We start from the raw sequence: 57,671 nt of genomic DNA, 5'->3' as shown, positions 1-57,671 counted from the left end.
ATAGCTTTTAGCAGGATGCGTGCCAGTCTGCTACTTAATATTTATCTCATTAATTCAACGATATATTCATAATTTCGCTTGATGCATATTGCTGCATTTGCGACAGATAAAGTTACAGCCTGCTGCATTGGCAACAATCCGGTCCGGTTAGCCTCTCGTTTCCGCGTTAGCCACGCGGTATGGTCATGGCTTTCCAGTTAACCCGGTAAATGAGATGCAAATTACCAGCCCTGAGTTGATTGACCCCGCATCGCGCGCCTTTAAAAGCGTGCTGGATCAGCTTGCGCCTACCGACGCGACGGTGCTGATCATTGGTGAAACCGGCACCGGCAAAGAGGTGATGGCGCGCTATCTGCATCATCACAGCGCCCGCAGCAGACAGCCCTTTCTGGCGGTCAACTGTGGTGCCCTCACTGAGAGTCTGGCGGAGTCGGAGCTCTTTGGTCATGAGAAAGGGGCATTTACCGGCGCACAGGATCGGCATCGCGGTTGGTTTGAGGCGGCAGAGGGCGGGACGCTGCTGCTGGATGAAGTCGGTGAACTGAGTGCGTCGCTGCAGGTGAAGCTGCTGCGCGTGCTGCAGGAACGCGAGATTACCCGTGTGGGTTCCTCCCGGGCTGTAAAGGTCAATGTGCGGGTCATTGCGGCCACCAACCGCGACCTGGCGGTGGCGATTCGTGAACGACGCTTCCGCGAAGATCTCTACTACCGGCTGAATGTGGCCAGCGTCACGCTGCCGCCGCTGCGCCAGCGCTGCGAAGATATCCCGGTGCTGGCCACTCACTTCCTGCAGCTCTATGCGCGCCGTCTGGGCCGACCTCAGTTACGTCTCAGTGAAGATGCTGTCGCCACGCTGATGGACTACAGCTGGCCGGGCAACATCCGCGAGCTGGAGAACACCCTGCATAATGTCGTCCTGCTCAGCAAAACCTCGCTGGTCACGCCGCAGCAGCTCCGGCTGAATAACCTCACGGGTAGCGAGTTATCACCGGGAGAGGAGGCGCTGGATCAGTTTTTACGGCAACAGATGCAGCAGAGCGAAACACCGCTCTATCCCCGGGTGATTGAGGCGCTGATAAAGAATGCGCTGGAACTCACTCAGGGCAATCAACTACAGGCCGCCGCGCTGCTTGGCATCAGTCGTCATACGTTGCGCACCCAACTGGGCCATCTGGGAGTGATTAAACCGCGCCGCACTTCACTGCGTCAGCGCGACACTTCTCTGAATCAGCAGCCCGAACGGGAACGGGAACTGCGCATCGGTTATCAGAAATTTGGCAACCTCGGCATCCTGAAGGCGCGCCAGTCACTGGAACAGCAGCTGGCCGATAGAGGCGTGAGCGTGCTGTGGAGTGAGTTTCCTGCGGGTCCGCAGCTTCTGCATGCGCTGAGCCAACAGGAGATCGATTTCGGCACGACCGGTGAAGTTCCCCCCTTGTTTGCGCAGGCCAGCAACAGCCCGATGGTTTATGTTGCCTGGGAACCCGCCGCGCCGCAGAGCGTGGCACTGCTGGTACCGAACAGCAGCCCGGTTCAGCAGATTGGCGATCTCAGAGGAAAACGCATCGCCGTGAATCGTGGTTCCAACGTTCACTATCTGCTGCTGCAGATTCTGGATGAAGCGGGTTTAGGGCTGGATGATGTGCGCATCGTCTATGCACCGCCCAAATATCCGCTGACGCCCAGTGATCTCAACGCAGTGGATGCCTGGATGATGTGGGATCCGCTGCTCAGCGATGCAGAGAACAGCGGACAGTTCAGGGTGATCGCTGATGGCACCGGCCGGGTCAATAATCATCAGTTTTACCTTGCTGAACGCGGGTTCGCCGCGCAGTCGGGCGATCTGCTGCAGGTTCTGCTCACCGCGCTGGAGCAGACTGGCCGCTACATCGATGCACACCGTGCTGAAGCCGCTGCGTTGCTCTCAACCGAACTCGGGATATCAGCGCCTTCACTGATGCATGCCTTAGCGCGGCGCAGCCACCAGACCCAGCGCATGAACTTGGCCATCATCCGGGAACAGCAGACCATCGCTGACCGCTTCTATGCACTGGGGCTATTGAGTCGCGCCATTCGGGTACGTGAGTCGGTCTGGCATCCATAGCGTTTTTTTCGCTAAGCATCGAACATTTGATCGCTAAGCGCTTCAACCTGCGTTTGTTATGTTGCGCTGACAACAACCAGACTCAGGAATGAGAGATGAAAAGAGTTTTGCTTAGCGCAATGATTATTGCCGCCCAGGCGGGATTAGCGTTCAACACCCAGGCTGCAGCAGAGAAGCCCGAAACAGTTAACATTGGTTTTCAGAAAGCCAATATCTTCGCCCTGCTGAAATATCGCGGCACGCTGGATCAGGAATTTAAGAAACAGGGGATTGCGGTTCACTGGATTGAGTTCCCGGCCGGGCCGCAGATGCTGGAAGGCCTGAACATCGGAAGTATCGATCTGGCCGCAACCGGCGACGCGCCACCGACTTTTGCTCAGGCCGCACAGGCCGATCTGGTTTATCTGGCACATTCTCCCGCCAACCCCAAAACTGAGGCGATTGTGGTGCCCGCCGACTCCCGCATTAAAAGCGTGGCGGATCTCAAAGGCAAACGCGTGGCGCTGAATAAAGGCTCTGACGTTAACTATCTGCTGGTCACTGCGCTGGAGCAGGCGGGGCTGAGCTATAAAGACATTACACCGGTCTATCTGCCACCCGCCGATGCGCGTGCCGCTTTCCAGCGCGGTGCGGTGGATGCCTGGGTAATCTGGGATCCTTACTACGCGGAAGTTGAAACCAACGCCCACGCGCGGCTGATTAAAAATGCCGAAGGTCTGGTGCCACACTACACCTTCTATCTTGCCAGCCGTAAGTTTGCGGAAACCTGGCCGCAAATTGCCAGCCAGGTGGTGGATGAGCTTGGGTCGCTAAGTACCTGGGCCAATCAACATCAGGAAGAGGCGGCAAAAATCATGTCCACCTCAACCGGTCTGCCGCAGCCGATCTGGCAACGGGCGCTGGCAAGGATGCCGTTCGGGGCTGAGCGGATGACACCTGAAGTCTTCACGCAGCAGCAGGCTCTGGCCGATAAGTTTACCCAGATTGGTCTGTTACCAGTGAAGGTCGATATCCGCAGTGCAACCTGGTCGCTGGATAAGAAATAGGGTGAGGCGGGCGGCGGCTGATTAGTAGAACCTTCGCTTGACGGCTGATAACGTCATCGCCTGGAGTTAATGCAAGTGCAGGTGGATTAGCGTGACGTGTTATCCGCGCATCAGCCTGGGCCGATAAGGTCCTGTCACCGACGTTCAGCTCATCCTCGCTGAAAACGGTTTAAAGTCCTGATGGTGCTGTAAGAAAGATGCCCTTTACGTTAGTAAAGGGCATCGATTAACCTGTATTAAGAACATATTTCCTGAGGCTCCGAAAAAAATCATCTATTTCAGTCTGTATTTCAGTCAGATAGCTTCGTTACTTCGCTATTTTTTCTTGTATACATCAGCGGTACCTTTAATTTTGTTATTCGTATTGGCTGAGGTCAGCACGAACACATCGCCGCCTTTTTTATCGGCCATTTCTGATAGCTCCGCTTTTGCATCTGAAGGGCTGGTCTCACCTGATGTTGAGATATCGCCTATCTTTTCATACTGATCCTTCACTTTCATAAAATCATTCTTTGACATCATTTCGGCAGCAAATGAGCCAAACGATAAAGAGCAAATAACCACACCAAAAATTAATTTTTTCATATGCGTATCCTCGGAATGTTATAAAAGACGATTAGAATTCGTAACTACATTTAAAACATAGCATATTCAATGCAAACAGCTATTTCAAAAGCTTATTTACGATCCTGTTTTGTGATAACCGATCAGTAATTTAATTAACCACCCGCCGTGTTTTCAGGGTAATTTCAAATCAGGGCTTATTACAAAGTCAGGCCGCTCATAACTGTTCTGATTAACATCTTCTGAAATGGGGGCCAACGGTTAATCGATGGAAAGTTAAGGATATATTTATCATCATCAGTGATCCAGGTAGAGGTAATGCACCCAGCTGGTCATTCTAAGCAAAATTTTACGCATGACCGAAACATGCGTGAAGTGGTCAGAATAGACCGCAACCTGAGCAAATATGCCGTCTGGCAATGCATCAACGTCCTGATTTGGGTTTAATTCAATTATGGCTAATACGCCATCAGAACCTGAAGCAAGGCTCAGTGATTGCACCGTTCCCTGTGCCTGATAAGCTCCGCCTGGAACCACTGGCAAAACTCTGAGCAGTTTTCCTGAGAATACCTGTCCCGGAAGGGCATTAAAAACGACCTCTGCTTCATCTCCCGCCGTCAGGCGAAGCAGGGAATTTTGTCTGAACTGAGCAATGATCTGACGCTTTTGTACAGGAATGAATATCATGACCGGACGCAGCGGCAGGGCGGCTGCGTAGCTTCCGGGACGGATTAAGACCTGAGTGACATAACCATCACTGGGTGCGCGAACAACCGTCTGATCCAGGTTATACCGGGCTTCTGCTAATTGCGCGCGCAGACTGGCTATCTGGGATTGTTCTCCTCCTGATACACTGGTCAACTGGCTTCTGAGCTGCTCCTGTTCCGCCAAAGAACCTTTTACCAGGGCATCCTGTGCCAGAAATACCTGTCTGGCATTATCAATATCACGTTCGGAGAATGGATTGACTTTTGCCTTACTGCCTTTGAGATAGCGTTGATAGTCCAGAAATAATCTATCCCGCTCAGCAGATACATGGGTTGTGTAGGCAACGGCTTCGCTTAATTGTCCTTTCATCGCTTCAATATTATTAATAGCGGTGCTCAGGTCGGCTTGTAATCTTTCGACGCGGACCTTATAACGTGTCTGATCCAGGGTGAAGAGCATTTCTCCCTTTTTAATAAGCACTTCTTTTTTATCAGTAACTTCATTTACGACGCCAGTCACTTGTGGGGTAACAGGAATCGCGACAACCGCTTTTTGTGCCAGTGACGTATAGGGATGGTTATAATTCATTAGCAGAATTAGCGCACTGACCAGAAAAACGCCACCGAGGGCCGCTGTTGGCACTGTCCATTTATTGACGGGTATGCGAAATATTTTAAAAACAGCCCAGGCTATCGCAACGTAGCTTAAAATAATGAGCAGATCCATATCATCGCTCCGGTCGCAGCGGTTTCGAATCAGCCTGTAAACGCTCCAGTTCTGCTACGCGCTGCTGCAGTTCCAGTAATGAAGTGTATTGACTCTGCATCCCCCAGCCGCGCTCAGGACGATAAAGAGTGGCCCAGATCCACAGGAAAGGCCATATGACATGCAGTGTAAACAAACTTACCCAACCTGCGACGTGAATGGCATCGGCATGAGGATGATTACGGGACTTTGCGATTAAATAAGGAATATCATGAAGAACGATAACTCCATAAAAAATAATTATGAAAACGAAGATCAGCATACCCAAAGCAAAATAGTTAAGGAACATAGGTGCCTCTGCTAAATTGGAATGCGAAGTAAAAATAGATCGGCTGCAAGAATATTTCAATTCGTAAAAGAGTTAACCTGACACACCTCGTTGACAGACGCAATACCAGAAAATCATGCTGTGCTCAGGGATTTGAGGCACTCCAGCAATGACGGGGATAAACAATCCTGTTCATTAGTGATGATTTTAGTGGATTTATTACACTTTAAACGCAGGATCATTCCACTTTATTTTGAGTCGCTAACCTCCATGATGTTGGTAACTGATTGATTTGATTTTATTAAAATAACATGACACATTGATCACAGATTTGTATTTTTTAAGCTTTATTTAAAAAAATATCTTTATACTTATTAACCCTCCTGTTCCGAAGTTATTACATACTATCCGATCCATTATTTACTGGAAAATAATGGATCTCCGTTTGATAGTAGATTTTATGATCCTGACTTATCGAAATTTAACGCTTAATGATGAGATTAACTATCATGGCCTCAGGAAAGACGAGCGAATACATAGCTCTGGGATCGAATCCTGCTTCAACAGAACGCCCTGAAAAGTTCAGGTTACTCTGTTCTTACACGAGTCCATACTTTGTCGGATAAGCCGGATAGTGCTCATGTAAACCCCGACAAAAGATGGTCTTCTGTCTGGATCATTCCCTTTGTCACGCTGCTCATTGGTGCCTTTTTATTGTATTACCATAAAAGCCAGCAGGGACCTCTGGTGATTCTGATGACCGAAAACGCACAGGGGATTAAGGCAGGTAAAACCGTAATAAAAAACCGCAACATTGATGTGGGTGTCGTTGAAAGTACCGAGCTTACTGACGATCTTAAGCACGTCGAGATCAAGGTTCGCATGCACACTGGTATGCAAAAACTATTGCACGGCAATAGCGCTTTTTGGGTGGTCAGGCCTGAAATTGGATTCGAGGGGATAACGGGCTTAAGTACCTTGTTCTCAGGCGCCTATATAGCCTTACAGCCAGGTTCTCCGGGGCCAGCGCCGGAACGCTATCGGCTGTCAGATGCGCCTCCCCAGGCCTCACCGAATGCAAACGGGATCAGAATCACGCTTAATAGTCGTGAAGCGGGGCAACTCATGCCGGGCTACCCGGTTCTGTTTCGCGGCCTGCGTGTCGGGTCAGTCGAGAACAGCCGGTTTGATATGGAAAAAAGGATGATGCGTTATCAGGTTTTTATCGCTTCGCCCTTTGATCAGCTTGTCACCTCAAACGTTCGTTTCTGGAAGAATAGTGGGATTGCTGTGGATTTATCCTCATCCGGGATGCGCGTGGAGATGGGGTCCATCACCACATTATTAAGTGGCGGGGTCAGTTTTGACCTGCCTGAAGGCGTGGCCCTGGGCCAGCCGGTTAAGGGCGTAGCAACTTATACTCTTTATGACGATCTGCGAAGCATCGCGAATTCTCGTTATACCGAACACCTCGACTTCGTGATGTTCTTTTCCGATTCTGTTCGCGGACTTCAGGCAGGCGCGCCTGTCGAGTTTCGTGGAATACGCCTGGGGACGGTTGCTCAGGTTCCTTTTAACTCGCCAGAGATAACCCAGAATTTTCGCAGCCATTATGAGGTTCCCGTACTGATTCACATTGAACCCCAGAGATTCATGAGCAGTATGAGGGAAGACTTTGACCTGGAGAAAAAGCTACAGCTGGGTAAAAAACAGGGGTTAAGAGGCTCCCTGAAAACAGGCAGTCTGCTTTCCGGTTCGCTGTTTATCGACTTAGACTATTATGCAAATGTTGCACCCGACAAAGGACCGGATATCGTCGCGGGTTACAAAGTCATCCCCACAACGCCTGGTGGTTTAAACCAGATACAGCAAAAGATTGTGGCTATAGTGGATAAGATGAACAGCCTTCCGCTTCGGCCACTGATTTCAGTTGCGACCGGTACGCTAAAACAAAGTCAGCGCACCATGACAGAAATACAAAAATCGCTCAGGCATATTGATGGATTTATCAGCAGCCCTGCAATGAAAACACTGTCTGAGGATATGCAGCAAAGCCTGCAACAGCTCAGCCGTAGCATAAAAGGTATTCAGCCTGGTTCGCCCGTATATCAAAAACTGACGGGGGATATGCAGCGTCTGGACCTTGTACTCAGAGAATTGCAGCCGCTACTCAAGACCTTAGATAAGAAAAGCAATGCGCTGATTATTCAGGATGCTGCAACTGAAGATCCTGTTCCTGTCGGCGCGAAAAAGAGAAATGAAAAATAATCCCATCTTCCGGCATTTCAAATAGCTCATTCAGCCTTTGCAGTTCATCAAATATAGCCATTTGTATCTATTGAAAGAGACTGGTTATCAGGTCTTCAGGCTGCTACTATAAAGACCTGTTAAGCAGTCCTGGAGGCTCTATGCCAAACATTATTTTAAGCGATACCAGTGCCAGCGTAAGCGAACTGAAGAAAAACCCGATGGCCACGGTTAGTGCAGGTGACGGTTATCCTGTCGCCATTCTTAACCGCAACCAGCCTGCATTCTATTGCGTCCCGGCTGAGCTTTATGAACAAATGCTTGATGCCCTTGACGATCAGGAACTGGTTAAGCTGGTCAGTGAACGCAGCGGCCAGCGTCTGCTTGATGTCGATTTGGATGCGCTTTTGTGAGTTATACCGTCAAATTCAGGGAAGAGGCATTTAAAGAATGGCAGAAGCTGGACAAATCTCTTCAGCAGCAGTTTGCCAAAAAACTGAAGAAATGTTGTGACAATCCCCATATTCCTTCTGCCAGACTACGTGGGATTAAAGACTGCTATAAAATCAAACTCAGAGCGTCCGGGTTTCGCCTGGTTTATCAGGTAATAGACGATCAGCTGGTGATTGCCGTTGTTGCTGTGGGTAAACGCGAGCGCAGCGATGTTTATCATCTTGCCAGTGAGAGGATGCGGTAGGGAGGGAGGGCTGTGTCCGATGAGTATTGACGTAATTCAAGCGATATTGATAATCAGACACTTTATTTAACATAATTAGTATTATGCGCACTTCTGCAGATGGCCAATTTGGTAGTGTCACTTGATAGCAGAAACGGCAAGCTATCAGCGTCAGATGAGAAGGGATGAAGACGGTCAGGTGAAAGGGTATAGCCGGTGCATCAGCACCGGGTTTATCCTGCCCCGAAGGGGCTACCGTCCTGACAGTTCGCGCGATGCAAAAAGGCAGCTCAAGCTTCCTCTGGTTCGCTTATCTCAATACTGGTTATGTGCAGTCCGGCATGTGACATCATGCTGACCAGCTTATCAATTGAAAAGCAGTTGATCCGACCTCCTGCCAGCTCGGACACTCTGGGCTGTGAAACGCCCAGCGCAGCAGCAGCAGTGGCCTGATTCAGGCCATTACGTTTAATCCAGCTATTCAGGCGGCCTACTAACTCGGCGCGGAGTTTCATATTTTCCGCCTGCTCTGGCGTTTCGCTAAGAGCGTCCCACACATTATCAAAAGTCTGAATATTCATTTTTTACGCTCCTCAACCAATCGGCGATAACGATTTCGGGCAAGTTCTACGTCACTCTGGCTGGTCTTTTGTGTCTTTTTCTGGAAACAGTGCAGCACATACACGGCTTCTTCAAATTTGGCGACATACATGATCCGGAAAATGCCGTCATTACCCCGGATTCGGATTTCACGTGCTCCCTGACCTACCGTAGCAAAATGCTTCCAGTCGTCCGGCTCCAGTCCCTGCTGGATCAGGTCAAGCTGATACCCTGATGCGGTCCGGGCCTCTTCCGGGAAAGCCCGTAGATCCTCAAGACTGCTGTCAATAAAACTGATTTTCTTACGCATCATCACCTCATTATACGAAATTTCGTATATTGTGCAATTTCTGCATTACTCATGCACCCATACAAACCCGTAACCACTGCTTCCCTACCATGTAGTTTCCTGCTGTTTTGTCCATGGCCTACATTGCCCTGATAAAATCCAGCATCGCCTTGATCCGGCGCTGGCTTTGAGACATTCTTCAAAATCGTTGAGATAGTAAGCCGGTGTATAGCGCACCCGGTTAAACTCCAGCGTCAGCGTATTACCGGTGACAACCTCAGCTGCAATGCCCAGCAGGGAAAGCTGTATAAACGCCATATCCACCGTGACAGGATCAATATCAAATCAACTGACGGACATCTGAACTGATGGATTAAATCCGGCTTCAATCAGGCAATCTGCATAAGGTAGCATCGGTTATGTGGGTGTAATTAAGCAGGCGGAAGTAACGCACACCGATACGGGCATAAATGTCCGTTATCCCGCCGCAGTACATTTCTGCAAACATGAACGTTTCACAGTCCCCGTTCTCATTGCATGCCTGTTTCAGCGGATAGAGTCTCCCCAGCGCATCAGTAAGCGATGAAAGAGATGGGCAAGCCCGTATCAGAGTGCATGATGGTGGCTGCGCATGGCTGGGATGTGGGTGGAGCAAAACGTGCAGACATGAAAACTGCATTTATTACCCGCAAAGGACAGGCACTCTACCCGCTGGCACCTGCACCCGATCTGATCGTCAGCGATATAGGTGCGTTAGCCACTAAGATAAAACCGCTTTGCTGACCCGCCGTTTACCGCAAATACTTTAATGCCGCGAGAGTTACTCGCTGCCCAAAAACGCTAATAAAAGGCGTAGTTGATGCGAAAACACTAACAATATTCTTAAATCAGGGCTTAACCACGATACACAGCAGGCCGATGACAATAATCACTACGCCCGCCAGGCTGTGCCAGCTGAACGCCTCATGGAATACCGGCAGACAGACAGCCACCAGCCACACCAGCACATAACTGAGGCTGAGCAGCGGATAGACGCGGTTCAGCGGAAAATAGCGCAGCGCCCGAATCCAGCAGAGCATTGAAACACCATAAGCGCCCAGACCGGCCAGCAGCAGCAAGGCGGGCAGCAGGGCAACAGCAGGCAGCGACGTTATGCTGCTGACATCGGGCAGACGCGGCATCGCCCAGCGCATCATCAGCTGTGCCGCTGAGACCAGCAGCACGCTGCATGCGACCCATCCATACCCTTTCATAGCTGGCTCGCCATCAGCGCCACACCCGTCACCACCAGTAGCGTGCCGAAGATCTGGCGCAGCGTCAGGCGCTCGCGCCAGAGGATGCGTCCTGCCAGCGCAACGAAAATGAAGTTAAGGCTCAGCATCGGATAGGCCTGGCTGACAGGCACCCGCTGCAGCACCAGCAGCCAGAGAAGCATCGCGACACCCAGCAACAGCACGCTCACCCCAATCCAGCTTAAGCGGACCCGGCGCGATGCCGCGTGAGTCGCCTGTTTCTGGCACAGTTGCGCGCTGCAACTGAGCAGACTGACCAGTACAATCAGCAGCAGCATCACTTCATCTGACTGTAATAGAGGCAGACCAGCCTGCCCTGGCGATAGACGGCGTCCGGCACCGGAACATCCTCGCCGATATCACTGTGTACTGAATCAACCAGCAACAGCAGTGATACGCTTCCCGTACGGCGATGATCGGCAAGCCAGCCGCCGAAGTCCGCCTGAGAGACAAAGCGGGATTGCGCATCAGGGTAGCCCAGCCCATATTCCAGCTCGCCTTTGGTGTCATAGAAGCCGATATCGCTACGTTGCAGATGCCAGGCTGCGGCAGATGCCACGCCGGGATTGTCCGCCAGGATAAAGTGACTTGAGGCCAGACGCTGGCTGATCGTCGAGACAAAACGCTGCGGCTGTTTGGCGTCGCGGATTTTATCCGGGATTGCCGCGCCAATAAACAGCGCGACGCCCAGCGGGCAAAGCGCGGCCGCCAGCCAGCGGCGCTGTGCAGAGCGGCAGCTATATGCGCCCACCAGCCCCCAGATGAGAAATGCCAGTGCCCCCAGCGCAAGCTTCAGCATCTCGTGCGTGGTGAACAGCGGATGATGCGTCACACTCCAGGGAGCGAGCACCAGCACGACCGTTGCCAGGGTAATGATGCCGAAAATCAGGTTGAGCCAGCCATTGACTGTTAATGGGCGCCCTGCCCGCTGTGCGGCGTTCAGGCCATAGTGCGCCATCAGCAGCGACAGCGGCACAAAACAGGGCAGGATATAGGTTGGCAGCTTGCCTTTTGCCAGGCTGAAAAACAGCAGCGGCATCACCGTCCAGCTCAGCAGATAGAGCGCACCGGGATGCTGCTGACGCTCGCGCCAGCCGGTCATCAATGCGCCCGGTAACAGCGCCAGCCACGGCAGCGTTCCCAGCAGCAGAACCGGCAGGTAATACCAGAAAGGCGCTTTGTGCTGGGCATTGTCCTCAGCAAAGCGCTGAATATGCTCAACCCAGAAGAAGTAGTGCCAGAAATCCGGTGCCTGATGATAGATCGCCAGCGCCCAGGGTGCGCTGATCGCCGCGGCTGAGAGCAGCGCCAGCGGACCGAAGCAGAGCAGTTCGCGCAGTCGCTGCCGCCAGATCGCCCAAGGCAGAATCGCCAGCACAGGCACTGCCAGCGCCAGAAAGCCTTTGGTCATAAACCCCATGCCGCAGGCGAGACCCAGCAGCAGATAGCCGCCCGCCCGCCCGGCGCGTCCGCTGGCCTCCGTCGCCAGCCAGAAGCTGCACATCGCGGCAGCCAGCCAGAGCATCAGCATCGGATCGAGCACCGCATAGGTGCCGACAGCATAGACCAGCAGCGAACTGAGGAAAATAATCGTGCCGACGGCAGCCGTGCGTTCCGAACTAAACAGCCGCCTGCCGAGCCAGTAGATCAGCACGGCGGTCATCGCCGTGGAGAATATCGATCCCGCCCGCACGCCAAAGTTGTTGTGGCCAAACAGCCACTGACCCAGCGAGTTGACCCAGTAACCCGCAATCGGTTTTTCAAAATAGCGCAGACCGAAGAAGTGTGGCGTCACCCAGTTACCGGTTGCCAGCATCTCCCGGCTGATCTCCGCATAACGGGTCTCATCCGGTTGCCAGAGGTCGCGGAACATCGGCGGAAGCAGGTAATAGAGAATAAAAAAGCTGAAAAAAAGTAGCCACTTCGTGTTGTTACGTATCCGCACTAGTTCGCCTCTTCAGTCAGTTTCTGGCAGCCCTGCCACCCTTCCCGTCCGGGGATTTCGCCTCTGACCACCCTGCCCACCGGCAAGGTACTTAGATCGTCGGGCAGCAGCTCGCTTAACGGACAGAACTGAATGCCGTGACGGTCCGCAGCAGCCAGCAGCTGGTCAAAGTCCGGGTAGCCGATAATCCCTTCGACTTCGGCATGCACGGTGTAGACCGCCCCATCATCAGAAGAGAGCATTTTCGCCAGAATGTAGTCGTTATAGCCTTCTGCGCTGACCTCGCGGCCAACCACTTCATCCCATGTGGGCAACGTCACCGGAATCTGTACGGTACCGATCTGTCCATCCGGCAGCATGGGCCGGAACGGGCCGCTGCCGCGACAGTCGCTGTTGTAGTGAAAGCCAAAGTCCTGTTTGGCGGCGATCACCCGGCCATCGGCTCGCCAGCCCGCGGCGGCCGAACAGCTGACAGGATGACCGAGTATCTCACTCAGCGTTTCGGTGCCGCGTGCTATCTGCTCAACCAGCTTATCCTGCGGCCAGACGCCGGCCCAGGTCTGCCAGGCAAAATGGTCCCAGGCGTGCAGACCGACTTCGTGCTGACGAGTGGCGTCCTGCATGATGTGCCGCAATCTCCGTCCCATCTGCTTTCCCGGCCACGCCGTTCCGGCGAGCAGGATGTCCCAGCCATAGAGCGACGCGGCACGGGAGCGCAGCATCTTCATAAGAAACGCCGGTTTCACCAGCCGCCAGAGATGGCGGCCCATGTTGTCTGGTCCCACGCTGAAGAAAAAGCTGCCCCGCACCGCATGACGCCGGAACAGCTCAAGCAGCGCCGGCACGCCCTGCTTCGTGCCGCGCCAGGTATCTACGTCAATCCGCAGACCGATCTTCTTCATCACTTATCAGCCTGTGGCTCAACGGTGCGCAGGAAGAAGTCGAGCGTGTTGTCGATAGTGACATCCATCGTCACGGTCGGTGTCCAGCCGAGTAAGCGACGCGCATTGCGGATAGCCGGTTTACGGTGCTCCACATCCTGATAGCCTTTGCCGTAGTAGCTGCTGCTTTCTACTTCGCGGAAACCGGCAAACGGCGGAAACTGGCTGCGCAGCGGATGACGCTCAAAGCTGGCCAGCAGCTGCTCGGCCAGCTCTTTGATACTGGCTTCGTTGTCCGGATTACCGATATTGATGATCTGACCATCACAATTCAGCTGTTTGTTTTCGATAATGCGGAATAGCGCCTCAACGCCATCCTGAATATCGGTAAAACAGCGCTTCTGTTTGCCGCCGTCAATCAGCTTAATGGGCGAACCTTCTACCAGGTTGAGGATGAGCTGGGTTATCGCGCGGGAACTGCCGATGCGCGCTGCATTAAGGTTATCCAGACGCGGTCCCATCCAGTTGAACGGACGGAACAGGGTAAAACGCAGCCCCTCTTTTTCGCCGTAGGCCCAGATAACGCGGTCCAGCAGCTGTTTGGATACCGAGTAGATCCAGCGCTGTTTGTTGATCGGCCCGACGACCAGATTAGAGCAATCCTCATCGAAGCTGTCATCGGTACACATGCCGTAAACTTCTGAAGTGGATGGGAAAATGATGCGCTTCTGATACTTCACACAGTCGCGAATAATTTTCAGGTTCTCTTCGAAATCGAGTTCAAACACGCGCAGTGGATTGCGGGTGTACTCAATTGGCGTGGCGATGGCTACCAGCGGCAGGATGACGTCGCATTTTTTGATGTGATACTCAATCCATTCGGAATGGATAGCGATATCCCCTTCGACGAAATGGAAGCGCGGATGATCCAGGAAGCGGCTGATCGCGTCTGAACTGATATCCAGGCCATAGACCTCGAAATGCTCATCCTGTAACAAACGCTCAGTGAGATGATTACCGATAAAGCCGTTAACGCCAAGGATCAGCACGCGGGTACGACGTTGCAGCGCTGACTGCGGTTTTGAATAGAGCAGTGCGCCAGGGACGATGCCCAGACTCTGCGCCAACTGGCTGCCATTCATGTAAACGCCATGCTCGGACTGGCCGGTCTGGATTTCCAGCGCGCCTTCGCCACAGGCGATCAGGAAGGGCTGCTTAGAAAGTACCGTCCCTGGCTTTGCCTGATGCTGCTGCGGATGAACCCGGCTCTTCCAGACGATAAATTTAACCGAACCGGCAAAGGCGAATGCGCCAGGCCAGGGATCGGTAACCGCTCTGACCAGATTGTGAATCGTCTGAGCAGGCTGATTCCAGTCAATGCGGCCATCTTCGGCCGTGCGGCGATCAACCCGGGTCGCCTGACTTTCATCCTGTGGCCATTCACTCACCTCACCCTCGCGCAGACGAGGTAAAACGTCGCCGAGCAACTGCACTGCAGCTTGGGTCAGTTTACGATGCAGCGTCAGCGCATTGTCCTGATCCTCAATAGCGACCTTCTGCTGCGCCAGAATATTACCGGCATCCGCGCGCTTTACCATGCGATGTAGCGTAACGCCCGTTTCAGTTTCGCCGTTGACCAGCGCCCAGTTCAGCGGTGCCCGGCCGCGATATTTTGGCAGCAGCGAGCCGTGCAGGTTAAAAGCACCCTTTTGAGCGCATTGCAGGATCTCATCACTCAGCAGATGGCGATAGTAGAAGGAGAAGATCATTTCTGGCGCCATGGTGCGGATGCGGTCAAGCCAGATCGGGTGATTCGCCTCGTCAGGTGCATAGACCGGAATGCCATGCTCTGCCGCCAGACGGGCTACTGAGCCGAAAAAGTGGTTTTCGGTCGCCACATCGTTGTGAGTAAAAATGGCGGTGATTTCATAGCCTGCACTCAGCAGCGCATTGATGCCGACACAGCCCATGTCGTGATAGGCGAAAACAACGGTCTTCATGATTGAATATCCTGTACTGAAGGCTCTTCTGGAGCGTGAACAATGCGTTGAACGAAATAGCGCGGACGCGCCCGAACGTCGTTGTAAATGCGCCCGATGTACTCCCCGAGCAGTCCCATACCCACAAACTGGGCGCCGATAAACATAAACAGCACGGCGAACAACACGAAGACGCCGTCACCCGCCCAGGCCGCACCAAAAAAGAGTCGCAACACGATCAACACCAAAGAGAAGGCGAAGCCGGAGAGCGCTATCAGGCTGCCGACCACGCTGAGCAATCGCAGCGGCGTGGTGGTCAGACAGGTCACCAGGTCGTACATCAGGTTGATCAGGCGCATAAAGCTGTATTTCGAATCGCCAAAAGCGCGCTCGGCATGGATCACCGGCAGCTCAATGGTGTGTCGGGCAAAGGTGTTGGCCAGGATCGGAATAAAAGTGCTGCGTTCGTGACAGTTGAGCATCGCCTCGACGATGTGGCGACGATAGGCGCGCAGCATGCAGCCGTAATCGCCCATCGCCTTACCGGTGACCCGCTGAATCAGCCGGTTGAGCGTGCGCGAGGCCTTCCGACGGAACCAGCTGTCCTGGCGCTGCTGACGGACGGTACCCACCACGTCATAACCCTGACGTGCGGCGTCTACCAGCCGCGGGATCTCTTCCGGCGGGTTCTGCAGATCGGCATCCAGCGTAATAATCAGATCGCCACGAACCTGGCTGAATCCGGCCATGATGGCGGAATGCTGACCGTAGTTGCGGTTGAGCAGCACGCCGGTTATCCGGCTGCCGGGAACGGTGGCGGCCTGTTCAATCAGTTCGGCAGAACGATCGCTGCTGCCGTCATCCACCAGCAGAATTTCATACTCAATCTTAATTGAGTCACAGGCGGCGCAGGTGCGCTGAAGCAGCTCCGGCAGACTCTCCTGCTCGTTATAGACCGGGATGACCACGGAGAGCATATTGATCGGTTTAATATCGCGCATCTCAGGCTCCGGCAATGTCATGTAAAGCCTGAATCACACGTTCGACATCCTGATCCGTCATTGACGGAAACAGTGGAATCGAACACATCTGCTGGCTGTTAAGTTCACTGGCGGGAAGACGTAAATCGGGATAGTGCTCGCGGTAATATTTGTGGGTATGCGCCGCACGGAAATGCAATCCGCTGCCGATATCCCGCGTCTTCAGTGCCTGCATAAAGGCATCGCGCGACAGACCGCAGCGCTGTTCATCAATGCGAATAATAAACAGGTGCCACGCATGCTGATGTGGCCAGGCGGGCAGTGACAGCGGCGTGAACGGCAGCGTGCGCAGCGCTTCAAGATAGCGTTCAGCAATCTCACGGCGGCGGGCAATAAAGCCCGGCAGTTTCTGTAACTGCACCAGCGCAATCGCCGCGCTGATATCGGGCAGATTGTATTTAAAGCCCGGCATCATGACTTCCGCCTGCGGCAGACGCCCCTGGGTCTGACGATCAAACGCATCTACTGCCAGGCCATGAAACTTCAGGCTGCGTATACGATCGGCGAGAGTGGCGTCATCGGTCACCACCAGGCCCCCTTCCGCGCAGGTGATATTCTTGATGGCGTGGAAAGAGAAAATCGCCGTACCGCGATGCCCGACCGGTTTTTGGTAATAAGTGGTGCCCACCGCGTGAGCCGCATCTTCAATAATGGCGATGCCATGCTGTTGAGCCAGTTGATAGATTGGCGCGAGATCGGCAGGTACACCAGCGTAATGCACCGGAATAATCACGCGGGTGCGGGGCGTAATCGCCTGCGCTATCCGGTCCGGCGTGATCATCAGGTTGTCGGGATCCACATCAATCATCACCGGCGTGGCACCCAGAAGCGTGATCAGGTTCAGGGTAGAGACCCAGGTCATGGACGGCGTGATCACCTCATCGCCAGGCCCGATCCCCATCGCCATCAGCGTGACATGCATTCCGGCAGTGGCAGAGCTTACTGCAATGGCGTGCTGGTTGCCGGTCATCTGAACAAAGGCCTGCTCCAGTTCGGCGCATTTTGCCCCGGTCGTTATCCAGCCAGAGTCAAATACCGCTTTAACAGCAGCCAGCTCTTCATCACCGAATGAAGGCCGGGAAAATGGCAAAAAATCCATGCTAAAACTCCTGCAGATCAAACCCATAAGCTGTCGCGCGTTGTTAATCAGGCACAACGCCGGAAAATAATTGAAATAGCGAATGACTCACAGTCGGCCAGGGTGTTATCGACACCACGCTTTCCCGTTCTGGAATTAAGGTTACCGGACTGCTAATACAAACTACCGTATGAAAGTTAACTGAACATTAAATGAAGAGTGTGAATTGAAATAAAATCAAGGGAGAGCAAGTTAAGGATTTCAGAAAAAGTTCACTATTAAATGGCTAATAATAGGCGTGACCTCAACTCTTTTTGATTTATTGATATTTTGTTTAAAAACAGCAGGCTCTGTCAGTCACCAGAGCAGGGTTCAGCTCATCCTGATGAAGTCACTTCTGGAGAGAAAAATTAACACGCTGATATTGCTGGGCTAAATTCAGCCTGCTACTCACAGTATCACATCGAAAAAAATAGCGATCCGCTCATATCAGGAGAATCACAGATTAATAAAGCCGTCTTAATGTATTCTTAATATTTTTCGTTATTAATGTTCTGCCCTTGCAATAATCATTACACTTTGGTGATTCTCAAGTGACAGTCAGTTAATATCTGTCAGATTACCTGTGCCTGTAAGGTAAAAACAGTGCTAAAAAAAGTGAATAGGATCGCGGTTTCAGGCGTTAACGTTGGGTCTGCCTAAAAAAGAGAAAATAGTGATGATGCGTGCCGCCTGTTTATGCACTCTGTTAGCCCTGCTCAGCCCGGTGCTTTACGCCGCGCCGGTAACCTATGCCATTACCCCCGATAAAACGTCGATAGGCCTTTCATGGCGCGCCTTTGGTCACCAATTTTCGCAGGCCAGACTGCAGGGTGTGAGCGGCACGGTGACACTCAACCCTGATGAAGACCGTGACGATCGTATTGAAGTGACTATTCCGGTAGGGACACTGGTGGCCTCGAACAGCCTGTTAACCTGGCAACTGAAAAGTAACCTGTTTTTTGATGCAGAGCGTTACCCAAACATTCACTTTGTCAGTAGTCGCGTGGCCTCACTGGGTGGCGGCAATTATCGTATTTTTGGTGTGCTGACGGTTAAAAATGTCAGCCGGCCAGTCGTGATGCTGGCCTCGCTGGACAGCGGAAAGACAATTGATCCGGCTTCAGGTTCGCTGGCGCTACATGCCTCCACCGCCATCTCCCGCTCAGCCTTCGGAATGGATCGGCTGGTCGGGGTGGTTGATGATCGCGTCAACATTGCGCTGGCCATTGCCGCGCAGGGCAGAAAGCCGCTGTAGCGGTAACCGCTGAAGGGTCCGATTAACTGAGTGCTGTCTGCAATGTTTCCGCTGTGGCAGCCAGTTGAGCCGGTGGGTTGCGGCCAATCAGCACATATTGATAGCCGTCACGCTTCCACCAGGCCAGTTGCATGCCATGGCGCTTTTCATGGGCGATGGGATTCGCGCTGTCCGGCTCAGGCGAGATACAGAGCGCCATCGGGCCATAATCAGCATGCAGCCAGGCGATTTGTGCAATCGACGTCCGTTCGTAGCGCAGGATCCGCACCATTTTCAGTTCAGCCCCTGGCAGGCTGAGTTGCTGAGGATGCAGCTGCAATCCTAAATCGAGTCGGGTACGGTCCAGCCCCCTTTGCAGCATGGCGGCGTCATCAGGCGTATCGGCCAGCGTTTCAGCACTGTAGAGCGACATATAACGCGCCTCCAGATCGCGGATATTCTGGCTTTCATCTTTCTCATCATCTTCCGGTCTTGCCAGGAAACCGATGCCACTGCCCACCAGCAAAAAGCTGACAGACGCAGCAATCAGTGCCCGACGGCTGTAGCCTTTGGCTGGCATTGACTCTGGTGCCGTGATGGCTGCCAGTTGCTGTGCCATTCTGGCCTGCGGTGCCTGTTCCAGCAGCGGCGCAAAAGCCTGTTCAAAATCGAGATTACTGTGCTGTAAATGCTCAACCCGTGCCGCCAGTTCGGGATCCCCTGCCATCGCCTGCTCAAACTGCACGGCTTCCTGTGGCGTCATCTCACCATCCAGCCAGGCAACGATTGCCTCATCGCGCCACGGTGGCGTAAAAGTTTCCCTGTTCATCTCCGTTTCTCCTGCGGTGCGGGCGAGGTCGCCGGCTGTCTGGCCAGCGTGGCACGTGCGGCGGCCAGACGGCTCATAATAGTGCCAATGGGAACCGAGAGCGTCTCTGCCGCCTCCTGATAGGTCAGACCTTCGACATACACCAGAAACAGTGCATTACGCTGCGCCTCGGGTAAGGCGTTAACCTGTAGCATAATGCGCTGGAAATGGCGGTTGTCGTCGCTGTTGGTGTGGTTGTCTGCGGCCAGCAGCGCATCGGGATCCACGAATCCCTGTCCCTGCCGGACCTTTCGCGCCCGTAAATCACTGGCCCAGATGGAGTGAAGGATCGAAAAAAGCCATCGATCAATGCGTGTGCCCGGCGTGAACTGCGCGCTGCGTTCCAGCGCGCGTACGCAGGTTGACTGCACCAGCTCTTCTGCCATGTCACGGTTGTGTGACAGCACATAGCCGTAACGCCAGAGCCGCGTCAGATGTTCCGCAAGATGCTGACGGATGTCACTGTGAGTGATTTTTCGCTCCTCCCTTCCGCATCAGACCTCGGGGTGGCCATTGATCGCGGCCTGCAGATCGCGGTATTCCTCGCAGTCTGTACCACAAATCCCGGCAATGGTTTTTAACTGTTCACGCGCCAGATCCGGACGCCCTTTGATCATCCAGGCTTCGCCCAGATATTCACGCACTTTAGCGTAACGGGGATCAAGTGCAATGGCGCGCTGATAATAGCCAATGCCCTCGTCCGTGCGGCCCAGTTTACGGGTGGCGTAACCACGATAGTTCCAGGCTTCACGGGTATCCTGATTTTTCAGCGTATCCAGCAGGTTCAGCGCCGCCTGATATTCGCCCTTTTTCGCCAGATGCCAGGCATAGCGGGTTTTATCGTCGTCACTCAGCTTGCTGGTCTTCTCAGGCACACAACTTTTAGTGTGACTGTCATAGACCTGACCTTTGGGGCAGTCAGGCGTCTTTTTATCACTGTCATTGTCGCCCATCGCCATACTCAGCGGAGAGTGCAGCATCAGCAGCAGTGCCGGAACGGCAAGCAGAGAAAAACCAGAACGCGTTGTCATAATTTATCCTTATCGGGTCTGTGAGACAGGCGATAAAGCCCGCCGGATGCAGTCCGCTAGCGCGGCGCTGTACGGTAAACAGCTCAGCGCCAGTTTCTATTCGATAAAAATAAAATTATTTTTTGCCAGGGTGCCACGCTGAATCAGAACGGTAGTTTTTCCACCGCACAGAAACGCCGTTCCGCCAGGGAGATCACCGCAGCTTCCGCAATCGCCTGGGCTTTCAGTCCATCCTCAAGGCCAGGAAGATCGTCAACCTGCTCACCGTTCAGCGATCGGATAAATGCATCCAGATGAGCATAGTAAGTTGGCTGCACCCGGCTGAACCAGTCGGGCAACAAGCCTGGCTGCTGAATCTGCGCACCCTGATAGCAGCTGACGCCGCGCTGTGGCTGAGAGGCTGATTCCAGCATCCCGTGCGGTCCCATCACACTGATGCGTTCATCGTAGCCATAGCCGGTGCGGCGGACATTATCGAGCTGTGCCAGCGCCCCGCCCTGCAGCCGCAATAGCAGCGTGCTGGTGTCCACGTCGTCAAATTCGCTGATCGAGGGCAGAGCCAGCGCAGCACCCATCGCAGCCACCTCTGTCACCTCCTCTTCAGTCAGCCAGCGCAGCAGGTCAAAAAAGTGGATAGCCTGATCGCGCATTTGCCCGCCGGACGCCTGAAGATAGGCCAGCGGCGGCATGGCTGAGGAGCGGCAGACCATCTGAATCAGTTCCGCCGGGCCGATCCGCCCCTGGCGGAGTTGTTGCTTCAGCTGCTGATGGCTGACATCAAAACGCCGATTAAACCCTACTGTGACCGGCACGTTGTAGGGGAGAACATTAGCCACGGCAGAGCGGGCCCGCTCAAGAGAGAGATCGACCGGTTTTTCACAGTAAATAGCTTTACCGGCGCGGGCTGCGGCTTCCAGTAAGTCAGCATGGGTCGGCGTCGCGCTGGCGATCAGCACCATACCAATCTGCTCATCATTTATCGCCTCGGTGACAGACGCGGCCCGGGCACCAAAGCGGGTCGCAAAGGCGGCGGCGCGCGCGGGATCCGCATCCGCGACCCATACCAACTCAACTCCGGGGTGCGCCTGAAGATTCGCGGCATGAACTTCACCAATAAAGCCACACCCCAGCAGGGCAACACGTTGCTTTTTATTCATTTTTTTGAACTCCATCATAGTCCGGCAGAAAGATGCATCTGCAGGATAACGCTGCGTTTTACACTGGCGGCACGGTGTTTTGAGGTGTTTACCTCAGAGGAGATCGGCATGTCGCTGAAAGAGGTCGCCCGACGGGCAGGTGTGGGACTGGCAACCGTGGATCGGGTGCTCAATGAACGTGGCGGCGTCGCGCCGGAGACGGTTCACAGGGTGCTGCAGGCAGCACGTGAAGTCGGGCTGAAGCGGATCCTGCCGGAGGAGCATCGTCATCCGTGGCAGATAGAACTGCTGCTGAGCAGCAACGATTCGTTTTTCTTTAAGCAGCTGGCACAGGATTTTACTGAGGTTGCCTCGCATCTGGGCTATCGCCGGTTAACGCTGCGCCGCACTTTTGTCCCCGAGGCTCAGCCAGAACGTCTGGCAAAGCTTATCAGGCAGGGCGGTGAAACGCGGGATGGTCTGATCGTTTTTGCCCATGAACATCCGGCGATCTATGAGGCGCTGGACCATTGCCAGGCGCGTGGTGTACCGGTGATCTCGCTGGTCACCGATTTACCCGGTGCCGCCCGACTCTGTCATGTGGGGATCAATCAGTTGCAGGCCGGACGTACAGCCGCTCAGCTGATGGGCAAAATGCTGCATCAACCCGGTGAGGTGTTGATGGTCAGTGGGCACCGGGATTACAGCGCACATCGTCAGCGTATTGAAGGGTTCCGTGACCTGATAACCAGTCGGTTTCCCCATCTTCAGTTACGTGAAGTTCTGGCCGCCCAGGAAAATCGCGACACCCTCAGTAAGTTGCTGGAGAAGCAGCTGGTTCAGAGCGGTCATCTCCAGGGCATTTATAACACCGGGCTGGGGAATACCGAGATCGGGCAGGCGCTGGCACGACATCGTCGGCTGAATCAGTGCATCTGGATCACTCATGAGCTTTACGCCACCACCCGCACGCTGATGGCGCAGCAGAGCGTTGCGCTGACACTGGATCAAAACACCGGGCAGCATGCCCAGCTCGCGCTGCAGCTGATGCTGAATTATCTGGAGCAGGGAGAGAAACCCGATATCTACATTAACGGAAAAGTGGATTTCATCATTTATACGGCAGAAAACTGTCTGTAAAGATTGCCCGTTGTGTCATATCCACCGGTAAAGAAATATGCTTTACCTGCCGTCGATCATTGCATTCAGCACTATTTCCCGCGCGAAGCAGTGCCCGGGAAAGTGGCTCACTGGCTCAGAAGTGCATAGAAAATAGCCTGCCACAGATAATCTGATTGCAGTGACAAGCTGAAACCGCCCCTTTATGTCAGATAAAAAATCTAACTATTATCTAAATATTAAAATATAAATCTATATATGCATTTTTTATGGTTTTAATATTTAGATGCAGAGTAATGACGTTAATATCGTATCCGACTGAACAAACAGCGAAGTGAAACGGGTGAATTAATGTGCGACAGAGGTGCGGAAACAGAGCAGGAATAACACTCGCAGTCCTGAACGGTTAGCCATTAAAAGCGTACTTTGCAGAGTTGATCAATATCAAAACTTAATGGGTTTTTATCGTCATATTCCTATTGGGTTTCACTTTCTGCCAGGTTGATGCTAAGTTCTCGTCGGTTTAAAACAGGGCAGTATGAAGAACCGTTTCACTGATATTACGGCCACCCTGAATTTTTCCTGCGCCAGTACGGTGCCTGACTAATTAATGAGCGTATGATTTGGAAAAGTGTTTATATCCGGTGCGTACCAGAACTGAGAGGGTGCTGCACGCAGTGGTATTCGAAGTTGTCGCTAATGTGCTGGTTTTCTTTATCCTGATTATTTTTACCTCCGCAGCACCATCGCAGTCGTTGTTGCTTACATTGGTTTCATCAACTCTGGCTATGGGATGGAACTACCTGTTCAACCTGATGTTTGACAGTGTTCAGCTAAAAACAGGATTTAAAAAGAACTTGCGAGTGAGATGCCTCCATGCCGTTCTGTTTGAGGCGGGTCTGTTATTAGTGTTAATCCCCTTTGCAGCATGGTGGCTGGACATTACGCTATTCTCAGCGTTGAGACTTGAATCCGGACTGGTGCTATTTTTTCTGACCTATGCTTTTCTGTTCAATTTGTTATGGGATTGGGGAAGATCAGCAAAATCAATGAAGATATTAAATTAATGTATCATGTCATTAAAATTTACTTTCAGAAATTAACCTTTCGCTTAGCCGGCTAATGGAACTTCGCGTGCGAGTGATCGCGCCCGAATGTATCCGATGCGTAAGGAAACAAGTATATCTGTTGTCAGGAGAAGCTTACTCTCGCCTGGCAGCATTGATATAACGGCGCGTCTGCATAAATTAAGTTCAGACTGCGTATAAGCTCATTTCACAGGTTAAAGCAGCAAGAATATTATGGACAAAGTCTACTATCTGAATAAGTTAAGGAACTGCCCGTCAACCGATATTCTGGATATCGTAACAAGCTATATGCGGAAAAAACTGCCTGGTGACGACCTCTCTTCATTTGAAGGCGCTTACGATCATCGTAAAGCCGAACTAATAATGAATGAAACCTACAGTGAAGTTCCTTCAGAAGTATGGAGACTGGTGTGCTGAGGCGTAAAAAGGAGGGCATGATCACTCATAACCCATTATCTGCTGAGGGCTGATCACCCTGCAGATCATCAATTCCTGATAATCCTGGCGCGATGCATTTTGATCTCCGTCGGGCAGAATCGGTGAACAGATAAATCAGAGCATCACCTTTAGTGCTGTGATGCTCTGTCATTCTCAACAAACGCACGACATAAAGCGCTGTAAGAAATAGTAAGACAAACCTGCCAGACCACTGTAAACCGTTTTAAATATGACGCCAAAACTGGCTTCATCTGTTGTATTCAGAAAAGCTCGTACAAATAATGCCTTACGGACTCACACGACTACGATAATGATTATCTGTTCAGGCGATATGCTGCCAATTTAGCTCATGCTCCACCAGCACCGATCACGGAACGGCAAATCGTGTCAGGGTGATAAAAAAGGCTGCTCAGTCGTTAAGCAAGGGTGTATTAAGCAGATTCAGATGATTCAATACCATTAAATTTAAATGTTGTTCGCCCGAACAGGGAGCATGCAGGCGAACAAAACGGGAATTCATTTCAGATGGTCACGATGATACAGAGCCCACTGCTCAATCCTTTCTCCAGAGGGTAGCAGGCAATAGGTTGTTATACCTGCCGAAGATTTTTCCTGGACCTGCTGACCACCGCGATTAACGCAATATTCACTGGCTGGATTACGCATTGTTAATCGCTGCGGTTCCTTGCTGTGCGGTGTGCAGGCGATAAGTAGTGAAGCCAGTAACATCAGTGAAACTCCTGCTAACCTGTTTGTGACGGTCATAAAACCTCTCTTAACCTTATTTTTGTGAATTAAGCATTTACCCTCCAGTGGTGTGATTAAGTCTGATAGCACAACAACGACTTTATCAGGAATCCTCCTTTCTCCTGCCACATGTTAACCTCAGGGGTGACAATCATCATGTTTCCATTCTGCCGTCCACTCTGCACTCACCACTGCGGGTAGCGATACATAATTATAGCGTGCTGCCACTAAACCCGCGCTTAACAACCTCACGCGACACATAAGCAGATAGACCTTTAATGCAGTGATTAAAAAATGAATAAAGCCAAAATTAGAATGCATGTGAAGATAATTAACAAAAACCCCATTATTACAATCGATGCATTATCTTAATTTTTAATGGAAATTCCTCGCGGATACGGCATCGCCTTTAACGTTTACTTAAAACAGGCACACTTGCGATGCCTTTACATAAATCCTTTTCCCGCTGCATAATCCCGCAACATTTGTATGCGCACTGCCATTAATGGGATCAATAAAACCTACAACTTATTGGTATCGCTTAAATATCGCTGCTGCTTAACACCTGAATAACAACTCACGATTCAGGTGCCATTTAACGATCAGACTATCAATAAATTCTTAAGGAAGAGTGACTGAGATGAATAATAAATTCCCGCGAAATAAAATCGCAAAAGCATTAATGCTGGCAAGTGGGATGGGGGTTGTGCCTCTGATTAGCTATGCTGCAGTCATCGGAAGCCAGACAGGCAATGAGATCATCTTAACTGATGGCACCACGCTGATTGCCGACCAGTCATCTGGCGACGGTTATTATGGCATCCTGGTTAATGGCGCTACCGCCGCAACGGTTACCATCGGCAGCGGCAGCACAGTTCGCGTGACAGATGCTGAACGTTATGCAAAAGGGATTTTTATTGAAGCGGCAAACAGTGAATTTACTGCAGATAAGTTAACCCTCAACGTTTCCGGTAAAACAGCGGTCGGCATTGAGTTCGGCGGAAAAAATATAACCGCCAGTTTAGGATCAGGTTCCTCGGTCACCACGGTAGCATCAGGTGATTCTTTCGCCGAGGGCGTCGTTGTCAGTAATAGTTCCTCGCTGCAGGCAAATAACCTGCAAATAAGCACCCAGGGCACTGGCGGAACGGCTCTGCGCGTCAGTGGTTACGGAAGTCACGCCAGTCTGGGCGACGACAGTAATTTACAGACGAATGGTCTTAACAGTAATGCCGTTCAGGTTGATAACCTGACCGGTGAGTCGATTAATGGCGTGGCCACGTTGAAAGCAAATGCATTGACGATCAACACCCTTGGCAATAATTCGCAGGGTATTAATATCCAGGATAATGGTTCGGTTGATCTGGGCAGCAACTCGACCATTATTACCACTGGGGATCTTTCTGCTGGCATCTGGAGCTGGGGTGAGCTGAAGGCCGATCATCTGACAATCAGTACTGCGGGTGAGACCTCTGCAGGTCTGTCAGGCCGTGACAACAGCCTCTCAAACATTGGTGCTGGTAGCGTGATCTCCTCTGATCAGACTGGCGGCATTGTGGCTATGGGCGACAATGCCATCGTTAACTTCATTGGCAGTGAAGAAGAACGCAATACGGTCTATTCAGCAGGTTTTTATGGCGTATCCGCACAGTCAACCGGCGCAACCATTAATCTGCAGAACACCGATATTATGATGAAAAATGTGGATACCATGACCCTGGGTATTTGGTCCACAAGCGGTGGCACAGTTAACGGTGATGCAGTGACCATTACCGGCCCGGAGAATGCTACAGGTGTCTACGCCATGGCTGGTGGTAAAGCGAATCTTACGGGTGATTTGACCATTGATATGAGCTCCCCGGATGGGATAGCCATGGCTACGCAATATGATGATGGTTATGCAGCAGGTGTCATCACCACCGACGGAAAAGCGCAGATCGTTGGTAGCGTTTTATCCCGGGCCGGTCTCATCGACCTCAATCTGACATCGGGTTCACTCTGGTCTGGCAGCGCCAGCAGCGATAACGTCAATAATGGCCATCTGAACGTTAATCTGACCGACAGCACCTGGAATGTATCGCGAACATCCAATGTCGATAATCTGACATTGAGTAACTCGCTGGTTGACCTCTCTGCAGCCTCGGATGACGCAACCTATTCAACATTGACTATCGCCAACCTCAGCGGCAGCGGCGACTTCGCCTTGCGCACCAATCTGGCAGGCGATGGTGCTGGCGTGAATAACATTGGCGATAAAGTTGTGGTGACAGAGAGTAGTTCCGGTGATTACGGTCTGACCATACAGAACCGCGGCAGTGCCGTCACCACTGGCAACGAAGTACTGACTGTGGTTGAAACGACTGATGGCATCGCCACCTTTAAAGGCAACGCCGACGTGGAACTTGGTGGCTATGTTTACTCGGTCAATAAGCAAGGCAACAACTGGGTACTCTCCTCACCTAAAGCACAAGAAACCCCTGAAGCAGATGATCCGGCCGTTATCCCTGCGGATGAGCCTGCCGCGACTCCTGCTAATGAACCTGCCGCGACTCCTGCTAATGAACCTGCCGCGACTCCTGCTAATGAACCTGCCGCGACTCCTGCTAATGAGCCTGCCGCGACTCCAGCCGATAACGGTGGCACGGCGCCTGCCGGGCAAGACAACGCAACTTCCCCCATTACCAGCACGGCCAACGCAGGGGCTAACTTCCTCAACACTGGCTATCTGATGAACTATGCCGAAATGCAGACGCTGATGCAGCGTATGGGTGATGTTCGTCAGGGGAAGACAGCCGGAAATGTCTGGCTGCGCGCTATAGATGGACGATTCAGCGGCTTTGATAATGGCAAGCTGAGCCGTTTCAGCCTGAACTACACCGGTTATCAGTTTGGGGTCGATAAACGTTTGTCCGATGAAATTCCGATCTATCTGGGCCTGTTCATGGGGGTAACTGAAGGATCGCCTCATTACCAAAATGGTAACGGCAACATCCGTTCTGAGCATTATGGCTTCTACACCACCTGGGTAAATGATGCCGGTTTCTATGTTGATGGCGTTGTGAAAGTCAACCGGCTAAGGAATCAGTTCAATGTTCACGATACACAGAATAACCAGGTATCCGGTAACGGTGTCTCTTCAGGTCTGAGCGGATCGCTTGAGGCGGGCAAAAAGTTCAGCTTCTCTGATCGGCTGGCAGGTTTTTATCTTGAACCACAACTACAGCTGACAGCAGGTCATCAGGATGGTGCTTCCGTAGGTGCGTCTAATGGTCTCAATATCACACTTTCAAGCTACAAATCACTGATGAGCCGCGCAAGCGTGCTGGCAGGGTATGAAATCAATCAGAGCAATTACAAACTCAACACCTATGTAAAAACGGGTGTAATGCGCGAGTATGCCGGGGATGCTGCTTATGCTCTGAACGGATCAAATGAACGTCTTTCCTTTAAAGGAAATGGCTGGAATAACGGCGTCGGCCTGAGTGCCCAAATCAGCAGCCATACGCTCTTCCTGGAGGCCGATATGGTAGACGGAAAACGTTTTAACCAACGTCAGGTTAATGCTGGCTACCGTTTTAGTTTTTAGAATCAACGTGCAGCAAGCGCTCGTATAACAGGAGGTGTTAATGAAAAAAACATTATGGATGCTGCTGGCCTTGATCTGCTCAGGATCCGCTTTCGCACGGCAGGAGTCCACCATCGCAGAAGCAAAAAAAATGCGAGACGAACGTCATGTTACCCTTACCGGTACGATTAGTGGACGGGCTGACGATGACCACTACTGGTTACAGGACTCAACGGGTCGTATCCGTATTGATGTCGACGAGGATGACGAAGACGACAACGGCTTCCTTATTGGTAAAAAGGTTCGGATAACGGGTGAGGTAGATCGCGATGACGGCCATAGCGAAATCGATGTTGATCGGCTCTTCATTCTGAAATAATTCCGGACTTCTGTGTAAAAAAGCCAGCTATAGCGCTGGCTTTTTTACATTCAGGGCAGGTTTTACTTTTCGCGAAACGCTTCCTGTACGCGCAACAGAGGACGCAACAGATATTGCAGCAGGCTCTTCTCGCCCGTACGAATATCAACGGTGGCCGTCATACCGGGAATCACCCGTAGTTCCTGACTGCCGCTTTTCGTCAGCGTATTATTTTCCGTTAATACCATCACCCGGTAATAAGTATCATCGACGCCTGGCCTGCGTGCAGCTTTACTCTCCTCATCTTTTAGCGCGCCCGAACTGATACTTTGAACATGTCCGGTCAGGCCGCCATAAATCGAATAGTCATAGGCAGAAATTTTTACCACAGCTTCCTGACCGGGCGCCAGAAAAGCCACATCAGAGGGCCGGATACGGGTTTCCACCAGCAGCTGGTCATCCAATGGTGTCACCTCCATTATTGCGGCACCAGGCTGGATCACACCGCCAAGCGTATTGATTTTAATACTGTTAACAATGCCTCGTACTGGCGTGCGGACTTCAGTACGCTCAAGCGTATCATGGCGGCCATGGGCAGTTTCCTGCAGGCTTGTCATCTCAACATCGACTTTGGACAGTTCATCGTTAGCCTCGTTACGGTAGCGGTTTTTTCGCTCGGTAATTTGCAATTCGGCATCATTCATCTGACGCTCAAGTTTCAGAACCTCAGTTTTTGACAGCAGCGATCTGGCTGAGAGCTGTCGCGCCATTTCAAGCTCTTTCTGCAGCAATGTTTTTGACTTCAGATAGCCTTCAATTGACTCATTTACCGCCCTTTTACGTAGTTTCCAGGCATCGGTTTCACGGGTAACCAGTTCAGGTACTTTCATGACCTCTGGCGGGAACACAAGCTCGCTGCCGGTCGCTTCTGCTTCAAGACGCGCGGCCTGGGCTTTCAGTGCCAGCAGGCGGTTAGCGCTTTCGCGGAAGGAGGCTTCGGCGCGCGTGGGATCGATTTTGGCCACAACCTGACCTTTTTCAACCGTATCGCCTTCATGCACCATTAACTCCTGCAAAATACCGCCCTCAAGGCTTTGCAAAACCTGTTCGCGGGAACTGGGAACAATTTTGGCTGACCCGGTTGTCACCTCTTCGATGTTGAAATTGGCGGCCCAGACGATTACCAGCACCATTAACGCCACGCTGCCCCAGGCAATAAATAGCCAGCCTTCCCAGCGATCCTGACGGGCGGCCCTCACCATGTCACTGGCTGTATGTTCGGTCAGGCGCTTTTGATCAACGTTTTTATCAGGGGACAGGCTGCTCATACTGTTACCTCGCCAGATTGTGGCTGACGCTCTGTGCTTATCTCAACGCCAGCATGTTTCGCTGCGTTACGCAGCACCGATGCGGCCGGGATCTTCCCGCTGTTTAATAAACCGATAATCTCTTCACGCGGCCCATCAGCTACTTTGATGCCTTCATCCATCACAATCACCCGATCAACGTATTTCAGCACTGCCGGACGGTGGGTCACGATAATCACGGTTCGGCCTTCCATTGCCGGGATGAGCGCCTGCAGGATAGTGCGTTCCGACCCCATATCCATCCCCGATGTAGGTTCGTCCAGTAGCAGAACATCCGGATTCGACAGAATGGCGCGAGCCAGGGCTATCGCCTGCTTTTGTCCGCCGGAAAAGTTTTCACCACGCTCACTGACAGGCATACCAAAGCCCATGGGATGGGCCGCGACAATATCACTCACCCCGGTCATTTTTGCAGCGGCCATTAGTTCTTCGTCGCTGGCGTAGGGTGCTCCCATCACCAGGTTGTCACGCAGCGAACCATACATAAAACGTGGTTCCTGATTGACCAGCGCGATACGCGTCCGTAATTCCACCGGCTCGACCTGGCCTATATCTACGCCAGCAACGGTGATCGTGCCTGTTGTGGGTGGATATAGCCCAACCAGCATGCGCAGCAGCGAAGATTTACCGCTGCCCATTTTGCCCAGTATGGCAACCCGCTCGCCCTGACAGAACCGGACATCAAGCTGCTCAACGATGGCAGGTAAATCGTCTTTATAACGTAATGAAACGCCCTGACAGACAATCCCGGTCTGGCTGCCCTGGGGAAGCTGCACATAAACCTTCTCATTATCGCGTTCAGCAGGGGCCTGCATCACTTTATTGAGGATGGCCAGCGAGGTTTTTGCCTGCTGAATACGCAATCCCAGCGCGGCAAGCGTTGCTATGGGCATTATGGCGCGCCCCATCAGGGTCATAGTGGCAATGATGCCTCCCATTGAGATATCACCATCACCGACCAGATAAGCACCCCAGACCAGCAGAATAACGGTACCAAACTGCTGGGTCGTCTGAATGACGCTTGAGCCCATAGTGGCAAGGAACCGCGATTTCATATTCACTGCAGAGAGTTTTACGCTGGCAACATCGTGTTTAGAGGCGACCAGGTTTTCAGCACGCAGAACTTTGATGGTCTCAAGATTATCCAGTGATTCAATAACCAGACCGTAACGGTTACTGCCTATTTTCATTGACTCTTCAGCGTGGCGTTTCAAAGGGATCTGCATCAGCAGCACCATCGCCACGATGACCACTAATATCAGGATCACACACCAGACCAGTGGCCCGGCAACCAGATGGATTACAACCAGGAAGAGTAAAACAAAGGGTAAGTCAGCAACCGTCGTTAAAGCGGCTGACGTAGTAAGCTCGCGGACGCTGTCAAAGCTTTGCATGACATTGCCAAATGCACCGCTGGATTGGGCTCGACCCGACATTTTGCCGTTCAGCACGTGACGAAAAAGTTGTGCGCCCAACACCAGATCGATCTTTTTACCGGCGCGATCGGTAATCCAGGCCCGACCCAGCCGTGCAGCCAGTTCAAACAACAACGCCAGACTCACGCCGATAGCCATCGTCCAGAGTGTTACGTAGGTCTGGTTAGGCAGTACCCGGTTATAAACCGTCATGGTGAATACGGACATCGCCAGAACGAGCAGGTTAATAACGACTGACAATGCGGCGGCTTCAAAGATATAACGTTTGAATCCCCACAAAGTATTCCAGAACCAGTGCCCTTTACCGACATGGACAATGTCATCGGCACGATGATCAAGATAAGACTTAGGTCGCAGCAGCAGCAACTCGCCGCTATAGTGCTGAGCCAGGCGAGCGAAATCGACCTCAACAGGCTGGCTGCCCAGTGCGGGATCGATAATGGCGCACTTCTTTTCGCTACACTGTGTCAGCACGCAGTAGCCCGTTTCCAGACGCATGATGGCGGGGAGAACAAAGCTTTTCACATCCGTCAGGTCAATCTTCTGCCAGGCAGCACTCATGCCGCGGCTCTGCAGCGTGCGCAATGCCCAGTCATTCTGGGCGCTGATATCAGCGTCTGGTGGAAATGCAGGCATACCCACACGTAAAGCATTTAGCGTAAGCCGGACGTCAAACAGGCGCAGTGCGCTTTGCAGTGCAACCAGCAAAGTCTCCTGCGTATCTGATGGCGATCTGGATAACACTCTGTTTTCAGCATTCAGTTCAGAGCCAGCAGGCTCAAATTGTATATCAGTCACAATGGCGTCCCCTGGACAACTAATTCATTCTGGTCTGGCGGCAAAGCATGGCAGCGGCCAGAAATACTCGTTTTTTACGTCAGCGTGATTAGTGCACCGCTTCGATGGTATTCGCTGGTAAAGCGTTAACCTTCTGCACCAGCTGGCTGGTTTTACCCAGTGCCGCAACGATGTTCCATTGCGCAGCCAGATACTGCATCTGCTGCTCCTGATAACTTGCGAGACTGGAGTAATAGTCGGTAGCAAACGAGATTAAATCCGTTAACTGGCGCTGCCACGCGAAGAACTGCACTTCCCCCGCTTTCCAGGTTTTCAACGCGGTTTCTGACTGTCTCTGTAATGCATTGAGCTGGCGTTCACGAAGCGGTAAGGAGACCCACAGCTGATCCAGCTGCTGTTTCAATGTCCGGAGTGTTGCATCCTGATCCGCCTCTGCAGCAATGAGTCGCTGAGTTTCAGCTTTGGCATTTGCCCTGCCAGCCCCACCATCCCAAAGATTGATATCGCTGCTCACCTGTAACGTCACCGCTTTAAACGGTTCCATTTCACCGTTGCGCTTTGGACTGTCCATACTCAGTTGCACACTCCATTTCGGCCTGTTCCACTTAGAGGCCAGATCCACTGCGGCTCTCGCTTCCTCTTTACGCTCGCGTGAGACCGTCCAGTTGGGATTTTCTTTCAGTACCTGTTGTGCCTGTGCCAGTGACGCGGGCAACAGACCCGCTTTTTTCAGATCGGGCAGGCCTCTGGTGATAACAATCTCGTGGTTCAGCAGCGAGCTGAGTTGCTGCTGCGCTTGTATATAGGTGGTGTAGCTCATTTCACGACTGGCAATCACCGAATTGAGGCGAGTCGCAACCTGATTGATCTCAGAAGCTCTGCCGCTATCAATACTGGCAATATTCTTTACCCGATTAAGCAGATCCTGCAGTGCGTTAATTTCTTTATCCAGCACAGCGACAACTGTGGCATTAGTGGCTGCAGAGGTAAAAAGAGAGAGCACCTGCTCGTTGAGATTTTCGCGCGTGACATTTACCTGAGCCTGCTGCATGGAATAAGCAGCCTGCTTTCCGGCAACGCTCGCATCAGTACGTCCGTGATCGTAAAGTAATTTACTTACAGTGATATGCGGGGAGACCGGGTTATTCTCATAACCGGGTTGACCTGAATATCCTGATGCGCTGATACCCGTACTGACCTGAAAACCATCAGCGGCTTTTGCCTGATCGATATCATACATAGCACCGGTGCTGTTTGATAAAGCAGACTTTACCGACGGATGGTCGGCTGTCATACGAATCATTTCAATAAAGTCCGTTGCATGGGCATTTAACAGGGGATTAAAAAATAGCAATCCCGCAATTAAACCATGCAGCGAACATCTGGATTTTGTAGTAAACAAGTTTTTTTTCATAGTTAACTCAAAATAACAAATAAAGTGGGATGGCTAATTTTCTCTGTCGCTAATTCAATGCTGCGACCGGAACTGTTTTAACCGCCCGACATGTCATATGGCAACGTTAATTCTGCTAAAAAGAAATATTTAGGTTTTACATGCTGCTCACATGCCTTTATTTATTCTTTTCATCTGTGCAATCAGATCTGGGGCTCACCTGATGGGCCTGCCTTAAACAGGCCCATCAGGTGAGTTTGATGTGAAAAAAAGCTGGCGATGACCGAAGTCATCGCCAGTTCTATCAGATAACGTTTAAGCCATGCTGGATTAACAGCTTGACAGTGGTGTCATCATTATTGGTATAGACGTCATAATTAACGCCATTTTCAGCTTGTGCGGCTGAAGCCGTCCATTCTGATTTTCCAATATTAACGGTATCAGTTGCATTACTATTGTTTGAACTTCCCACATCTCCCGTAATATGCAATGTGTTCGCTTCACTACCATTATCTTTAGTAATTTCGAGCACATCGCTGGCGCTGATAAATAATGTCTGCGCCGTGTTATTACCCAGATGGATAGCTTCAATTCCACTAATTTTGCCTGATACCGTTCCGAGTTCTAAATCGTTATTAGAATCCCAGACCAGCGTATCGTGACCTTCTCCTCCTTTCACACTGCTAAAATGAGTACTGTTAATGACGATAGTATCATCGCCCTCTTTTGCATCGACGGAATTCGCGCCGCGTGCATCCAGTACATCATTACCTGAAGTGCCATTAAGATCGTACTGAGCAGGTTGATACTCAATATGCGTCGATCCCGTTTCAGACGTCAGTCCCAGTGTCTCGTTCAGATCAACTAAGCGGCCTTTGATTGCTGAGCCATCGCCGTCGCCCACGCCCTGATCGGTCCAGGTCACGTAGAGCTGACCGCCCGCCAGGAAGGTCGCATCGACTTCAACCTGCTCACCATAGGTCAGCTGGTTGATCTGGATCTGCTGGCCCACTTTATTACCCGCAGCATCAAAGTACTGTGCGTAGATACCGCTGGTACCTGCACCCGGCGCGATGTCGGTTGTTGACAGGAAAACGGCAATAAAGCTGCCGTCAGCCTGACTGACCACCCTCGCCATGTGCTGATCGCCAGCCGTCGTGGTGTTGATCAGGAACTCGCTGGTCAGCGCCGTACCGTCTGCCGCGTAGATGCGGCCCCAGACGCTGTAACCATTCTGATCCGGTCCGCTGGTATCGTTAGAGTCCCAGGTCACCACGTAGTTACCGTTTTGCAGCGCACTGACTGCGGATGACGCCTGATTGTTAGTCAGGGTCTGGTTCGCTACGAAGCTGCCTGTTACAGCATGCGTTGACGGATCATAAACTGACACACCAACATCATATCCGGTGGCTTTAATCGCATAAGTAATCGCAACCTGGCCATTTTCCAGCGTTGTAACAGATGGTAACGGCTCCCATTCAGGAATGATGGCATTTGCGTTCAGGGTCGTGGTTGCGAGCACGGTCTCCGCCGTGACCGGCGTGCCGTTTGCGTCATACTGACGGCCATAAACCGTCCAGTTGCCGTTCAGGCTCGCTTCCCAAACCACCAGATAACCGCCGTCTTCCAGCGAAGTGATCACCGGAACGCGCATTTTGCTGGCGGCGGTGCTGGAGTCCACATTGTACTCTGCGCCATTAGTCACGACGCCGTTCACGTTACCCGCACCGTCGTAGCTGTAGGTATAACCCTGACCCTTGATATGCGCACCGGAATCCGTGCTCCACACCACCTGGAAAGTGCCATCTGACAGCACGGTAACCTGCGGCGTGATCTGGTCGCCCGCTGTGGTGGTGTTCACCGTGAACTCCGCCCCGACCGGCTGACCTTTCGCATCCAGCAGCTGACCCTTGACGCAGCTGCCGGAGCCGTCTCCGCTCGCCGACTGCCACACCACGATATCCAGCTTAAACGGCCATTCTGCGCCAGGCGCGGAGATGTTTCCTGCCGCGTCCGTGCTAACGGCTTTGATACTATGATCGCCGTCTACCATATTGGTGGTCGGCGTATAGCTCCAGTTGCCCTGCGCATCCGCCCGAACGCTGCCAAGCACGCTGTCGCCGTCATACAGCGTAACCAGCGAACCTTTTTCCGCCTTGCCGGTAAAGGTCGGTGCCGGATCGTCCGTTACGCCACCACTGGTCGTAGACGTGCCCTGTACAGTGCCTACATCGTCAATCATCCCGGTGATGGTCGGCAGGACAGGTGCGATGGTGTCAACGGTCAGGGTAAATTTCGCCTCGCTGCTGTTGCCCGCTTCGTTGGTTACCGATGCCGTAAAGCCGTGCTCACCGTCTGCCAGCTCCGCCACCGCGAACGTCCATACGCCGCTGCTGTTTGCCGTGCTGCTGCCCAGCACCGCGCCCGATTGGTCGCTGATGGTCACCACCGCGCCCGCCGCCGCCGTGCCCTGCAGCTCCGGCGTGCTGTCGTCGGTCAGGCCGCCGTTCAGTACCGCGCCGGTGATGCTTCCCGCATCGTCGTTCGCCTGGTCAATGCTAAGCTCCACGCTGCTGCTGTCCAGCCTGAAGGTCGCGCGCTCGCCGCGGGTTTCGTTCCCCGCCGCGTCCGTCACCTTCACCTGCCAGCTGTGCTCCCCGTCCGTCAGCGTGCCCAGCGCCAGTGTCCAGTTGCCGTCCGCGTCCGCCACCGTGCTGCCTGCCGGCGTGCTGCTGTTGTCCAGATATACCGTCACCGTCGCGCCCGCTTCCGCCGTGCCCTTCAGCACCGGCGCGCGGTCGTCGGTTACCCCGCCGCTGGCAACTTCGCCCTGCACCTCACCCTGGGCGTCCATCAGCGCCGCCACGGCCGCCTCCGGTGCCACGGTGTCCAGCACCACGTTAAACGCGCCGGTCTCCGCCGAGGAAACCCCCGCCGCGTTCACCGCCGTCGCCGTCAGGTCATAGCGGCCGTCCTCGCCCAGCGCCGCCGTGGTAATGCTCCAGCGGCCGTTGTCATCCGCCACGCCCGACCCCGCGTTTACCCGGTTGCCGTCCGCATCCGTGGCCCACACGATGACCGTCAGCCCCGCGCCCGCGGTGCCGTTCAGCGTCAGCGTGCCGTCGTTGGTGAACTGGCCCTTCTGCAGGAAGCCGCTGTCCGCGTCTTCGCCCTGGCTGTAGTCGTCCACCACGTTTTCAATCGCCGGCTGCGCCGGGGCGCTGGTCAGGACGCTGAAGTCCCACGCCGCATCCGCCGTACCGCTTACCTGCGGGCCTTCATTGCCCGCCGCGTCCACCGCCGCGACCGTCAGGGCGTGCGCCCCGCTGCTCATCGCGCTGTCCGGCGTCCAGCTCCACTTGCCGTCCGCCTCTACCGCTGCGCTGCCGATCAGCTTGCCACTGTCGTAGATATTGACGTAACTGATGTCTGCGGTAGTCGTGCCTGAGTAGGTCGGACGTGCATCGTCAGTGACAGAGCCATCTTCAATCTTGCCCTGTACCGGACCGACGTCATCTGTCAGTGTGATGCTGTCCGCCACTAAACCCGATGTCTGGTTATCCGGCACCGAGGTGTCAACGGTAAAGCTCCAGTCGCCGTCTGCCTGCGGGCCCTCATTGCCCGCCGCGTCCACCGCCGCAACCGTCAGGTCGTGAGAGGTGCCGTCCGCCATATCCTGCTCCGGCGTCCAGCTCCACTTGCCGTCCGCGTCCACCGCTGCGCTGCCGACGAGCTCGCCGTTGTCATAGATATTGACGTGATCGATGTCGGCGGTTGCGTCGCCGGAGAAGGTTGGCCGTGCGTCGTCGGTGACCGAGCCGCTGGCAATCTCGCCGGTGATCGCACCGACGTCGTCGGTCAGGGTGATGCTGTCGATGACCAGGCCTGAGGTCTGGTTATCCGGCGGCGTGCTGTCGCCGGGGCCGTCGATCACAACGCTGTTGCTGTTGCCCGCCTCGTCGGTGGCTTCCACCACGACGTCTTTGGCGTCCACGCCCGCCGGATTCGGCTGGATGCTCCAGTGACCGTCCGCGTCCGCCACCGTGCTGGTCACGCTGTCGCTGACCGGATCGGTGATCACGATCACCGCGCCCGGCTCGGCGTTACCGGCCAGCTCGTCCTCGGTGTTGTTCGTGATTTCCGGAGCCGCCGTGCTGGTGTCAACGGTAAAGCTCCAGTCGCCGTCTGCCTGCGGGCCTTCGTTGCCCGCCGCATCCACCGCCGCAACCGTCAGGTCGTGAGAGGTGCCGTCCGCCATATCCTGCTCCGGCGTCCAGCTCCACTTGCCGTCCGCGTCCACCGCTGCGCTGCCGACGAGCTCGCCGTTGTCATAGATGTTGACGTGATCGATGTCGGCGGTTGCGTCGCCGGAAAGAGTCGGCCGCGCGTCATCGGTGACCGAGCCGCTGGCAATCTCGCCGGTGATCGCACCGACGTCGTCCGTCAGGGTGATGCTGTCGATGACCAGGCCTGAGGTCTGGTTATCCGGCGGCGTGCTGTCGCCGGGGCCGTCGATCACAACGCTGTTGCTGTTGCCCGCCTCGTCGGTGGCTTCCACCACGACGTCTTTGGCGTCCACGCCCGCCGGATTCGGCTGGATGCTCCAGTGACCATCCGCGTCCGCCACCGTGCTGGTCACGCTGTCGCTGACCGGATCGGTGATCACGATCACCGCGCCCGGCTCGGCGTTACCGGCCAGCTCGTCCTCGGTGTTGTTCGTGATTTCCGGAGCCGCCGTGCTGGTGTCAACGGTAAAGCTCCAGTCGCCGTCTGCCTGCGGGCCTTCGTTGCCCGCCGCATCCACCGCCGCAACCGTCAGGTCGTGAGAGGTGCCGTCCGCCATATCCTGCTCCGGCGTCCAGCTCCACTTGCCGTCCGCGTCCACCGCTGCGCTGCCGACGAGCTCGCCGTTGTCATAGATATTGACGTGATCGATGTCGGCGGTTGCGTCGCCGGAAAGGGTCGGCCGCGCGTCGTCGGTGACCGAGCCGCTGGCAATCTCGCCGGTGATCGCACCGACGTCGTCCGTCAGGGTGACTGAGTCACTGACAATGCCGGAGTTGATGTTATCTGGAGGAGTTATGTCCGGTCGGGAACCGTTGGACGGCGGAGAGACATTACCCGCAGGATCGACAACCACGATAGTTACGTCGGTATCCCCTTCATTGACAGGGTTAGGCTGGATACTCCAGTCACCATTTTCATCAACTACAACCGTGGTGGTTTCACCGGTACTGCCATCGGAAATAACCACAGTTGAACCAGGTTCTGCTTTACCTGAGATTTGTTCATCATCATTGCTATTTATAACCGCCGCTTCTGGCGAAGAGGTGTCAGTAAACTCTTCAGTCAGGCTACCGCTATTGCCCGCACTATCAGTTACCGTAACAGTGACGGTGCCATTTGGCTGTGAAGTCGGTGCTTCCACATACCAGTTACCTTCACTGTCCGTCTGGGTCGTGATCTGGGTGCCATCAGGCAGTTGAATGACAACCTGTGAGTCAGGGCTATTCGATGTTCCGGAAAACTCTGGACGACCATCATTATCACTGTCCGCAACAGGATCAAGTGTCACCGATACACTCTTAGCGGAAGAGTCATGGCCACTGCTACCACGCCCGGACGCACCAATAGCAACGCCGCCTGCCGCGCCGCCCAGCAGCATAAAGGGCAACCAACCAAAATTGTTGTGACTGGCAGTCAGCGGATCGGCACTGGCATATCCTTCACCACCTAATACCTGTTCACCGCTCTGACCTTCAGTTAAAGCTGGCGGGTATTCAGCCACATCGCCGGAAGTCGGCACATATTCATAAAATTGACCGTTTTCGCCCAGCCCAATCAGATGAACGTTTTCATTATCATAATAATCTTCCAGCACAATATCAGGATGCTGAGAATCATCCTGGCTAAAGAAAAGCTGCAGATTATTGCCAACGCGCCTGGTTACAACCATTTGCGGAGCATGTCCTGTAGCGCTATCGATCAGTTCTATATTTAATGCACCCTGATGCGGAACTTTGATCGTTGTAGGATTTTCAGATTTTGTATCAACAGTGTATGAAGAGATAATACCCTTCACACCACGCAAGTTCACTTTCAACATAACAACCTTCTTAATTAACGAGGATTGATTAAATTCAATAGAAATAAGGCTTTCACAAACCCTTAATCTCTATATTCATATACTTCGAATAACCGTGATTTTATGACGAGATAATCTGCAATCCTGACATTGCTTCCAGCACAACTCTTGATTCTGGAGTCAGTGAACGGCATTATCAGAACTGATTAATAAAAAATATGGTGCCAGATTGCATCAATGCAGTGAGTATGCAGCGCCCTGAGCTTTACTGCTTTTATCAGCTATCTTCATAGCATTGCTCTGAGCATGACTACTGTCAGAATTTAATAGTGAAGAAGCCACCGGGTGATTCAATAGTTTTGACTCGCCCGCTTCAGAACAAGAACGTTCATTCACTACACGCGATAACGTACGTGATTGTGCTTTGAGACTGGTTAAAACAGATTCAGCTTCCTTTGCAGGCACCAGACGCGCCGTGATTTTCTGCTGATCATTTACCGCTAACTGATAGTAATAGCGCTCACCTGATTTCAGCTCTGGTGTGGGTACTTCAATTTTTGCTGGCTGGACAAAATCATGCTGGCTGAACATAACGTCCAGTTTTTTCTGGCCAGGACACACACTAATTTCAGTCCCTCTATCACCTGACATTACGCTCGTATAGTATTGATTATTAACAAATACGTTAACGACGCGTTTTGATGCGGCAGGATTTTTTTCATCAATACGGTAGACAATAATGTGCGCACGCGGGTCGTGTATCTGCTCCGGCGCCTTGTCATTTTTGACTTCTTTAAACAACGATGGTGCAGGAGCGTTCTGCAATGGCGCCGCCTCAACATAATTGCAGTACAGGTAGCCTGTAAGTAATAAAACCATACTCAGCATTACTCCCTGCATAAATTTAAAGGGACTATTCGATGCTTTGCATGTTAAACGTGAATTATTTTCCATATAACTCTCCTTAAGGTGCTTAATCACTATATTTAAAACACCTTATATCCGATGTTGAACAGGAGCTGACAACTCCTTAAAAAATAAAAAATGGGAAATTTAAACAGCGCAGAAGGGTGAGCCTACGCCTCTGGATAACGTTAAATCTCATTTACATTGATAACTCCTTTGTAAAGTTCAAGCAACGAGACATCATTGATAAATGCATTAAATTCTTTGTCTCCTTTCAGAGCGAACTTTCTCATCACATTATATTTATGTGCATAGATTGTTTTAACTGACAAATCTAACCTTTTTGCTGTCTGGATTACACTGTATCCTTTCTTCAAAAAACTAAGCACCTGAAGTTGCACCACGGTGATACGTGCAAATTCGCACCGTAAACAGTCTGAAGGCAGATATCCCATAACTCTTCCCTGAGTGTTTAACCAGGCCTTGGTTATTTTCTCAGTGATTAAACGTACCGAATCCCTTTTTGACACTTCAAGCAAAGATTGATAACAAAATGGTAACGGGTTTTTAATTTTCTCTCCGAAATCATCGGTAAATACCAATATGATACTGCCAGGCTTTCGCTCGCGATAAGCGGGTTGACACATATAAAGACGCCATTGCGAAACATTGATCAGGATGAAGTCAGCCTGCCGCAGGTTATGACTATCAAAACCTGATAAAAATTTTACTTCTGCATCAGATAGCAGTGCCTCCTCAATTACCTTTGATATGCCCAGTCTGAAGAAGTAATTGTCATCCGTACAAACCACATTAACATCCATTTTTTCCCTTCAGCATCACAAAATTCACGATGACAAATATTATATTCAGGTGAACTTACCGTTAATCAGTACCAATTCGCCTTTCTCTTTTAGTTCCTTGAGCACTCTGCAAATGGAACTTTTTGATAAATGAGAACTATTTTCAATAAGATATAGTGCTGAAAATCGTTTCTTTAAATGAGTCGGCAGTTTTTTCCATCTTTCAATCAAAGAAAGAACTTCATCATATGAGTTACTTTTTGGTAACTGAATGTAATTCATCAGATCAGAATACTGTCCTGATAAAATAGACATTGCGTCATTAAAAAGATCTTTCTCAAAAACCAATCGCCAGAACACGTCATAGTCAATGAAACTGACTTTTCCATAATCGACTCGTTCCAGATAGACTGGCGGCTCGTCTAAAGCTGGAGTGACGCCGACAACAAACGGAGCGGATAAGATATTCAAAACCTTATTCTCGCCTTTAAGTTTAAGTAAAAAATCGCCGTCAAGAATGAACATAACGCGACGTACATGATCTTTAGTCAAATGATAACGGCGCTTGCCTCTTGAAATTTCATCTGGATTAGCAATCTGCGTAAATCCTGCTAATGCATCGATGATCCGTTCATGATTTTCAGTCACTCTATACATATTAATTAACTCAATCTAACTGACGCATTGGTCAGTGATTAGCAACAATTCGTAAAATCAGTTTTTTATAGTCTCTTTCTCTTTCGCCTGGTGTACTCGCTTACCTGAGCTCGCCTCCATAACTCGGGCAGTTAAAAATAGTCTTTATCGGTTCCACTATAATAAAACCGTCCCAACAAAATTCAAAACCGCAAATACAAATAAATAAAGACATTCAGGCTAATAAAAGAAACAATAACCAGATCTTACACCATTCAAACGCTGTTTAGTTAGCACATAAATCTACTTTGTGGCACCTTACGGGCAGTGTTATAACTTTTTTCCTAAAAAAAGAATTTCCCATTACCATTTGAAAGATGATGTTATGAGCATGCTATTTTAAAAGCACGCATTTAAACACCTCTCTCAATTTTCCAGCATGGCTGAAAAGAAACAAATCAAATTGGCATCAATGTTAATGCTCCTTACTAAAGTTACGCTGTCAGGCAGCATTGCATGGAAGGAATTAAACCACGGCACACATCGAACAGATACTTAAATTGATTATCTTTAAATATTTAGTTTTTTATCCTGACATGTATGATTTAATTAGATTAAATCACCAGAAACTGGCAAATGGGATTTTTCCCTTTTTAATTCCACTTCTCAAATGACATCACATTCAGGCAAGTGAAATCATTAACTCATGACTTTATGCACAAGCTTATTCATAGATAAATCAGTTTCACTGAACCGCGTTCATGGCATGCGCTTCCCGGATGCCAGATAATTTTAAGCATCAGGCATAAGCAGTGCTGTTAATGGTTAAATCACGCATAAGAATAATGTACGCTCAAAAAATTCCAGAATACCAACAGCAGTTAATATTATGTAAAAATATAATAGCCATATCCTTGCTTACGATAACAAAAGAAGAATTATGGATGTTTTACTATTTCATTTTTTATGACCACCCATTCTAATAGCGCCGTTCGCTAGAAGCGGCATAAATAATAATATTGAAAAAATGATACATGGAGATATCGATGAGAGAGTTAACATCTTTTGAAATGCAAAACGTTTCAGGAGCAGGTTTTTTTGACTTTATTGGCGCTGTAGTTGTCGGTGCCGTTACGGGTATTAGTTCTTTTGGTCTTAAATGGGGAATGAGTGGCGGAAGCACCGGTGGCGTGTTAGGCGTTGGTATTGTCTCTGCCGGTGTAGGTCTGATTGTCGGCGCAGTCCTTGGTCTTGTTGATGGTGCTTTATATGGTGCTATGAATGGCTGGGATAGCACGGCAGGCTGGTTTAACGCGGTCGTTGAAAACCAGTTTGATCCTAATGCATCTGTAATTACAGCTTAAGGAAACAACATGCGTGAATTGAACAATAAAGAAATCGAAGGCGTTAGCGGTGGTTCATTAACTTCGGTGATCCTGGATTTCTTTAAGCAGCTAGGCGCAAGCTCAGAAGAGAAAACTGAATGGACGCGCCCAGACTCAATTCCAGCAGCGAACCCGGTTAGTGGGTCTGCCTTTGGCATGGGTATTGTTGGTGTCGCAGCAGCAGTCGTATTTGGATTGCTGATTTTCTAATTCTCTTGTGAGGAATGAATCCTCCAGGGAAGTGAACGATTATTAAATCGTTCATTAATTGATGTTATTAATTATTTTATACAAAGGAAAGTATATGAAAAAGTTATCTATGGTTGCTCTTGGTCTGATGCTGGCTGCTGCTCACGTTAATGCTGCTGAAGCTTCAGATGGCACCATTAACTTCACAGGAAATATTGCGTCTCAGACTTGTACTGTAAGCGTAAACGGCGGCGGCAGCACTGCAACCGTTACACTGCCTAAAGTAGCAAGTAGTATTTTAAGCACATCTGGTCAGACTGCAGGTAACACTCGCTTCACTATGGCGCTGAGCAATTGCTCAGCTACGACTGGTGACGTGTACGCTTACTTTGAACAAGGTGCCAACGTCAATGCTGATGGTCGTTTGACCAATACTGGTACTGCAACGAATGTTGACCTGCAGCTGCTGGATAGCGGAAATGGCGTGTTGAACGCGGGTAGCACTGAGCAGACCACCTCTCCAAAAACTGTCGCTCTGACTGCTGGTGCAGGTACTCTGACCTATTCTGCTCAGTACTATGCAACTGGTGCAGCTACTGCTGGTACCGTCTTATCAGCTGTGAACTATTCAATCAATTACCTGTAATTGATTATGGTGGGAGCATCTGTTCCCACCTCTCTTCCTCTATCATCATTTCTGTCAAAATCATGAAAAAAAAAAGTTTTAAATTTTTGATCTCCTGTCTGCTGGCTTTTACGGTGACCTCATCGGCTTTTGCCAGCGTGACGATTATCGGCACCCGGGTAATCTACCCCGCAACAGAAAAAGAAGTCACAGTCCGCTTAGATAACCATGGCAATCAACCTGCGCTGGTACAGGCCTGGATTGACAATGGAAATCCTGATGAAGCACTGGATAAAATAAACGTACCGTTTGTCTTGCTACCGCCTGTTTTCCGTATGGAGGCTAACAAAGGACAGACATTACGTATCGTTTATACCGGTTCAAACCTGCCCAAAGATAAAGAGTCGGTATTCTGGCTTAACGTACTCGACATCCCTCCTCGCGATAAAAGCCTTGCGAATCAAAATCAGTTGCAAATGGCTATTCGTAGTCGCATCAAAATTTTCTTTCGCCCAGCCCGGTTCGATGCGATGCAAGCCACAGAAGCAGCGTCGGGTCTTATCTGGCATCAAGGGGAGAAAGCGAATCAGCTGACAGCAACCAATAACTCTTCGTTTTACGTCAACGTTTCACAGATCAATGCCGAGGATAACGCGGGGCGAAAAGTAGTCAGTGAAAAGGGAGATATGCTTGCACCAGGCGAAACAAAAAGCTTCTCCCTAAAAGGATTGAACGCAAATCAAATAAAAACAAACTTTCATTATCAATATCTGGATGATTATGGCGCTGCACGCAATGTAGACGCCAAAATTAGTCAGTAACTTTGGTAACTCATCAGGGGTAATAATGATGGCAAGGATGATTAAAAATAATAAACCAACGGCAAAAATATTTTACCGATCTTTTCTGGCGCTTTTTTTAACTGCATCAACAGGCGCCGCATTTGCAGAAAATTCGTATGATTTTGACGAATCATTTGTGAAGAATTTACCGGGCGTTAAAGTTGATGTGGCCCGCTATGCAACCGGTAACCCTATTGATCCTGGTACTTATACGCTGGATATTTTCCTGAATGGTCGTCAGATTGGTCGGGAAAATGTTCAGGTCATTCGTGAAGGGGCGGGAACCAAAGCGTGCCTTTCCTATGATCTGGTCAAAAGCTTGTCACTTAAGGACACAGTTTTTAGCCCGGGACAAGCTGAAGATTTGCGCTCTGGTAAACAGTGTATGGCGTTGGAGGAGGTAGTTAAAGAGAGTCATGCAGCTATCAATTCTGCCGATATGCAGATGGATATCTCAATTCCGCAAATTTATCTGTTGCGATCTGCGCGCGGCTACGTTGCGCCAGAATTCTGGGATAAGGGTGAAACAGCACTCACGCTAACCTATAACACCAACTATTATCGCTCTGTAAATCACGGTCAGCCATATGACTCATTTTATGGCCGTGCACTGGCGGGTTTTAACCTTGGCGGATGGATGTTCCGTCACGATGGTTCTCTCAGCTGGCAACGTCAAAAAAACAACGAGTATCATCATTACGATGCAATTAATACCTATGTCCAGCGTGATATTCCGCAAATAAAATCACGGCTGTTATTAGGTGAAGGCAATACCAGTGGCGAAATTTTCGATACGCTTTCTTTTCGTGGTGCGCAAATATCTACAGTTGACCAGATGTGGCCAGACTCTCAGCGAGGCTATGCACCAGAAATCCGCGGCGTAGCCCGAACCAACGCTCAGGTAACTGTATCGCAAAATGGCAACAAAATTTATGAAACGACGGTCTCACCAGGCCCTTTTAATATCACCGATCTTTATCCTACAGGCTACGGTGGTGATTTAGACGTGACCGTGAAAGAAGCTGACGGCGGTGAGACCCGTTTCTCAGTTCCTTACGCAGCGATGACGCGTCTGAAACGTCCGGGCATGACTTTTTATAGTCTGACCGGTGGTGTATCCCGAAAAGACAATATGGTTTATACACCTTCGGTCTATCAGGGCACTATTCAGCATGGTTTTAGCAATAGTCTGACTGGCTACTCAGGTATTCTGGGATCAGATAACTACACCTCTGTGCTGTTGGGAGGTGCATTTGGTTTACCTGTTGGTGCGATCTCACTGGATATTACTGGCGCTCAGACAAAATATGGTGATGAGAAAAAGCAAGGTGTAAGTTATCGGGCAACTTATAGTAAGAAGGTTTCTCAGACTAACACGAATTTTACTCTGGCGGCTTACCGCTTCTCATCATCCGGTTATTACAGTTTTGACAATGCATTACAAATCAATAACTATTATAAAAAAAATAATAAAAACAGTTCGTCAAATTATCTTTCGCGCCCCAAACAACGTTTTTCTATGACGGCAAGCCAAAATTTTGGGGAGTCATATGGGAATATCTATCTTACTGGTTTCGTTCAGAATTACTGGGATTCTGCCGGAACAAATACGCAATTTCAGCTGGGTTACAATAATACAATTGGTCGGGTCTCCTATACTTTATCAGCAAACCGATTATTATATTCAACCGGCGGGCATGACACTCAACTGTCACTCGACTTCTCGGTGCCAATTGGCAGCGAAAGTCAAAGTTATGTAACCGGAAGTGCAACACATAATAAACAGGGTGTGAATGCACAAACAGCAGTTAATGGTGTTCTGGGTGAACATGACCAATATAACTATAACGTTGGAATAGCGCGCGATACTGATAATGAGAAGTCCGGTTCATTTAGTGGGCAATACCGTTCGCCCTACAGTATGCTGACGGCGTCTTATACTAAAGGGCAAAACTATTATTCTGCCTCGGGTGGTATCAGCGGTGCGGTAGTCGCTTTACCTGATAGCATTAATTTCAGCGCTTATCAGTCTACGACTTATGCTGTTGTTACCGCAGAAGATGCAGAGGGCGCGCGTGTACTTGGCTATCCCAATATTGTGTTAAACGGCAGCGGCAAAGCTATTGTGCCAAACCTTAACCCGTACCGGATAAACGAACTGGCCATCGACCCAAAAGGAATTCCACTGGATGTTGAGCTTGAATCAACTCAGCAGCGCGTTATTCCTGTTGAGGGTGCAGTCGTCAGACTTGATTATAAAACCAGTAAAGGAAAGCCACTGTTAATTCGTGCTAATCAGCCGAACGGAAACGCCTTGCCATTTGGTGCAACGGTTAATGATGAAGACGGTAACCTTATTACCACTGTTTCACAGGGTGGTCAGATTTATGTGAGGTTAAATAAAGATGTCAGCCGCCTGCATATTTCCTGGGGTAAAGCAGCCAGTGATAAGTGTCTGGTTAACCTGGAGTCTGGTGTTGTTAATTCCAGTGAAAACAACACCCTTGCAAGGCTCACAACAACATGCAGCAGCGATCAATCAAAACCTGTTCGCTACGTGTCTAACGGCGAAATAAACAAAGATAATCAGGGTTAATCGGGTGACATTATGATGTTTATTAACTTAAGAAGGACACTGACCAGAATAGTCAGCATCATGACTATGGTATCTGGTTTCGTCATGCTAGCACCAATTAATGCGAACGCGGCAGATGATGTCACACTGACGTGCAAAAAATCTCTTTCTGATGCGGTATTAGATTTCCGCTCACTGGGGATAAACATTTCGGCAGCTGTTCCGGTTGGCACGGTCGTGCATAGTGGCAATTTAACAGTCACGTTCAAATGTGCCCTGGATAATCTGCAACAGTTTTTAGATGGATTAACAGCAGAGGTTTACTTAAAGCGTAAAACAATAGCTGAAGATGCACTTGGTTATGGCTTAACCATTTATACCGGTTACGGTGGTGAAATGTCCACCGACGCTGCCATTATTCCTACCGGCAACAAGATCGCTACTTACGCGTTAACCAGTGGCGGTACAGTCGGTGCTTATACTGAGGTCACGTTAAATGTGCCTTTTCAGATTGTGCGGACGTCAAACTCGATGGCTGGCCCCAATTTGCTTCCGGACTATGTCAACGTATTTGATGTAGGCTCATTGGTACCAGGAAATGACCTGAAACTTTATGTGAGATATATTAAAAGCGGCATCACTGTGAGGGATCAAACCTGCTCAGCAGCAGGTGATGTTAACCCGAAGGTGTCATTAGGGAGTTACACAGCGAATACCAGCAGTGGGTTGGGTTCCGGTATTGGACAAACCAGCCCATCTACCGCTTTTAATCTTCAGCTTAACTGTGAGGCACTTCTTTCAGGTACCTTTGACGTTATGATGCAGTTGGATGGGGATGCGGCTGATGGGCTATCGGATGTCGGCGTAGTTTCTCTGAACTCGACCTCAACTGCCAGCGGAGTGGGTGTTCAGATTCTGAATGAAAGTCAGCAACCTGTTGCACTGGCAGCACCATACAGAGTTGCAGCTTATCCACTGTCGTCAGCATTGATAACAGTGCCCTTATATGCACGTTATTACCAGACTGCTGCCACAATAACCCCTGGTAGTGCTAACGCAGTTGCTACCTATACCATTAGTTATCAGTAACCATATGGGCTCTTCGGAGCCCTTTACCAGACTTTATAAACTGAGAAAGGATTTTATCAGTGGATAGGCCATTAAAAGGAAGGAGGTTTAAAGTTGGTGTCTCTGATGAGAGTCCTTTTATTTTTTATTCAATACAAAAAATACTCTCAACCGGATTTCACAACCTGGACATTGCAGCATACCCGGTAGAAGCAGAAAATCTTTTTGTAAAACTGAATAGCGATCCTCCTGATATATTAATTACTGATTTTTGCTTTAACTTTGAACGTAATGATTTGAACGGCGTTAGAAAGCTAGAAGAAATTTACAACCATAACGCTAACCTTAAAATCATTATCTTTACGGCACAGAATAGCCCGGCCATTCTGAAAAGAATATTGCAAATTCCGGTAAATGCAATAGTGAGCAAACGTGATGATATACGGGATCTGGTAGAAGCTTTGCACTGGGTTTGCTCATCGAATTCTGAAATATTTTATTCAGAAAAGATGAAAGATCTGGCGCAATCTGCTTCAGATGAGCCCGCACAGACTCTTTTATCACCCGCAGAAGTTGAAGTAATCAGGCTTTTTGCTATCGGGTACAGTTTAATGGAGATAGCTAAAGCACGTAAACGTAGTATCAGTACGGTTGCAACGCAGAAATATAACGCCATGCGTAAACTTCAGCTGCAGTCTAATACTGATTTGATTAAATATGTCTTTGCCCAGCAACTCATTTAATTTCGGGCTTAATTTTTAAGAAACAGCGAGCATCATGAAATTTTATAATTTTAAAATTGCATTTATTGTACTGTCCTGCGTGCCATTTGGATCTTATGCGACCAGCTTACAGCAGGCTGCCCGAGCCGCATTAACCTATGACTCTGCATTGCAATCCAGCCAGATGACCAGTGAAGCCGATCAGCAAAAATACTGGCAGGGTATGGCCGGAATGTTGCCCACATTGACGCTCGAAGGAAACTGGGATCGTCAGGAACAGCCGGATAAAAAATATCAAAGTGGTGTAACAAATCACAGTTACGATCTCAGTGTCAGACAACCCCTGTTTGATATGAGTAAATATGCTGGCTGGCGTAAAGGCGTTGCTATTGCAAATACCGCTGAAGCCCAGTCAAAAAAAGCTGAAGAAAAGTTATTAAATGCGATCAGTAATGCCTACTTTTCGGTGCTCTATCAGCAGGAAGTTTTACAGGCAGCGAAAGCTGCCAGTCACAACTTCAAACAACAACAGCAAAAACTGCAGGCCGGTATTCTGAATGGACAAAACACCCGTACAGAGCTGGATGAAGCTAAGGCCAATTACGCTCTTGCTCAGGCCAAAGAAATAGAGGCGAGTAGTCAGTTATTGCTGGCTGGAGAAGCATTTCGTCGCTTATCGGGTGTCAGCCCGGACACTGTCGAGCCGGTAAACTTTCAGTGCCTTAACGCTTCGCCCTACGCTTCTTTAACTGATGCGATTAATGCCAGCCAGCAACGTAACACTGAAATCAAAATTGCCCTGTTTCAGAATGATCAGGCCGATGCTGATGTATTGGCTGCAGATGGCGCACATATGCCTGTCGTGTCACTTTACGCCAGATATGGCAAAAACTGGAGCCGTAACGATAACGACGATAATTTACTTTATGATGCTATTTTTGGCACTAACTCTAAAAGTAATAATCTGCAGTATGGCGTTAACGTTTCTATTCCATTATTCGCGGGTGGCAGCCAGATTTCACAATCTTATGAAGCAGCCTATCGCCGTCAGGCAGCAAAATATTCCACCATGGAAGCACAACGCAAAGCGGCTACAGATACACGTTCAGCATGGCTTAGTCTTACGAATGGAAAAGCGTTAATCAACGCGCAGAAAAATGCCGTCGAGTCTTCACGCGAAAAAGTGGTGTCTGTTCAATATGGCCGAGAAATGGGTTTCCGTACGGTAAATGATGAGCTTGATGCTCAGCAAAAATATTTTAGCGCACTTAAAGATCAGGCTGAAGCTCGCTTCAATTACCTGAACGCCCTCATTAATCTGGCACAAAGTACCGGATCACTATCAATCGACATGCTGAATTTTTTTCAGTGCCGTTAATCCCTTACTCATGATGATTATATAAATGGAACAGTCACTATTCCGTCAGGAGGCACTTGATGCAGCCAACCGTGGAAACCTGGGCATTGTGGCACTCTATTGCCCACCTTATCGCTGGTTAGTTATTTCCGTTGTAGTGCTGATCACTGCCGCGACAGCGCTGTTTTTTATATTTGGCAGTTATACAAAATATGAATCCTCTACCGGAGAACTTCTGCCTAAAAATGGCATGCTGATCATTCCGCCCCCCGTAAGCGCCACGGGGGTCGATATTCCAATAAAAGAGGGCCAGCATGTAGAAAAAGACGATGTGCTGATGGTGTTGTCATCAGAGGTTTCAACACAGTTAGGTCAGACTCGTCAGGTTATTGCCGAGAATCTGAAAGGCCAGCGTGAAAGGCTTCAGCAGGATCTGGTGACGCTTGAAAAGCTTCATCAGGTTGAAATGAAGGGCCTGACCGACACTATTGCCAGCCTGAAACTGCAACAGGAGCAGCTGAAGCTGCAACTGACACACCGTCGGAAACAGGTTTCCCTGGCGAAAATGCAGTTGGACAAGCTGGAAGCCATGCACAACGAAGGGTATGCCTCAAGCCGTCAGATGGAAGAGCAGGAGTCTAATCTGCTCGATAGCCAGGCGCGCTACCAGGAATATCAACGTCAGCTGTTGGACATCTCGCAAAAAATTGTTCAGACCGAGCAACAGCTGCATGAAAAACCGCTGGATGACGAGAAAAAGCGTAACGATATCGAGCGCCAACTGGCTGATAACCGGCAGTCGATGGCTGAAAATGAAGCGCGCCGCTCGTTTGAATTACGTGCGCCTAAAAGCGGATATGTCGGCATGATTATGGTCAAAAATGGACAGATGCTCACCGCCGGTCAGTCAGCCATAGCAGTTTTGCCAAGCAATACTGAACTTGTCGCCCGCATCATGGTAAACACGCAGTCCATTGGTTTTATCCAACCGGGACAGCGGGTGGTGCTGCGCTACAAAGCGTTTCCTTATCAAAAGTTTGGTCAACAGTATGGAAAAGTTATCGAGGTTTCACGCACCGCTCTGTCTCCTCAGGAAGTCACTACGTTAACCGGCAAAAATAATATTCAGGAACAGCAGTACCGTGTGCTGGTCTCCCTGGACAAACAATCAATTACTGCTTATGCGCAGAATGAAAAACTCAAGCCGGGTATGGCGCTGGATGCCGATTTTATCGTCGACAAACGTCGTCTTTATGAATGGGTGCTGGAGCCAATTTTTGCGCTTGGACACAAAATCTCTCTCTGATTAAAAGGTCTGTTCTGTGTTGTTATTAGAGAAACTCAATTTTAAATGGTTTAACCGCCTGCCGATGATTCGTCAGTCACAGGCGACGGAATGTGGTCTTGCTTGTCTGGGGATGATTGCCAATTATCACGGTCATGAAATCGACATGATCACCCTGCGTCGCAGGTTCGCAACGTCGCTTAAGGGTGCAACCCTTAGTGATGTCATTGCCATGGCACAACAACTCAATATGAGTTCCCGTGCGTTACGCGTTGATATGGAAGAGCTGTCTAAATTACGCATGCCCTGCATTCTGCACTGGGAATTGAACCATTTCGTTGTGCTAAAAAAAGTGCGCGGCAATAAGATCACGCTTCACGATCCTGCACGCGGCATTCGGGAACTGACATTTAAAGAAGCATCACCGGCGTTCACCGGCGTTGCACTGGAGCTGGTTCCCTCCTCCACTTTTGAGGTCAAAAAAGAAAAAGAAAGCATCTCGATGATGAAGCTGGTGGGCAGTGTGACAGGGGTGAAATCTGCCTTTGCCCAGGTGCTTATCCTGTCCATCGCTCTGGAGCTTTTCGGCGTACTCTCCCCCTTCTTTATGCAGTGGGTGATGGATATGGTGCTGGTCTCCGCAGATTACTCACTACTCTCCTTGCTCGGGATCGGCTTTATCATGATTGCGTTGTTTCAGACCATGATTACAGCGCTGCGCTCATGGGTGATGAGCTGGTTCTCAAGCCAGCTCAGCGTGCAGTGGACGGTCAATGTCTGTCACCATATGTTAAAGCTGCCACTTGAATGGTTCGAATCCCGTCACGTTGGTGACATTCTGTCCCGCTATGGCTCGCTGAACACCATCCAAAGTACGCTGACCAGCCGCTTCATTAGTACTGTGCTGGATGGGGTAATGTCGATCGTGACAGTAGTGATGCTGTTTATCTATAACGCTAAGCTTGCCTGGCTGGTAATTGGCCTTTTTGTCGCCTATGCACTGTTACGCTTCATGGCTTATGATCCTGTTCGCCGCGCCAACGAAGAGCAAATCATCAGTTCAGCCCGCACGCAATCTTCATTACTGGAAACGCTTCGCGGTATCCAGGCGGTAAAAACCAATAACAAGCAGGTGCCTCGTCTCTCCGCCTACATGAATTTCCTGGTGGATACGACCAACAAAGGCATTGTGATTCAGAAGCTTAACATTTTGTTTGGTTCCGCCCAGGGATTGCTCACTTCTGTAGGCAGGGTCGTACTGGTCTGGCTGGCTGCGCTGCAAGTACTGGATGGCAACTTCTCTGCAGGTATGCTTACCGCCTTTATTAGCTTCTCAGATCAGTTTATGAGCCGCGGTGCAGGTCTGATCAACGCCGTAATCGACTTCAGAATGCTGCGTATGCATGGTGAACGACTGGCCGATATCGTGTTGTCAGAAACTGAAGTCAGCTCAGAAGCCAGTCCGGTACTGGTGAGTAAAGATACGCATGATGAGACAGAAACGCCGCAGGATATCAAACTAACGGATATCCGCTTCCGCTATGCACCTACCGAACCCTGGGTAGTAAATGGTGCCAGTCTGGAAATTAAGGCTGGCGAAAGCGTTGCGATTGTCGGCCCTTCAGGTCAGGGAAAGACCACCATGGCCAAAATCATTCTGGGTCTGCTGCACCCGGAAGGTGGAACAATCACCGTGGGCGGAATGGACATTACCCAGACAGGACTTGAACACCATCGTAACCGTATCGGCTGTGTTATGCAGGATGACATCCTGTTCTCAGGCTCGATCAGTGAAAATATTAGCTTCTTTGATAATAATCCTGACCACGCAAAAATTACCCGTGTAGCACGCCTGGCGCAAATTCACGGCGATATCATGAAAATGCCGATGAACTATCAAAGCCTTGTCGGTGATATGGGATCGTTTCTCTCTGGCGGGCAGCTGCAGCGTATTCTGCTAGCTCGCGCCCTCTACCGCGAACCAAAAATACTGGTACTGGACGAAGCAACCAGTCATCTGGATATCTATAACGAAGCGCAGATCAACAATGCAATAAAGCAAATGAAAATTACCCGAATCATGATTGCACATCGCCCGGAAACCATAAGAAGTGCAGATAAAATCGTCCTGTTAAATAACGGTACGCTCAGTGAAGTTACCGCAGAGCAGTTATTTGGCCAGACAGAAAAAACTAAAGAAATGGAGATTACACATGGATAAAAATATTTGCCGGTTTAGCGAAGGTATGATTACTTTACCGGAAGGCTACTGCGAGCGAACCCTGAACACGCTGGCGGATCCCCGTTCAGCGATGCCACCCGTCACTATTTCTCGTGATAAACTGGCCAATCACAACAATCCAGAAGAATATATCAGCAGTCAGCTTGCTATTCTGCAGAGACAAATGAAAGACTGGCAGCAGCAGGCAAATCAACCCGTGGTGTTGGGCGATAATCTGAGCACAGGCATCATGATTACTTATGATTTTCTGCGCCCGGATAATATCCGGCTTTATCAAAAGCAGGCGATTTTCACCTTAAACCTGGAGGATGTATTAATTTTCTCTTTGTCAAAGGCTGCCCCCCTGACCGATGAAGAAATTCAGCTGTTTAATAATATCCTGAAGAGTTTCCAGAGCTGGCCCTGATACTTTTCCTCAGCAAAGCCTGACGACATAACGTTAAAAGAAAAACCGGGCAGGATAAACCCTTCCCGGTTTCATGCATTCTGAACACCGCTAAATTAGCCGTTTACAGAGCTTAGTAACGCTGGCAGGTAAAGAGATAGGAGATCGGCCCACCGATAATATAGGTATTTTTATCAATCTTATCGACATCCAACTGCAGATGCGTTGGATCCAGCGTGATCTCTGCTAACAACTTATTAAAGATGACATCAGGGGTAGTATCAGTATTCGAAGTGACAACTTTGCTGATCTGATACCGGTAAGTATCATCGGAAATTTTAGCGCCATTGATTAATGCAACCCTTCTGTTAAGAATAGTAACACCGTCATTGCTCGTTGCCTGCCCATTCAGCAACAGATAGCCTGAATCCTTTTTATCAAAACGTAAATCCTGGGCAACAGCGAACTCAATTCGTTTATCATCATTACGACTGAGATCGTAACGGCTAAACGCTGAGCATCGAAAAGGAAAATCTTTGGCCTGATGTGTTAAGTAATAAACCCCTGCAAAAGTCACCATTAATAGCGCAGCCAGCATGAAGATAATATTAATACCAATGCTCCGCTTCATCCCATTCTCCAGTCAAGATAATAAAAATTGTCGCATGAGATGATATGACCATCGCTATTAATTTTACACGATGAAAGAATTGTTCTTCCGAAATTCTTAGTAGTAAAAGAGGTGTTTTTATCAAAAATAATCCGGTGACCCGCATCGCAGGTTTGATTATTTTCCCTTAGAATTTGCACTATTTGCTTACCCAATGCCTGTCGTTCAACCTCATCCAGACCCTGCAATAATACTGCTTCGCAGCCACCTTCAAGTTTAATGGCACTCATTGGAATAATTTGCTCGTCAGGACGAGATACCGTGAAATACCAGAGCACCATGCCCAGCACTATCAGAGCAACAGAAGCAAACCAGTATCGCCGGGTGACGTTAACGGACGTAGCTGGCAGCTGATTACCAGGCGGAGTGGCAGGCAGGACAACGTTTTCAGCAGACCCTTCAGTTATACTTCCTTCCGATATGTCATCAGTTAAAACTTCCGTCACCCCCATGACCGGGGCTGATTGACGTTCAATTTTAATATCGGTATTCAGGCGTATACCAATTTTCGGGATGGTGATAATCAGATTTTCACAGCCATAAGCCGCGAGTGCCCTGCGCACAATACTCAGATATTGATTCAGATTACTATTCGATCCACGCAGGCAATATTTATCCCAGACCTCGGTCAGCAACGTATCACGCGCCAGTATTTCTCCCCCGGAATTCAGTAACTGTTCAAAAAGCCGACCTGAAGAAATACTGAGGCTCAGCGACTCCTGAGTAGGAATGTGGCTAAGCGTGCAGTCATCAGAATTGTAAGAAACCTGATCATCGATTATGTAAATCATTAAGAAATCACTGAATTTCCGCTCATTTATCGACAGTATAATTCAGCTTATATGAAGAAGCACTACAGACGCGTTAATCAGGCGATTAAGGAAATTTTTACAGATTAGCCAGCAGAACGGGCCGGGCAGAGTGCGTCCCTGCCCGGCAGCTGGTTAATAATTTAAGAAACGACAAAGAATCATAAGGTTAGCGGCGATTTTTATGGCTGATTAGCGGCAGCAAACTCCGCATAATTACTTTGAGTAATGGTTTTATAGGGGATCCAGTTCAGTGATTCGACTTTCTGTTTATCCAGTAACGCTTTCACGACTTTCACAGCGCCCGTCGCCTGCCCTTTCGCATCCTGGAAAATAGTCAGCGTCATCTTTCCATTTTTGACGAACTGCTGACCATCAGGCGTGCCATCGATCCCGGCAACCAGAATGTGGCTGTTTTTCGCCTGATTCAGCGCCATAATAGCCCCGATAGCCATTTCATCATTATTGGCGGCGATTGCATCGATCGGTCGCTGATTAAGCAGCCAGCCCGAAACTACGTCTACCGCTTCATTACGCTGCCAGCGTGCAGTCTGTTTTTCGATTACCGCCATCTGCTTATATTTAGCGATCACCGCTTCAACGGCACGCGTCCGTTCCCGCGCTTCTTCATTTGATAATGCGCCCATTAAAATGGCGACATTGCCCCGATAGTTCATCTGTTTTGCCAGCGCTTCCATCTGCATCTCACCCCCCAGGGCAGAGTCAGAACCGACATAGGCCATACTGGACGGTAATTTCACTTCCGGTTTACGGTTAACAAACACCAGCGGAATGCCCGCCGCTTCTGCCGCTTTCACCATCGGCAGTACGCCCTGTGTATCGACCGGGTTGAGAATAATGGCATCCACGCCCTGATTGATAAAGTCTTCAACCTGCTGTACCTGAAGAGCTACATCCCCTTTGGCATCGACGAACTGCCCATCCATTTTCAGCGCTTTTATCTCATCCACCATCTGCGTCCGCA

The 57,671-nt window shown here is 50.4% G+C and carries 49 protein-coding genes and 2 pseudogenes (1 of these 51 only partly in view); 23 read left to right on the top strand and 28 right to left on the bottom strand.

Going from position 1 to position 57,671, the window contains the following annotated elements; genetic code table 11:
* Window positions 1-214: 214 nt before the first annotated feature.
* Both AC6I8B_RS22325 and AC6I8B_RS22320 read left to right on the top strand, forming a co-directional pair.
* On the top strand, window positions 215-2,104 hold the full coding sequence (locus AC6I8B_RS22325) for a sigma-54-dependent Fis family transcriptional regulator (RefSeq protein ID WP_157354188.1): 1,890 nt from the start codon (window positions 215-217) through the stop codon (window positions 2,102-2,104).
* A 119-nt stretch (window positions 2,105-2,223) separates the two neighbouring features.
* On the top strand, window positions 2,224-3,150 hold the full coding sequence (locus AC6I8B_RS22320) for a sulfonate ABC transporter substrate-binding protein (RefSeq protein ID WP_198346873.1): 927 nt from the start codon (window positions 2,224-2,226) through the stop codon (window positions 3,148-3,150).
* A 315-nt stretch (window positions 3,151-3,465) separates the two neighbouring features.
* On the opposite strand, the gene yahO is transcribed toward AC6I8B_RS22320, so the two are convergent.
* From yahO to AC6I8B_RS22305, 3 genes are all read right to left on the bottom strand, one after another.
* Window positions 3,466-3,735 carry a DUF1471 family periplasmic protein YahO gene (gene yahO, locus AC6I8B_RS22315; RefSeq protein WP_010257103.1) on the bottom strand — a complete coding sequence of 90 codons (270 nt, stop codon included), beginning with the start codon at window positions 3,733-3,735 and terminating at the stop codon, window positions 3,466-3,468.
* A gap of 276 nt (window positions 3,736-4,011) precedes the next feature.
* Window positions 4,012-5,148: an HlyD family secretion protein gene (locus AC6I8B_RS22310; protein WP_033781086.1), complete on the bottom strand. Its 1,137-nt coding sequence runs from the start codon at window positions 5,146-5,148 to the stop codon at window positions 4,012-4,014.
* Between the two features lies 1 nt (window position 5,149).
* Window positions 5,150-5,476 carry a DUF3302 domain-containing protein gene (locus AC6I8B_RS22305; protein ID WP_157354183.1) on the bottom strand — a complete coding sequence of 109 codons (327 nt, stop codon included), beginning with the start codon at window positions 5,474-5,476 and terminating at the stop codon, window positions 5,150-5,152.
* Window positions 5,477-6,070: 594 nt separating this feature from the next.
* Between AC6I8B_RS22305 and pqiB the strand changes: the two genes are divergently transcribed.
* From pqiB to AC6I8B_RS22290, 3 genes are all read left to right on the top strand, one after another.
* Entirely contained in the window at window positions 6,071-7,723 is a 1,653-nt protein-coding gene (pqiB, locus tag AC6I8B_RS22300; RefSeq protein ID WP_157354180.1) for an intermembrane transport protein PqiB, read from the top strand.
* A 140-nt stretch (window positions 7,724-7,863) separates the two neighbouring features.
* A complete protein-coding gene (locus AC6I8B_RS22295; RefSeq protein WP_022624281.1) occupies window positions 7,864-8,115 on the top strand; it encodes a type II toxin-antitoxin system Phd/YefM family antitoxin in 252 nt (83 codons plus the stop codon).
* The gene (locus tag AC6I8B_RS22290; protein ID WP_010257115.1) at window positions 8,112-8,399 is read left to right on the top strand and encodes a type II toxin-antitoxin system RelE family toxin; all 288 of its coding nucleotides are present in this window, start codon (window positions 8,112-8,114) and stop codon (window positions 8,397-8,399) included. Before AC6I8B_RS22295 ends, AC6I8B_RS22290 begins: the two co-directional genes overlap by 4 nt.
* A gap of 269 nt (window positions 8,400-8,668) precedes the next feature.
* On the opposite strand, the gene AC6I8B_RS22285 is transcribed toward AC6I8B_RS22290, so the two are convergent.
* The 3 genes and pseudogenes from AC6I8B_RS22285 to AC6I8B_RS22275 all read right to left on the bottom strand — a co-directional run.
* Entirely contained in the window at window positions 8,669-8,959 is a 291-nt protein-coding gene (locus tag AC6I8B_RS22285) for a helix-turn-helix domain-containing protein (RefSeq protein WP_022624282.1), read from the bottom strand.
* Window positions 8,956-9,288, bottom strand: coding sequence for a type II toxin-antitoxin system RelE/ParE family toxin (locus AC6I8B_RS22280; RefSeq protein ID WP_031292300.1), 333 nt, complete (start codon window positions 9,286-9,288; stop codon window positions 8,956-8,958). The genes AC6I8B_RS22285 and AC6I8B_RS22280 overlap by 4 nt, the downstream gene beginning before the upstream one ends.
* A gap of 118 nt (window positions 9,289-9,406) precedes the next feature.
* A pseudogene (locus AC6I8B_RS22275) lies at window positions 9,407-9,681 on the bottom strand (N-6 DNA methylase); the annotation flags it as partial.
* A gap of 165 nt (window positions 9,682-9,846) precedes the next feature.
* Between AC6I8B_RS22275 and AC6I8B_RS22270 the strand changes: the two are divergent.
* A pseudogene (locus AC6I8B_RS22270) lies at window positions 9,847-10,050 on the top strand (haloacid dehalogenase type II); the annotation flags it as partial.
* A gap of 104 nt (window positions 10,051-10,154) precedes the next feature.
* On the opposite strand, the gene arnF reads toward AC6I8B_RS22270, so the two are convergent.
* The 7 genes from arnF to arnB are packed head-to-tail and all read right to left on the bottom strand — an operon-like array spanning window position 10,155 to window position 17,503.
* The gene (gene arnF / locus AC6I8B_RS22265; RefSeq protein ID WP_010257128.1) at window positions 10,155-10,520 is read right to left on the bottom strand and encodes a 4-amino-4-deoxy-L-arabinose-phosphoundecaprenol flippase subunit ArnF; all 366 of its coding nucleotides are present in this window, start codon (window positions 10,518-10,520) and stop codon (window positions 10,155-10,157) included.
* A complete protein-coding gene (arnE, locus tag AC6I8B_RS22260; protein ID WP_010257131.1) occupies window positions 10,517-10,837 on the bottom strand; it encodes a 4-amino-4-deoxy-L-arabinose-phosphoundecaprenol flippase subunit ArnE in 321 nt (106 codons plus the stop codon). Before arnE ends, arnF begins: the two co-directional genes overlap by 4 nt.
* On the bottom strand, window positions 10,837-12,504 hold the full coding sequence (arnT, locus tag AC6I8B_RS22255) for a lipid IV(A) 4-amino-4-deoxy-L-arabinosyltransferase (RefSeq protein WP_497817787.1): 1,668 nt from the start codon (window positions 12,502-12,504) through the stop codon (window positions 10,837-10,839). The genes arnE and arnT overlap by 1 nt, the downstream gene beginning before the upstream one ends.
* Window positions 12,504-13,406: a 4-deoxy-4-formamido-L-arabinose-phosphoundecaprenol deformylase gene (gene arnD, locus AC6I8B_RS22250; protein ID WP_497817786.1), complete on the bottom strand. Its 903-nt coding sequence runs from the start codon at window positions 13,404-13,406 to the stop codon at window positions 12,504-12,506. Before arnD ends, arnT begins: the two co-directional genes overlap by 1 nt.
* Window positions 13,406-15,385, bottom strand: coding sequence for a bifunctional UDP-4-amino-4-deoxy-L-arabinose formyltransferase/UDP-glucuronic acid oxidase ArnA (gene arnA, locus AC6I8B_RS22245; RefSeq protein ID WP_045139866.1), 1,980 nt, complete (start codon window positions 15,383-15,385; stop codon window positions 13,406-13,408). The genes arnD and arnA overlap by 1 nt, the downstream gene beginning before the upstream one ends.
* Entirely contained in the window at window positions 15,382-16,365 is a 984-nt protein-coding gene (gene arnC, locus AC6I8B_RS22240) for an undecaprenyl-phosphate 4-deoxy-4-formamido-L-arabinose transferase (RefSeq protein WP_010257142.1), read from the bottom strand. Before arnC ends, arnA begins: the two co-directional genes overlap by 4 nt.
* Before the next feature lies 1 nt (window position 16,366).
* Entirely contained in the window at window positions 16,367-17,503 is a 1,137-nt protein-coding gene (gene arnB, locus AC6I8B_RS22235) for a UDP-4-amino-4-deoxy-L-arabinose aminotransferase (RefSeq protein WP_497816594.1), read from the bottom strand.
* Between the two features lie 697 nt (window positions 17,504-18,200).
* On the opposite strand from arnB, the gene AC6I8B_RS22230 reads away from it, so the two are divergent.
* Window positions 18,201-18,779, top strand: a complete 579-nt coding sequence (locus AC6I8B_RS22230) for a YceI family protein (protein WP_033786444.1) — start codon at window positions 18,201-18,203, stop codon at window positions 18,777-18,779.
* A gap of 22 nt (window positions 18,780-18,801) precedes the next feature.
* Here the strand turns inward: AC6I8B_RS22230 and AC6I8B_RS22225 are convergent, their stop codons facing one another.
* The 4 genes from AC6I8B_RS22225 to AC6I8B_RS22210 form a co-directional block, all read right to left on the bottom strand.
* Window positions 18,802-19,587 (bottom strand): anti-sigma factor family protein, encoded by a 786-nt coding sequence (locus AC6I8B_RS22225; RefSeq protein WP_022624292.1) that lies wholly within the window; start codon window positions 19,585-19,587, stop codon window positions 18,802-18,804.
* The gene (locus tag AC6I8B_RS22220; protein ID WP_010257152.1) at window positions 19,584-20,033 is read right to left on the bottom strand and encodes a sigma-70 family RNA polymerase sigma factor; all 450 of its coding nucleotides are present in this window, start codon (window positions 20,031-20,033) and stop codon (window positions 19,584-19,586) included. The genes AC6I8B_RS22225 and AC6I8B_RS22220 overlap by 4 nt, the downstream gene beginning before the upstream one ends.
* Window positions 20,034-20,120: 87 nt before the next feature.
* The gene (locus AC6I8B_RS22215; RefSeq protein ID WP_010257155.1) at window positions 20,121-20,657 is read right to left on the bottom strand and encodes a tetratricopeptide repeat protein; all 537 of its coding nucleotides are present in this window, start codon (window positions 20,655-20,657) and stop codon (window positions 20,121-20,123) included.
* Between the two features lie 143 nt (window positions 20,658-20,800).
* Entirely contained in the window at window positions 20,801-21,814 is a 1,014-nt protein-coding gene (locus AC6I8B_RS22210; protein ID WP_033786442.1) for a Gfo/Idh/MocA family oxidoreductase, read from the bottom strand.
* Between the two features lie 108 nt (window positions 21,815-21,922).
* Here AC6I8B_RS22210 and AC6I8B_RS22205 point away from each other — a divergent pair, with 108 nt between their 5' ends.
* The 3 genes from AC6I8B_RS22205 (at window position 21,923) to AC6I8B_RS22195 (ending at window position 24,417) form a co-directional block, all read left to right on the top strand.
* Window positions 21,923-22,933, top strand: a complete 1,011-nt coding sequence (locus AC6I8B_RS22205; RefSeq protein ID WP_052271859.1) for a LacI family DNA-binding transcriptional regulator — start codon at window positions 21,923-21,925, stop codon at window positions 22,931-22,933.
* A 602-nt stretch (window positions 22,934-23,535) separates the two neighbouring features.
* Window positions 23,536-23,979, top strand: coding sequence for a PACE efflux transporter (locus AC6I8B_RS22200; RefSeq protein ID WP_033744181.1), 444 nt, complete (start codon window positions 23,536-23,538; stop codon window positions 23,977-23,979).
* Window positions 23,980-24,213: 234 nt separating this feature from the next.
* On the top strand, window positions 24,214-24,417 hold the full coding sequence (locus AC6I8B_RS22195) for an Hha/YmoA family nucleoid-associated regulatory protein (protein ID WP_010257166.1): 204 nt from the start codon (window positions 24,214-24,216) through the stop codon (window positions 24,415-24,417).
* Window positions 24,418-24,954: 537 nt separating this feature from the next.
* Here the strand turns inward: AC6I8B_RS22195 and AC6I8B_RS22190 are convergent.
* The gene (locus AC6I8B_RS22190) at window positions 24,955-25,104 is read right to left on the bottom strand and encodes a putative hemolysin (protein ID WP_235603816.1); all 150 of its coding nucleotides are present in this window, start codon (window positions 25,102-25,104) and stop codon (window positions 24,955-24,957) included.
* 721 nt (window positions 25,105-25,825) lie between these two features.
* Here AC6I8B_RS22190 and AC6I8B_RS22185 point away from each other — a divergent pair.
* Together AC6I8B_RS22185 and AC6I8B_RS22180 are read left to right on the top strand one after the other, a co-directional pair.
* Window positions 25,826-28,771: an autotransporter outer membrane beta-barrel domain-containing protein gene (locus tag AC6I8B_RS22185; RefSeq protein WP_497816593.1), complete on the top strand. Its 2,946-nt coding sequence runs from the start codon at window positions 25,826-25,828 to the stop codon at window positions 28,769-28,771.
* Window positions 28,772-28,811: 40 nt separating this feature from the next.
* The gene (locus tag AC6I8B_RS22180; RefSeq protein WP_497816592.1) at window positions 28,812-29,129 is read left to right on the top strand and encodes a NirD/YgiW/YdeI family stress tolerance protein; all 318 of its coding nucleotides are present in this window, start codon (window positions 28,812-28,814) and stop codon (window positions 29,127-29,129) included.
* A gap of 62 nt (window positions 29,130-29,191) precedes the next feature.
* Here the strand turns inward: AC6I8B_RS22180 and AC6I8B_RS22175 are convergent, their stop codons facing one another.
* From AC6I8B_RS22175 to AC6I8B_RS22145, 7 genes are all read right to left on the bottom strand, one after another.
* Window positions 29,192-30,436 (bottom strand): HlyD family type I secretion periplasmic adaptor subunit, encoded by a 1,245-nt coding sequence (locus AC6I8B_RS22175; protein WP_010257175.1) that lies wholly within the window; start codon window positions 30,434-30,436, stop codon window positions 29,192-29,194.
* Complete coding sequence (locus tag AC6I8B_RS22170; protein ID WP_154210940.1) at window positions 30,433-32,709, bottom strand: type I secretion system permease/ATPase; 2,277 nt, start codon at window positions 32,707-32,709, stop codon at window positions 30,433-30,435. Before AC6I8B_RS22170 ends, AC6I8B_RS22175 begins: the two co-directional genes overlap by 4 nt.
* A gap of 88 nt (window positions 32,710-32,797) precedes the next feature.
* Complete coding sequence (locus tag AC6I8B_RS22165; RefSeq protein WP_497817800.1) at window positions 32,798-34,012, bottom strand: TolC family protein; 1,215 nt, start codon at window positions 34,010-34,012, stop codon at window positions 32,798-32,800.
* A gap of 394 nt (window positions 34,013-34,406) precedes the next feature.
* Window positions 34,407-40,058 (bottom strand): Ig-like domain-containing protein, encoded by a 5,652-nt coding sequence (locus tag AC6I8B_RS22160; protein WP_497817799.1) that lies wholly within the window; start codon window positions 40,056-40,058, stop codon window positions 34,407-34,409.
* A gap of 363 nt (window positions 40,059-40,421) precedes the next feature.
* Window positions 40,422-41,141 (bottom strand): hypothetical protein, encoded by a 720-nt coding sequence (locus tag AC6I8B_RS22155; RefSeq protein ID WP_157354292.1) that lies wholly within the window; start codon window positions 41,139-41,141, stop codon window positions 40,422-40,424.
* Window positions 41,142-41,281: 140 nt separating this feature from the next.
* Entirely contained in the window at window positions 41,282-41,917 is a 636-nt protein-coding gene (locus tag AC6I8B_RS22150; protein WP_010256756.1) for a helix-turn-helix transcriptional regulator, read from the bottom strand.
* Between the two features lie 45 nt (window positions 41,918-41,962).
* Complete coding sequence (locus AC6I8B_RS22145; protein ID WP_033770258.1) at window positions 41,963-42,553, bottom strand: helix-turn-helix domain-containing protein; 591 nt, start codon at window positions 42,551-42,553, stop codon at window positions 41,963-41,965.
* A 1,025-nt stretch (window positions 42,554-43,578) separates the two neighbouring features.
* Between AC6I8B_RS22145 and AC6I8B_RS22140 the strand changes: the two genes are divergently transcribed.
* From AC6I8B_RS22140 to AC6I8B_RS22090, 11 genes are all read left to right on the top strand, one after another.
* Window positions 43,579-43,896 carry a hypothetical protein gene (locus tag AC6I8B_RS22140; protein ID WP_010256762.1) on the top strand — a complete coding sequence of 106 codons (318 nt, stop codon included), beginning with the start codon at window positions 43,579-43,581 and terminating at the stop codon, window positions 43,894-43,896.
* 9 nt (window positions 43,897-43,905) lie between these two features.
* Window positions 43,906-44,127, top strand: a complete 222-nt coding sequence (locus tag AC6I8B_RS22135) for a hypothetical protein (protein WP_010256766.1) — start codon at window positions 43,906-43,908, stop codon at window positions 44,125-44,127.
* A 94-nt stretch (window positions 44,128-44,221) separates the two neighbouring features.
* Complete coding sequence (locus AC6I8B_RS22130) at window positions 44,222-44,752, top strand: fimbrial protein (protein ID WP_010256772.1); 531 nt, start codon at window positions 44,222-44,224, stop codon at window positions 44,750-44,752.
* A 62-nt stretch (window positions 44,753-44,814) separates the two neighbouring features.
* Window positions 44,815-45,552, top strand: coding sequence for a fimbrial biogenesis chaperone (locus tag AC6I8B_RS22125; RefSeq protein ID WP_033759838.1), 738 nt, complete (start codon window positions 44,815-44,817; stop codon window positions 45,550-45,552).
* A 25-nt stretch (window positions 45,553-45,577) separates the two neighbouring features.
* On the top strand, window positions 45,578-48,169 hold the full coding sequence (locus AC6I8B_RS22120; RefSeq protein ID WP_157354288.1) for a fimbria/pilus outer membrane usher protein: 2,592 nt from the start codon (window positions 45,578-45,580) through the stop codon (window positions 48,167-48,169).
* A 12-nt stretch (window positions 48,170-48,181) separates the two neighbouring features.
* On the top strand, window positions 48,182-49,237 hold the full coding sequence (locus tag AC6I8B_RS22115) for a fimbrial protein (protein ID WP_157354285.1): 1,056 nt from the start codon (window positions 48,182-48,184) through the stop codon (window positions 49,235-49,237).
* Between the two features lie 59 nt (window positions 49,238-49,296).
* Window positions 49,297-49,959, top strand: coding sequence for a response regulator (locus AC6I8B_RS22110; RefSeq protein WP_157354283.1), 663 nt, complete (start codon window positions 49,297-49,299; stop codon window positions 49,957-49,959).
* Window positions 49,960-49,993: 34 nt separating this feature from the next.
* Complete coding sequence (locus tag AC6I8B_RS22105; RefSeq protein WP_010256785.1) at window positions 49,994-51,316, top strand: TolC family outer membrane protein; 1,323 nt, start codon at window positions 49,994-49,996, stop codon at window positions 51,314-51,316.
* A 25-nt stretch (window positions 51,317-51,341) separates the two neighbouring features.
* A complete protein-coding gene (locus tag AC6I8B_RS22100) occupies window positions 51,342-52,601 on the top strand; it encodes an HlyD family secretion protein (RefSeq protein WP_497817798.1) in 1,260 nt (419 codons plus the stop codon).
* A gap of 16 nt (window positions 52,602-52,617) precedes the next feature.
* A complete protein-coding gene (locus AC6I8B_RS22095; protein ID WP_033786428.1) occupies window positions 52,618-54,801 on the top strand; it encodes a peptidase domain-containing ABC transporter in 2,184 nt (727 codons plus the stop codon).
* Window positions 54,794-55,228 carry a DcrB-related protein gene (locus AC6I8B_RS22090; RefSeq protein WP_010256796.1) on the top strand — a complete coding sequence of 145 codons (435 nt, stop codon included), beginning with the start codon at window positions 54,794-54,796 and terminating at the stop codon, window positions 55,226-55,228. The genes AC6I8B_RS22095 and AC6I8B_RS22090 overlap by 8 nt, the downstream gene beginning before the upstream one ends.
* A 112-nt stretch (window positions 55,229-55,340) precedes the next feature.
* Here AC6I8B_RS22090 and AC6I8B_RS22085 read toward each other — a convergent pair whose 3' ends face one another.
* The 3 genes from AC6I8B_RS22085 to AC6I8B_RS22075 all read right to left on the bottom strand — a co-directional run.
* Entirely contained in the window at window positions 55,341-55,838 is a 498-nt protein-coding gene (locus AC6I8B_RS22085; protein WP_022624196.1) for a FidL-like protein, read from the bottom strand.
* A complete protein-coding gene (locus AC6I8B_RS22080) occupies window positions 55,835-56,668 on the bottom strand; it encodes a winged helix-turn-helix domain-containing protein (protein ID WP_497817797.1) in 834 nt (277 codons plus the stop codon). Before AC6I8B_RS22080 ends, AC6I8B_RS22085 begins: the two co-directional genes overlap by 4 nt.
* 200 nt (window positions 56,669-56,868) lie before the next feature.
* Window positions 56,869-57,671: the 3' portion of a substrate-binding domain-containing protein gene (locus AC6I8B_RS22075; RefSeq protein ID WP_010256805.1), read on the bottom strand. 118 nt of this gene lie beyond the right edge of the window; 803 of the gene's 921 nt are visible here — the last part of the coding sequence; the start codon falls outside the window, past its right edge — the gene reads right to left on this strand; it ends in the stop codon at window positions 56,869-56,871.

Source organism: Pantoea sp. X-Soil-ISGK-285 (assembly GCF_059730815.1).
The sequence above is the reverse complement of the archived record's forward strand: the minus strand, read 5'-3'. Positions and strand labels throughout refer to the sequence as shown.

Bases quoted from the DNA above. Each gene is read 5' to 3' on its own strand.
- arnE (WP_010257131.1), bottom strand. From the start codon at position 10,837: ATGCTGCTGCTGATTGTACTGGTCAGTCTGCTCAGTTGCAGCGCGCAA.
- AC6I8B_RS22090 (WP_010256796.1), top strand. From the start codon at position 54,794: ATGGATAAAAATATTTGCCGGTTTAGCGAAGGTATGATTACTTTACCG.
- AC6I8B_RS22120 (WP_157354288.1), top strand. From the start codon at position 45,578: ATGATGGCAAGGATGATTAAAAATAATAAACCAACGGCAAAAATATTT.
- AC6I8B_RS22190 (WP_235603816.1), bottom strand. From the start codon at position 25,104: ATGCGTAATCCAGCCAGTGAATATTGCGTTAATCGCGGTGGTCAGCAG.
- AC6I8B_RS22080 (WP_497817797.1), bottom strand. From the start codon at position 56,668: ATGATTTACATAATCGATGATCAGGTTTCTTACAATTCTGATGACTGC.
- AC6I8B_RS22310 (WP_033781086.1), bottom strand. From the start codon at position 5,148: ATGGATCTGCTCATTATTTTAAGCTACGTTGCGATAGCCTGGGCTGTT.
- arnD (WP_497817786.1), bottom strand. From the start codon at position 13,406: ATGAAGAAGATCGGTCTGCGGATTGACGTAGATACCTGGCGCGGCACG.
- AC6I8B_RS22105 (WP_010256785.1), top strand. From the start codon at position 49,994: ATGAAATTTTATAATTTTAAAATTGCATTTATTGTACTGTCCTGCGTG.
- AC6I8B_RS22165 (WP_497817800.1), bottom strand. From the start codon at position 34,012: ATGATTCGTATGACAGCCGACCATCCGTCGGTAAAGTCTGCTTTATCA.
- AC6I8B_RS22155 (WP_157354292.1), bottom strand. From the start codon at position 41,141: ATGGAAAATAATTCACGTTTAACATGCAAAGCATCGAATAGTCCCTTT.
- AC6I8B_RS22280 (WP_031292300.1), bottom strand. From the start codon at position 9,288: ATGCGTAAGAAAATCAGTTTTATTGACAGCAGTCTTGAGGATCTACGG.
- AC6I8B_RS22135 (WP_010256766.1), top strand. From the start codon at position 43,906: ATGCGTGAATTGAACAATAAAGAAATCGAAGGCGTTAGCGGTGGTTCA.
- arnC (WP_010257142.1), bottom strand. From the start codon at position 16,365: ATGCGCGATATTAAACCGATCAATATGCTCTCCGTGGTCATCCCGGTC.
- AC6I8B_RS22115 (WP_157354285.1), top strand. From the start codon at position 48,182: ATGATGTTTATTAACTTAAGAAGGACACTGACCAGAATAGTCAGCATC.
- AC6I8B_RS22230 (WP_033786444.1), top strand. From the start codon at position 18,201: ATGATGCGTGCCGCCTGTTTATGCACTCTGTTAGCCCTGCTCAGCCCG.
- AC6I8B_RS22285 (WP_022624282.1), bottom strand. From the start codon at position 8,959: ATGAATATTCAGACTTTTGATAATGTGTGGGACGCTCTTAGCGAAACG.
- AC6I8B_RS22325 (WP_157354188.1), top strand. From the start codon at position 215: ATGCAAATTACCAGCCCTGAGTTGATTGACCCCGCATCGCGCGCCTTT.
- AC6I8B_RS22305 (WP_157354183.1), bottom strand. From the start codon at position 5,476: ATGTTCCTTAACTATTTTGCTTTGGGTATGCTGATCTTCGTTTTCATA.
- arnB (WP_497816594.1), bottom strand. From the start codon at position 17,503: ATGGATTTTTTGCCATTTTCCCGGCCTTCATTCGGTGATGAAGAGCTG.
- yahO (WP_010257103.1), bottom strand. From the start codon at position 3,735: ATGAAAAAATTAATTTTTGGTGTGGTTATTTGCTCTTTATCGTTTGGC.
- AC6I8B_RS22130 (WP_010256772.1), top strand. From the start codon at position 44,222: ATGAAAAAGTTATCTATGGTTGCTCTTGGTCTGATGCTGGCTGCTGCT.
- AC6I8B_RS22160 (WP_497817799.1), bottom strand. From the start codon at position 40,058: ATGGTTGTAACCAGGCGCGTTGGCAATAATCTGCAGCTTTTCTTTAGC.
- AC6I8B_RS22320 (WP_198346873.1), top strand. From the start codon at position 2,224: ATGATTATTGCCGCCCAGGCGGGATTAGCGTTCAACACCCAGGCTGCA.
- AC6I8B_RS22180 (WP_497816592.1), top strand. From the start codon at position 28,812: ATGAAAAAAACATTATGGATGCTGCTGGCCTTGATCTGCTCAGGATCC.
- AC6I8B_RS22140 (WP_010256762.1), top strand. From the start codon at position 43,579: ATGAGAGAGTTAACATCTTTTGAAATGCAAAACGTTTCAGGAGCAGGT.
- AC6I8B_RS22100 (WP_497817798.1), top strand. From the start codon at position 51,342: ATGGAACAGTCACTATTCCGTCAGGAGGCACTTGATGCAGCCAACCGT.
- AC6I8B_RS22125 (WP_033759838.1), top strand. From the start codon at position 44,815: ATGAAAAAAAAAAGTTTTAAATTTTTGATCTCCTGTCTGCTGGCTTTT.
- AC6I8B_RS22195 (WP_010257166.1), top strand. From the start codon at position 24,214: ATGGACAAAGTCTACTATCTGAATAAGTTAAGGAACTGCCCGTCAACC.
- AC6I8B_RS22295 (WP_022624281.1), top strand. From the start codon at position 7,864: ATGCCAAACATTATTTTAAGCGATACCAGTGCCAGCGTAAGCGAACTG.
- arnF (WP_010257128.1), bottom strand. From the start codon at position 10,520: ATGAAAGGGTATGGATGGGTCGCATGCAGCGTGCTGCTGGTCTCAGCG.
- AC6I8B_RS22185 (WP_497816593.1), top strand. From the start codon at position 25,826: ATGAATAATAAATTCCCGCGAAATAAAATCGCAAAAGCATTAATGCTG.
- arnA (WP_045139866.1), bottom strand. From the start codon at position 15,385: ATGAAGACCGTTGTTTTCGCCTATCACGACATGGGCTGTGTCGGCATC.
- AC6I8B_RS22085 (WP_022624196.1), bottom strand. From the start codon at position 55,838: ATGAAGCGGAGCATTGGTATTAATATTATCTTCATGCTGGCTGCGCTA.
- AC6I8B_RS22175 (WP_010257175.1), bottom strand. From the start codon at position 30,436: ATGAGCAGCCTGTCCCCTGATAAAAACGTTGATCAAAAGCGCCTGACC.
- AC6I8B_RS22205 (WP_052271859.1), top strand. From the start codon at position 21,923: ATGTCGCTGAAAGAGGTCGCCCGACGGGCAGGTGTGGGACTGGCAACC.
- AC6I8B_RS22225 (WP_022624292.1), bottom strand. From the start codon at position 19,587: ATGAACAGGGAAACTTTTACGCCACCGTGGCGCGATGAGGCAATCGTT.
- AC6I8B_RS22215 (WP_010257155.1), bottom strand. From the start codon at position 20,657: ATGACAACGCGTTCTGGTTTTTCTCTGCTTGCCGTTCCGGCACTGCTG.
- AC6I8B_RS22210 (WP_033786442.1), bottom strand. From the start codon at position 21,814: ATGAATAAAAAGCAACGTGTTGCCCTGCTGGGGTGTGGCTTTATTGGT.
- AC6I8B_RS22145 (WP_033770258.1), bottom strand. From the start codon at position 42,553: ATGTATAGAGTGACTGAAAATCATGAACGGATCATCGATGCATTAGCA.
- AC6I8B_RS22150 (WP_010256756.1), bottom strand. From the start codon at position 41,917: ATGGATGTTAATGTGGTTTGTACGGATGACAATTACTTCTTCAGACTG.